The 57671-nt window shown below is 36.5% G+C and carries 65 protein-coding genes, 1 pseudogene and 1 other annotated feature; of the genes and pseudogenes, 12 read left to right on the plus strand and 54 right to left on the minus strand.

What is annotated here, in order from left to right:
• From RUH95_RS17895 to RUH95_RS17905, 3 genes are all read right to left on the minus strand, one after another.
• Positions 1-910: hypothetical protein (locus RUH95_RS17895; protein WP_313894264.1), on the minus strand; the 910-nt coding region annotated here is incomplete at its 3' end.
• A 289-nt stretch (positions 911-1199) separates the two neighbouring features.
• Positions 1200-1766, minus strand: a complete 567-nt coding sequence (gene lepB, locus RUH95_RS17900; RefSeq protein ID WP_313894265.1) for a signal peptidase I — start codon at positions 1764-1766, stop codon at positions 1200-1202.
• A gap of 101 nt (positions 1767-1867) precedes the next feature.
• Positions 1868-2206 carry a hypothetical protein gene (locus RUH95_RS17905; RefSeq protein WP_313894266.1) on the minus strand — a complete coding sequence of 113 codons (339 nt, stop codon included), beginning with the start codon at positions 2204-2206 and terminating at the stop codon, positions 1868-1870.
• A 184-nt stretch (positions 2207-2390) separates the two neighbouring features.
• Positions 2391-2624: a binding site (T-box leader), on the plus strand.
• A 58-nt stretch (positions 2625-2682) separates the two neighbouring features.
• Between RUH95_RS17905 and RUH95_RS17910 the strand changes: the two genes are divergently transcribed.
• The gene (locus RUH95_RS17910; protein WP_313894267.1) at positions 2683-4038 is read left to right on the plus strand and encodes an amino acid permease; all 1356 of its coding nucleotides are present in this window, start codon (positions 2683-2685) and stop codon (positions 4036-4038) included.
• A gap of 98 nt (positions 4039-4136) precedes the next feature.
• Here RUH95_RS17910 and RUH95_RS17915 read toward each other — a convergent pair whose 3' ends face one another.
• From RUH95_RS17915 to RUH95_RS17930, 4 genes are all read right to left on the minus strand, one after another.
• A complete protein-coding gene (locus RUH95_RS17915) occupies positions 4137-4958 on the minus strand; it encodes a squalene/phytoene synthase family protein (protein WP_313894268.1) in 822 nt (273 codons plus the stop codon).
• 78 nt (positions 4959-5036) lie between these two features.
• The gene (locus RUH95_RS17920; RefSeq protein ID WP_313894269.1) at positions 5037-5768 is read right to left on the minus strand and encodes an SDR family NAD(P)-dependent oxidoreductase; all 732 of its coding nucleotides are present in this window, start codon (positions 5766-5768) and stop codon (positions 5037-5039) included.
• A 15-nt stretch (positions 5769-5783) separates the two neighbouring features.
• On the minus strand, positions 5784-6962 hold the full coding sequence (locus tag RUH95_RS17925; RefSeq protein ID WP_313894270.1) for an MFS transporter: 1179 nt from the start codon (positions 6960-6962) through the stop codon (positions 5784-5786).
• Positions 6963-7037: 75 nt separating this feature from the next.
• The gene (locus tag RUH95_RS17930) at positions 7038-7877 is read right to left on the minus strand and encodes a MerR family transcriptional regulator (protein ID WP_313894271.1); all 840 of its coding nucleotides are present in this window, start codon (positions 7875-7877) and stop codon (positions 7038-7040) included.
• Between the two features lie 153 nt (positions 7878-8030).
• Here RUH95_RS17930 and RUH95_RS17935 point away from each other — a divergent pair, with 153 nt between their 5' ends.
• A complete protein-coding gene (locus tag RUH95_RS17935) occupies positions 8031-8429 on the plus strand; it encodes a hypothetical protein (protein ID WP_313894272.1) in 399 nt (132 codons plus the stop codon).
• A 53-nt stretch (positions 8430-8482) separates the two neighbouring features.
• A complete protein-coding gene (locus tag RUH95_RS17940; protein WP_313894273.1) occupies positions 8483-8818 on the plus strand; it encodes a DUF4288 domain-containing protein in 336 nt (111 codons plus the stop codon).
• Positions 8819-8885: 67 nt separating this feature from the next.
• On the opposite strand, the gene RUH95_RS17945 is transcribed toward RUH95_RS17940, so the two are convergent.
• The 3 genes from RUH95_RS17945 to RUH95_RS17955 form a co-directional block, all read right to left on the minus strand.
• Positions 8886-10079, minus strand: coding sequence for a hypothetical protein (locus RUH95_RS17945; RefSeq protein ID WP_313894274.1), 1194 nt, complete (start codon positions 10077-10079; stop codon positions 8886-8888).
• Positions 10072-10587 carry a sigma-70 family RNA polymerase sigma factor gene (locus RUH95_RS17950; RefSeq protein ID WP_313894275.1) on the minus strand — a complete coding sequence of 172 codons (516 nt, stop codon included), beginning with the start codon at positions 10585-10587 and terminating at the stop codon, positions 10072-10074. The genes RUH95_RS17945 and RUH95_RS17950 overlap by 8 nt, the downstream gene beginning before the upstream one ends.
• 127 nt (positions 10588-10714) lie before the next feature.
• Positions 10715-12379, minus strand: coding sequence for a hypothetical protein (locus RUH95_RS17955; RefSeq protein ID WP_313894276.1), 1665 nt, complete (start codon positions 12377-12379; stop codon positions 10715-10717).
• 198 nt (positions 12380-12577) lie between these two features.
• Here RUH95_RS17955 and RUH95_RS17960 point away from each other — a divergent pair, with 198 nt between their 5' ends.
• Complete coding sequence (locus tag RUH95_RS17960) at positions 12578-13600, plus strand: GTPase (RefSeq protein WP_313894277.1); 1023 nt, start codon at positions 12578-12580, stop codon at positions 13598-13600.
• Positions 13601-13647: 47 nt separating this feature from the next.
• Here the strand turns inward: RUH95_RS17960 and RUH95_RS17965 are convergent, their stop codons facing one another.
• Positions 13648-14877 (minus strand): MFS transporter, encoded by a 1230-nt coding sequence (locus tag RUH95_RS17965; RefSeq protein ID WP_313894278.1) that lies wholly within the window; start codon positions 14875-14877, stop codon positions 13648-13650.
• Positions 14878-15395: 518 nt separating this feature from the next.
• On the opposite strand from RUH95_RS17965, the gene RUH95_RS17970 reads away from it, so the two are divergent.
• Together RUH95_RS17970 and RUH95_RS17975 are read left to right on the plus strand one after the other, a co-directional pair.
• Positions 15396-16136 carry a hypothetical protein gene (locus RUH95_RS17970; protein WP_313894279.1) on the plus strand — a complete coding sequence of 247 codons (741 nt, stop codon included), beginning with the start codon at positions 15396-15398 and terminating at the stop codon, positions 16134-16136.
• A gap of 10 nt (positions 16137-16146) precedes the next feature.
• Positions 16147-16695 (plus strand): hypothetical protein, encoded by a 549-nt coding sequence (locus RUH95_RS17975; protein WP_313894280.1) that lies wholly within the window; start codon positions 16147-16149, stop codon positions 16693-16695.
• 402 nt (positions 16696-17097) lie between these two features.
• On the opposite strand, the pseudogene RUH95_RS17980 reads toward RUH95_RS17975, so the two are convergent.
• The 7 genes and pseudogenes from RUH95_RS17980 to RUH95_RS18010 form a co-directional block, all read right to left on the minus strand.
• Positions 17098-17187, minus strand: a pseudogene (locus tag RUH95_RS17980) (sugar-binding protein); the annotation flags it as partial.
• Between the two features lie 282 nt (positions 17188-17469).
• Positions 17470-17796, minus strand: coding sequence for a DUF6572 domain-containing protein (locus RUH95_RS17985; RefSeq protein WP_313894281.1), 327 nt, complete (start codon positions 17794-17796; stop codon positions 17470-17472).
• A 15-nt stretch (positions 17797-17811) separates the two neighbouring features.
• On the minus strand, positions 17812-18006 hold the full coding sequence (locus RUH95_RS17990; protein WP_313894282.1) for a hypothetical protein: 195 nt from the start codon (positions 18004-18006) through the stop codon (positions 17812-17814).
• Positions 18007-18204: 198 nt separating this feature from the next.
• Entirely contained in the window at positions 18205-18666 is a 462-nt protein-coding gene (locus RUH95_RS17995; protein WP_313894283.1) for an Imm30 family immunity protein, read from the minus strand.
• Positions 18667-18680: 14 nt separating this feature from the next.
• A complete protein-coding gene (locus tag RUH95_RS18000) occupies positions 18681-19220 on the minus strand; it encodes a hypothetical protein (protein WP_313894284.1) in 540 nt (179 codons plus the stop codon).
• 140 nt (positions 19221-19360) lie between these two features.
• On the minus strand, positions 19361-20050 hold the full coding sequence (locus tag RUH95_RS18005; RefSeq protein WP_313894285.1) for a GNAT family N-acetyltransferase: 690 nt from the start codon (positions 20048-20050) through the stop codon (positions 19361-19363).
• A gap of 14 nt (positions 20051-20064) precedes the next feature.
• Positions 20065-21177, minus strand: a complete 1113-nt coding sequence (locus RUH95_RS18010) for a mandelate racemase/muconate lactonizing enzyme family protein (RefSeq protein ID WP_313894286.1) — start codon at positions 21175-21177, stop codon at positions 20065-20067.
• 91 nt (positions 21178-21268) lie between these two features.
• Here RUH95_RS18010 and RUH95_RS18015 point away from each other — a divergent pair, with 91 nt between their 5' ends.
• Positions 21269-22513 (plus strand): transcriptional regulator, encoded by a 1245-nt coding sequence (locus RUH95_RS18015; RefSeq protein ID WP_313894287.1) that lies wholly within the window; start codon positions 21269-21271, stop codon positions 22511-22513.
• Positions 22514-22726: 213 nt separating this feature from the next.
• Here RUH95_RS18015 and nhaC read toward each other — a convergent pair whose 3' ends face one another.
• The 3 genes from nhaC to RUH95_RS18030 all read right to left on the minus strand — a co-directional run bounded on the left by nhaC (position 22727) and on the right by RUH95_RS18030 (position 25568).
• The gene (gene nhaC, locus RUH95_RS18020) at positions 22727-24160 is read right to left on the minus strand and encodes a Na+/H+ antiporter NhaC (RefSeq protein ID WP_313894288.1); all 1434 of its coding nucleotides are present in this window, start codon (positions 24158-24160) and stop codon (positions 22727-22729) included.
• Positions 24161-24253: 93 nt separating this feature from the next.
• Positions 24254-25357, minus strand: coding sequence for an amidohydrolase (locus tag RUH95_RS18025; RefSeq protein ID WP_313894289.1), 1104 nt, complete (start codon positions 25355-25357; stop codon positions 24254-24256).
• Positions 25358-25370: 13 nt separating this feature from the next.
• Complete coding sequence (locus RUH95_RS18030) at positions 25371-25568, minus strand: YwbE family protein (protein WP_313894290.1); 198 nt, start codon at positions 25566-25568, stop codon at positions 25371-25373.
• A 348-nt stretch (positions 25569-25916) separates the two neighbouring features.
• Here RUH95_RS18030 and RUH95_RS18035 point away from each other — a divergent pair, with 348 nt between their 5' ends.
• The gene (locus RUH95_RS18035) at positions 25917-26357 is read left to right on the plus strand and encodes a peptidylprolyl isomerase (RefSeq protein WP_313894291.1); all 441 of its coding nucleotides are present in this window, start codon (positions 25917-25919) and stop codon (positions 26355-26357) included.
• A 19-nt stretch (positions 26358-26376) separates the two neighbouring features.
• On the opposite strand, the gene RUH95_RS18040 is transcribed toward RUH95_RS18035, so the two are convergent.
• The 24 genes from RUH95_RS18040 to RUH95_RS18155 form a co-directional block, all read right to left on the minus strand.
• Positions 26377-26619, minus strand: coding sequence for a hypothetical protein (locus tag RUH95_RS18040; RefSeq protein WP_313894292.1), 243 nt, complete (start codon positions 26617-26619; stop codon positions 26377-26379).
• The gene (locus RUH95_RS18045; protein ID WP_313894293.1) at positions 26619-26939 is read right to left on the minus strand and encodes a YbjQ family protein; all 321 of its coding nucleotides are present in this window, start codon (positions 26937-26939) and stop codon (positions 26619-26621) included. The genes RUH95_RS18040 and RUH95_RS18045 overlap by 1 nt, the downstream gene beginning before the upstream one ends.
• A gap of 15 nt (positions 26940-26954) precedes the next feature.
• Positions 26955-28064 carry a DUF1648 domain-containing protein gene (locus RUH95_RS18050; protein WP_313894294.1) on the minus strand — a complete coding sequence of 370 codons (1110 nt, stop codon included), beginning with the start codon at positions 28062-28064 and terminating at the stop codon, positions 26955-26957.
• Positions 28064-28450, minus strand: a complete 387-nt coding sequence (locus RUH95_RS18055; protein ID WP_313894295.1) for a GntR family transcriptional regulator — start codon at positions 28448-28450, stop codon at positions 28064-28066. The genes RUH95_RS18050 and RUH95_RS18055 overlap by 1 nt, the downstream gene beginning before the upstream one ends.
• Before the next feature lie 162 nt (positions 28451-28612).
• On the minus strand, positions 28613-29302 hold the full coding sequence (locus RUH95_RS18060) for an N-acetylmuramoyl-L-alanine amidase family protein (RefSeq protein WP_313894296.1): 690 nt from the start codon (positions 29300-29302) through the stop codon (positions 28613-28615).
• A gap of 245 nt (positions 29303-29547) precedes the next feature.
• A complete protein-coding gene (locus tag RUH95_RS18065) occupies positions 29548-30027 on the minus strand; it encodes a phage holin family protein (protein WP_313894297.1) in 480 nt (159 codons plus the stop codon).
• Positions 30028-30142: 115 nt separating this feature from the next.
• Complete coding sequence (locus RUH95_RS18070) at positions 30143-30313, minus strand: hypothetical protein (protein WP_313894298.1); 171 nt, start codon at positions 30311-30313, stop codon at positions 30143-30145.
• Position 30314: 1 nt separating this feature from the next.
• Entirely contained in the window at positions 30315-30641 is a 327-nt protein-coding gene (locus RUH95_RS18075) for a hypothetical protein (RefSeq protein WP_313894299.1), read from the minus strand.
• A gap of 2 nt (positions 30642-30643) precedes the next feature.
• Positions 30644-31468 (minus strand): phage tail protein, encoded by an 825-nt coding sequence (locus RUH95_RS18080; protein ID WP_313894300.1) that lies wholly within the window; start codon positions 31466-31468, stop codon positions 30644-30646.
• On the minus strand, positions 31469-31753 hold the full coding sequence (locus RUH95_RS18085) for a ketopantoate hydroxymethyltransferase (protein ID WP_313894301.1): 285 nt from the start codon (positions 31751-31753) through the stop codon (positions 31469-31471). It abuts the gene before it with no gap.
• Positions 31750-32334: a putative phage tail protein gene (locus RUH95_RS18090; protein WP_313894302.1), complete on the minus strand. Its 585-nt coding sequence runs from the start codon at positions 32332-32334 to the stop codon at positions 31750-31752. Before RUH95_RS18090 ends, RUH95_RS18085 begins: the two co-directional genes overlap by 4 nt.
• The gene (locus RUH95_RS18095; RefSeq protein WP_313894303.1) at positions 32327-33403 is read right to left on the minus strand and encodes a baseplate J/gp47 family protein; all 1077 of its coding nucleotides are present in this window, start codon (positions 33401-33403) and stop codon (positions 32327-32329) included. Before RUH95_RS18095 ends, RUH95_RS18090 begins: the two co-directional genes overlap by 8 nt.
• Complete coding sequence (locus RUH95_RS18100; protein WP_313894304.1) at positions 33396-33806, minus strand: DUF2634 domain-containing protein; 411 nt, start codon at positions 33804-33806, stop codon at positions 33396-33398. Before RUH95_RS18100 ends, RUH95_RS18095 begins: the two co-directional genes overlap by 8 nt.
• On the minus strand, positions 33806-34138 hold the full coding sequence (locus RUH95_RS18105) for a DUF2577 domain-containing protein (protein ID WP_313894305.1): 333 nt from the start codon (positions 34136-34138) through the stop codon (positions 33806-33808). The genes RUH95_RS18100 and RUH95_RS18105 overlap by 1 nt, the downstream gene beginning before the upstream one ends.
• Positions 34135-35094 (minus strand): XkdQ/YqbQ family protein, encoded by a 960-nt coding sequence (locus tag RUH95_RS18110; RefSeq protein WP_313894306.1) that lies wholly within the window; start codon positions 35092-35094, stop codon positions 34135-34137. Before RUH95_RS18110 ends, RUH95_RS18105 begins: the two co-directional genes overlap by 4 nt.
• An 8-nt stretch (positions 35095-35102) precedes the next feature.
• Complete coding sequence (locus tag RUH95_RS18115; RefSeq protein ID WP_313894307.1) at positions 35103-35777, minus strand: LysM peptidoglycan-binding domain-containing protein; 675 nt, start codon at positions 35775-35777, stop codon at positions 35103-35105.
• Positions 35774-37999: a tape measure protein gene (locus RUH95_RS18120; RefSeq protein ID WP_313894308.1), complete on the minus strand. Its 2226-nt coding sequence runs from the start codon at positions 37997-37999 to the stop codon at positions 35774-35776. Before RUH95_RS18120 ends, RUH95_RS18115 begins: the two co-directional genes overlap by 4 nt.
• 188 nt (positions 38000-38187) lie before the next feature.
• Positions 38188-38589 carry a phage tail assembly chaperone gene (locus RUH95_RS18125; RefSeq protein ID WP_313894309.1) on the minus strand — a complete coding sequence of 134 codons (402 nt, stop codon included), beginning with the start codon at positions 38587-38589 and terminating at the stop codon, positions 38188-38190.
• Positions 38590-38613: 24 nt separating this feature from the next.
• Positions 38614-39078: a phage tail tube protein gene (locus tag RUH95_RS18130; protein ID WP_313894310.1), complete on the minus strand. Its 465-nt coding sequence runs from the start codon at positions 39076-39078 to the stop codon at positions 38614-38616.
• Positions 39079-39094: 16 nt separating this feature from the next.
• The gene (locus tag RUH95_RS18135; RefSeq protein ID WP_313894311.1) at positions 39095-40390 is read right to left on the minus strand and encodes a phage tail sheath subtilisin-like domain-containing protein; all 1296 of its coding nucleotides are present in this window, start codon (positions 40388-40390) and stop codon (positions 39095-39097) included.
• Positions 40390-40566 carry a hypothetical protein gene (locus RUH95_RS18140; RefSeq protein ID WP_313894312.1) on the minus strand — a complete coding sequence of 59 codons (177 nt, stop codon included), beginning with the start codon at positions 40564-40566 and terminating at the stop codon, positions 40390-40392. The genes RUH95_RS18135 and RUH95_RS18140 overlap by 1 nt, the downstream gene beginning before the upstream one ends.
• Complete coding sequence (locus tag RUH95_RS18145; RefSeq protein ID WP_313894313.1) at positions 40559-40963, minus strand: phage tail terminator family protein; 405 nt, start codon at positions 40961-40963, stop codon at positions 40559-40561. Before RUH95_RS18145 ends, RUH95_RS18140 begins: the two co-directional genes overlap by 8 nt.
• A 173-nt stretch (positions 40964-41136) precedes the next feature.
• Complete coding sequence (locus tag RUH95_RS18150; protein WP_313894314.1) at positions 41137-41613, minus strand: sigma-70 family RNA polymerase sigma factor; 477 nt, start codon at positions 41611-41613, stop codon at positions 41137-41139.
• Positions 41614-41752: 139 nt separating this feature from the next.
• Entirely contained in the window at positions 41753-41950 is a 198-nt protein-coding gene (locus tag RUH95_RS18155; protein WP_313894315.1) for an XtrA/YqaO family protein, read from the minus strand.
• A gap of 434 nt (positions 41951-42384) precedes the next feature.
• On the opposite strand from RUH95_RS18155, the gene RUH95_RS18160 reads away from it, so the two are divergent.
• Together RUH95_RS18160 and RUH95_RS18165 are read left to right on the plus strand one after the other, a co-directional pair.
• Positions 42385-42729, plus strand: coding sequence for a helix-turn-helix domain-containing protein (locus RUH95_RS18160; RefSeq protein WP_313894316.1), 345 nt, complete (start codon positions 42385-42387; stop codon positions 42727-42729).
• 14 nt (positions 42730-42743) lie between these two features.
• Positions 42744-43205 carry an ImmA/IrrE family metallo-endopeptidase gene (locus RUH95_RS18165; RefSeq protein WP_313894317.1) on the plus strand — a complete coding sequence of 154 codons (462 nt, stop codon included), beginning with the start codon at positions 42744-42746 and terminating at the stop codon, positions 43203-43205.
• A gap of 133 nt (positions 43206-43338) precedes the next feature.
• Here RUH95_RS18165 and RUH95_RS18170 read toward each other — a convergent pair whose 3' ends face one another.
• The 7 genes from RUH95_RS18170 to RUH95_RS18200 form a co-directional block, all read right to left on the minus strand.
• A complete protein-coding gene (locus RUH95_RS18170) occupies positions 43339-44643 on the minus strand; it encodes a D-serine ammonia-lyase (RefSeq protein ID WP_313894318.1) in 1305 nt (434 codons plus the stop codon).
• Between the two features lie 15 nt (positions 44644-44658).
• The gene (locus RUH95_RS18175) at positions 44659-45105 is read right to left on the minus strand and encodes a GNAT family N-acetyltransferase (protein WP_313894319.1); all 447 of its coding nucleotides are present in this window, start codon (positions 45103-45105) and stop codon (positions 44659-44661) included.
• Positions 45106-45345: 240 nt separating this feature from the next.
• Positions 45346-46302, minus strand: coding sequence for an oxygen-dependent tRNA uridine(34) hydroxylase TrhO (gene trhO, locus RUH95_RS18180; protein ID WP_313894320.1), 957 nt, complete (start codon positions 46300-46302; stop codon positions 45346-45348).
• Between the two features lie 90 nt (positions 46303-46392).
• A complete protein-coding gene (locus tag RUH95_RS18185) occupies positions 46393-46839 on the minus strand; it encodes a YaiI/YqxD family protein (protein ID WP_313894321.1) in 447 nt (148 codons plus the stop codon).
• A 118-nt stretch (positions 46840-46957) separates the two neighbouring features.
• Positions 46958-48022, minus strand: coding sequence for an ABC transporter substrate-binding protein (locus RUH95_RS18190; RefSeq protein WP_313894345.1), 1065 nt, complete (start codon positions 48020-48022; stop codon positions 46958-46960).
• A 39-nt stretch (positions 48023-48061) separates the two neighbouring features.
• Positions 48062-48841 (minus strand): ABC transporter ATP-binding protein, encoded by a 780-nt coding sequence (locus RUH95_RS18195; RefSeq protein ID WP_313894322.1) that lies wholly within the window; start codon positions 48839-48841, stop codon positions 48062-48064.
• Between the two features lie 4 nt (positions 48842-48845).
• The gene (locus tag RUH95_RS18200; RefSeq protein ID WP_313894323.1) at positions 48846-49667 is read right to left on the minus strand and encodes an ABC transporter permease; all 822 of its coding nucleotides are present in this window, start codon (positions 49665-49667) and stop codon (positions 48846-48848) included.
• A 118-nt stretch (positions 49668-49785) separates the two neighbouring features.
• Between RUH95_RS18200 and RUH95_RS18205 the strand changes: the two genes are divergently transcribed.
• On the plus strand, positions 49786-51087 hold the full coding sequence (locus tag RUH95_RS18205) for a M48 family metallopeptidase (RefSeq protein ID WP_313894324.1): 1302 nt from the start codon (positions 49786-49788) through the stop codon (positions 51085-51087).
• Positions 51088-51551: 464 nt separating this feature from the next.
• Here RUH95_RS18205 and RUH95_RS18210 read toward each other — a convergent pair whose 3' ends face one another.
• Positions 51552-54632, minus strand: coding sequence for an SMC family ATPase (locus tag RUH95_RS18210; RefSeq protein ID WP_313894325.1), 3081 nt, complete (start codon positions 54630-54632; stop codon positions 51552-51554).
• On the minus strand, positions 54629-55792 hold the full coding sequence (locus RUH95_RS18215) for an exonuclease SbcCD subunit D (RefSeq protein WP_313894326.1): 1164 nt from the start codon (positions 55790-55792) through the stop codon (positions 54629-54631). The genes RUH95_RS18210 and RUH95_RS18215 overlap by 4 nt, the downstream gene beginning before the upstream one ends.
• Positions 55793-55924: 132 nt before the next feature.
• Here RUH95_RS18215 and putP point away from each other — a divergent pair, with 132 nt between their 5' ends.
• A complete protein-coding gene (gene putP / locus RUH95_RS18220; protein ID WP_313894327.1) occupies positions 55925-57454 on the plus strand; it encodes a sodium/proline symporter PutP in 1530 nt (509 codons plus the stop codon).
• Positions 57455-57671 lie beyond the last annotated feature (217 nt).

Genomic DNA, 57671 nt, shown 5'->3' on the forward strand with positions numbered 1-57671 from the left:
CACTATAGTCTGCTTCCACTTTATAATCTGTTAACACCTTTATCGCATCTGTCTTTGCCAAGCGTAATGCTCGCTGTGCAGAAGTTTCGGACGATCCACTGTTATCCTCATCGCTATCTGTTGATGGTGGTGTTACCGGTACCACTGGTTTTGGTAACACAATTGCTTGAAGTCTCTCCAACTCTTTTATTAATGCTTGATGGAAAAGATTTGTTCTAGATAGTTTGGCGACTAAAGATGGAATATCTTCAATCGTTTTTATCGCTTCGTCTTTTTTTCCTACAAGAAGTAACTGTTGTGCATTTGTTAGATTCATTATAATAGTTACAGGGACGATCAGCTCGGTACGTTTTGCATCTGCTGGCTTTTTATACTTCAATAGCAGTAGATCACGAGGTGCTTTACCTGTGAAGCGATACAAAATAGACGTTCTTGATTTTAATTGGACCGAAAGTTTGTGATACGCTTTTTCGACTGCTAAGAAGTCATTCTTCGCTTCTGCTTCTTTTATTTCTTTTAGTAAAGGCTCTAAATATTTCGTAGCGTAGTTGTACGCATCGATGTATGGGATAAGCCCTCTAACTATTTTCTCATCATATAGTGCCTCAATTTCTTTCAACTTCACTTGCTTTTCTTTTTCCGACAGATTAGATGCCAGAATGAGTTTTCTTGTTTCTTGGTAATTTTTCTTTACACTGCTTAGCACTACGTCAAGCAAAGAACTCGATACAAGTTCTCCTTTTTGGGCCGGTTCTACATAATACAAAGTTGCTTTTTTTATTTCCATTCTTATTGCATCAATCGACTGGTGGACGGAAGTTGTTTCTCCGTAAGCAACTGGTGAAAAGAACAATATAGTAGAAACTAACAAAACCACCACCATTATTTCTTTCCATAGCTTTCTTTTCATATTTCCTCTCCTTTTTGAGCACTTTTATATACACTCCATTAAAGAATAAACTAAATTCAGTAATCGCAATACTGACAAATGTTAATAGTTCGTAAAAAAATCGCGGTGAATATACGTATTATTTTATGATAACGCAAATGTAATTGGGCAAATTTGCAATTCTCGTGTGTGATGTTCCGATTCTGATAGATGAACTTGCGATTCGCTATTTTTTCTCCCTTCTATAGAAAAATCCTCTTAAGTCTCGAACGACTTAAGAGGATTTTTCATCAAGACTTCATTACTTTAGTCACTTATTAACCCCAAAATTACTCATCGGCCAAATAACTATTTTTGCAGTACCTAATACTTTATCCGCTGACACAAATCCAACGTCCGGATCGCGGCTGTCTTTGCTGTACAGACGATTATCCCCTAGAACAAAATAGTGTCCAGCTGGTACAACTGCTTCACCTAAACTTTCTTCCAACACAAAGTTTCCCGTAAGTTTACTATTACCTTTTAATTCTTTTTTATATTCTTCGAGATAAGTCTCCTCGTATTTCTCACCATTAATAAACAGCTCATCATTTTTATAGGCAATGTGATCTCCCGGAACCCCAATAATACGTTTAATATAATGAGTATCCTCACTCGATTCAAATACAATTACATCAAATCTATCTAGCTCCATCCATTTCGAACTAATCTTATTCACGACTACTTTGTCTCCATCTTCAAATGTCGGCATCATAGAAGCACCACTAACCTTAATCGGTGAAAATAGGAAAGATTGGATTCCCCATGCCAATAAAATCGCAATACCTATAGTCTTCAGCCATTCCCACAATTCATTTTTTTCTGCCGTTCTTTCCATAATCAGCACCTCATTCTCTTTATATCGGTATTCCTTTACTTATACTATGTACTTCGACATTTCCTCTAATATTCCTGCTTCATGTAGGGTGTCACATTTCACTAATTTAGAGGTCCATATAAATCTGCATATTCTCCTGTGTATGCATCGATAACTATAGTCGCTTCAAGTCCGTTATATTTTACATTAACTTCCCATTGCTTCCTATTTGTTAACTCATTCCAAAACCCTTTCTTTGGGCTTAAATTCAAACTAATATTTTCAGCAGAAACTTCCTTTACATTAAAATGAGAAAATGACTTCTCCCACTCTTTCGGTGGATGCTGCAACTGTTTTTCTAAATTAGCTACAACTTCTTCCGTACCCATAATAGGTGCTTGGTATTGGAATAAAAAAAACATTAACAAAGTAATAACTAAACCTAATAATATTTTTTTCAACTAAATTTCTCCCCTTTATGCTCCCGCTTGTACTACTTCGACGTCCTTCTAAATACACCTGCTTTGTCGTAGGAAATTTAACCTCTTTTGAATGGAAGTTAAAAATTATTCCGAAATAAGGTGTTGACAGTTTCCGAACAAGTCCGTATAGTGTTCGATATTACAGAAATTCAGATTCATTTTTACAAACGCAATGAGTAGGAGTAGTAAAAGTACATTATTCGGTAAAGAGAGCTGCGGGTTGGTGCAACGCAGTCCAATAATACTTTGAACTTGCCTAGGAGTGGTAAAGCAGACAGAGTAGATAGTCTATTCCTTTTGTTTTAACGATTAACCTTCGTTACAAGGTTTTAAAGTAGGGTTCATGAAGAACCAATTAGAGTGGTACCGCGGTAGCTTAAGGCATATCGTCTCTTCTTTCATTTGATTATGAAGGAAGAGACGGTATGCTTTTTTTCGTTAAAGGAGGAAATGGCATGGAGAAAAACAACCAGAAATTACAGAGAACAATGACTTCACGTCATATTACAATGATGGCTTTAGGCGGTGCAATTGGTGCAGGTCTATTTAAAGGGAGTAGTGCAGCCATTGATATGGCTGGTCCAGCGGTACTTATCGCATATTTGATCGGTGGTATTATTCTTTTATTTGTTATGCAAGGTCTAGCCGAAATGGCGGTCCGTAATAGTGGTGCAAGAACTTTTAGAGATTTAGTTCAATCAATTTTAGGAAACTATCCCGCTTATTTTCTAGATTGGATCTATTGGAAAATGTGGGTATTAAATATTGCTGCAGAATCTGTCGTTGCAGCTATTTTCATCCAGTATTGGCTACCAGATTACCCAATTTGGATACTTGCTTTATCGGTTTCTGTATTGGTAACAGCTATTAACTTACTATCCGTTAAAGTTTTTGCCGAAACTGAGTACTGGCTTGCGTTGACTAAAATTACCGTTATTGTGGTGTTTATCATAGCAGGGTTATTATTATTACTAGTAAACTTCGGTAGTCACACAGCAGTCGGCTTTTCCAACTTAACCGACCACGGTGGATTCCTTCCGAATGGACCATCCGGATTAATAGCTGCAATGCTTGTTGTCATCTATTCTTATGGAGGTACTGAAATTATCGGGATTACATTAGCAGAAACGAAAAATCCTGAGAAGGTCGTTCCAAAAGCGGTTCGCAGTACGCTTGTCCGAATCATTTCTTTCTACTTGCTACCATTTTTCATTATCGTTAGTTTAATTCCTTGGTATGAAGTAAATGAGGTTGCGGAAAGTCCATTTGTCATGGTATTTAAAATGATTGGAATCCCAGGTGCTGACCATATTATGAACGCGGTTGTCATACTCGCAATTATTTCATCGATGAATTCTGGATTATATGGCTCATCACGCGTTCTGTATACACAAGCTATGGACGGGCGTATTCCTAAAATATTTTCTCATTTATCGAAAAAGAAAGTTCCAACTTATGCAATATTAATGTGTACGTCTGCATTGTATGTTGGTGTACTAATTTCTTTATTTGCTGGAAGTAAAACGTTTGAGTTTCTAATGGGTTCGCTAGGGTATACAGTGTTGTTCATCTGGTTAATCATCGCAATTGCTCATCTAAAATCTCGCAAAATCCAACCTGAGAAAAAAAGTGCCTATTCGGTGAAATGGTTTCCTTATACAACTTGGGCTGCCATTATTGCATTATGTGCAATCTTTATCGGAATTGTTTTCACTACATCTATCATCATCACATCGATTACGGTAGCAATTTATATCTTCATTACTTTAATGTATGTATTTAATGGTCGTTTTCATAAAAATGTAGCTTAGACACCAAAAAAAGCAGCCGATTTTTATTCATTCGGCTGCTTTCTAAATTGTAGTCTATTGTCAGAACCGTGTAAAATTGTTTTCAACACAGGGACGTTTTAAACCTCTGCCTTTACTTCTTCGACAGTTGCTTCGACTTCGGCACGGGTCATTTTTTCTTTACCACTCTTCAATGCTTTTAATGTTTTATGTGCAAGTGCGAGTGGCAGTTTGCAAAACAATACGATACTTTTACGATCAATACTTTTAATGTATTCGTCTGCCTTCGCTAAATTACCTTCTGCATATTCGAACATGTCAGCTTTAGTCCAGCCTTCTGGGAAGAACTGTACTCCTCGTTCACTGTCCTCGTCTTTATTGCGCAAAATATTTACTGCTTGAAGTCCACGCCCGTATGCAATTGCAAGCTCACGGTCCGTATCAATGTCCGCGCTCCACTTCCATAAATCTGAAAGCATCACGCCAACAAGGCCTGCCACATAATACGTGTACTCATCGAGATCTTCTCTCGTTTTTACTTGCCAGTTTTTCTCTACCCACTTAGCCATTCCTTCTGCCATTTCACTTGTGGATTCTTTCACTTTTGCCACTAAATCAGTTGGGCAAATAGCTAGCCAATCTCCCAATCTCAAGGAAACTGCAGGTAGTATGTCTTTATATGGCTCTACAAGTTGCTCATATTCTTTTGTATCAAATTCCTTTAAAAGCATTTTGCTAGTTGCAAGCAATAACTGTTGTTTTTCTTGCGATTCCAATGCTTCATGATCTTCTATTTCATCTATTGCACGCATGCATAAATACGCAGAAGCAACCGCCTTTTTTAGTTTTGGTTCTAAAAAAGTTATTGGGATATAAAATGTTCTACTTGTCTTTTTTAACATGTCCATCGCTTCTTTTTGTAAAGCTGCTACTTCAGGCACAACTAGTCCTCCATTTCACAATCGAATACTCTATGTTCTATTGTAAAGGATTTTCCCAAAAAGACAAAACGACTTCCCTTAAAGATTCCTCAAATCAGCTAAAACTTCAGCTGTATCAAATTGATCACTTTCGAAAAATGCAATTAGCTTGCTCGCAACATCCTGTGCAGTACTTAATTGCCCCGATGCTTTATATTCTTTGAAACGTTCCACTAACGGAAACTCGTCTGCTGTCGATTGACGAATTTCCCCTTGCATATTTGTATCGATAATTCCTGGAGCGACGGAAACTAAACGTACGCCATTTGGCTTTTTCAATTCCTCTAGACTAACCGCCTCTGTAAATCGATCGAGTCCAGCTTTACTAGCACAGTAGCTGCTCCATCCTTCATAACCTTTGCGACCTGCTCCAGAAGAAATTTGAATAACTTTTTTAGTCAGTTCCTTTTCAGATAAAGCATTTATAAAAGCTCCTGTTAACGCCATAGGAGCTGTCAAATTAACTGCAATACTTTTCACCATGAGTTCGCTATCTATTTCCCCTACCATTCCAATCGGCTCAATCATCCCTGCATTATTAATAAGCGTGAAAGAATCTGCCTCCAAAGAAGTGCCTTTTATTATTTCATCCATCACATCTGCAAGCTTTGAAGTTTCCGCCAAATCCAACAAAATATGATGATAGCGATGATGAGCAATATCGTTTTCTCTTCGCGCAATCCCATATACAGTATGACCCGCTTCTACTAACTGAGTAGCAAGCTCTAAACCAATTCCACTCGTTGTTCCAGTAACGATATACACTTTCATCCTATCACCTATCCCTTAATTGATTTTGCGTTCTTTCCAAAACAATGTAATACCAAAACTTATCGCAAGTATAAACATAGCTAATATATAAGGATAGTCGATATGCACATCAAATAAAACACCCGCAATACCAGGTCCAATAATATTCCCTATACTCGTAAAGGTAGAGTTTAAACCACCTACAAACCCTTGCTCATTTCCAGCAATTTTAGATAAATACGTCGTCAACGCAGGACGTATTAAATCAAACATTAAGAAAATCACAAAAGTTACAAGCAATATCGACCAATATGCTGACACTTGAACCATCGCATAAATAAATACGACAGATACTCCCATACAAATTTGAACTAGTCTAATCTCACCAATTCTACCAACAATTCGATCAAAAGATAAAAGCTGCGCAATAACACCCAAAATACCACTAACTGTAATAATGATTGCAATATCCTTTGGAGTAAATGCAAATTTATGATCGACAAAAAGGGAATACACCGTTTCAAATGCCGCCAGCCCAAAACTTGATACCAAAATAATAATCATCGGAATTAAATAAATCGGCTCCAACATTTTACGGAATCCAGATTTTTCTACTTTATTATCCGTACCCTTTTCTTTTACTTCAGGTCTTTTAGGCTCTTTCAATATAACAATCGAGAAAATAGCCCCTAAAAAGCCTAGTGCTGCCGCAGCAAAAAAGGGAATTCTCGTGCCATGTTCTGCTAAAAAACCACCAATCCCCGGACCGATGATAAAACCTGTACTAATGGCTGCCGCAACATATCCCATCGCTTTTGGCCGCTCTCTCAACGAAGTAACATCTGCTACAAAAGCTGTCACTGCCGGCATGATGAATGCCGCACTAATCCCGCCTAACATTCTTGAAATATACAGTACCGTGACATCTTTCCCAAAACCAAAAAGCAACTCGGATAGACCAAAAATGAACATACCAATGACAATCATTTTCTTCCGACCGAAAGAATCCACCCATCTACCCGCTATAGGAGATATTAGTAATTGAGCAAACGCAAAAGCAGCTACTAAATAGCCCATTGTTGAGCCACTTAAGCCCATTTCTCTCATCAATGTAGGCATTACTGGTATAACTAGTCCTACTCCTAAAAATACAATAAATAAATTCACTAGCGCTAAATATATCGTCTTATTCAAACCACTTTTTTCTACAACCATATTCATACTCCTTATTAACCAGCTAAAAATAAACCGTTTCTGTTAATAAAAATAAACCCTATAGTAACTATAGGGTCAAGCAGCTTGAACTTGGATTTTCAGTTCTACTATAAATTCATTTTCTTTGGAAGCAATAAAATTAGTCGGCATCCAAATATCATAAACGATTGGCTCCACTTCTATATGATGTAGCTCCATATAATCCATTAATTTCTGATAACAAATTTCATACGCATCGTTCTTCATCACAAAAGTAATACTGAGATAATCTCCCGCAGGTAATGAACTAATTTCTACATCCTCTAAATGAATGTCAATTTCTTTGTCTGTTACTAAATGAGTAAACAAGTAATCGTAATGGATGTCACTTAGTGACTCATAGCTTTTTAATACATAAGCACCACCATACAACGTATCAAATACACTTCCCATATCTTCTATCGCTTTACTAATACGTCCATATTCCTTATTAGGAATGTCATCCCCTGTAATATTGGACGTTTTTATTTTCACTATTTTTTGAGCTGGCATGTTCTTCACACATACATTCATCCTGCTAGACTCCAGTGCAAATGACTGCATTTGCTCCTTTTTCCGCTGCAACACTTCTTTCGTTGCAGCTAGCCTTTGAAATTCCTGATCAATTCGATTTTCTTGATCGCCTAAATAAGCAACCAACTCGGTCGGACTCAGTGTTAAAACAGATTTAACTTCCTCTAACGATAGACCAAGATATTTCAATGACTTAATAAGGTCTAAGTAATATAACTGGTTACTTTGATAATATCGATATTGGTTTTTCGGGTCAATTTCTATTGGTTTAAATAAATTGATTCGATCATAGTAACGCAAAGTTTGAATCGATAGATTGCTTAGCTTTGCCACTTCACCTATTGTTAAATAATTGATTTTCAAGAAATCACCTCTTTTGGTTGGCTCATCTTCTTTTTTAGATAATTTGATTATAACATGGTGTTTTTTCGTTTTCTCTCTATTGTGGAAAATTATACTTTTAATGGTACAATTAAATTAATTGAATATTCAAATGTGCGCGGAAAGGAGAATTTCATGTATAAATTAAATGCATTACTTTTAATCGTTATCGTTTTATTAACAGGTTGTTCTGGGCAAGAAACCATTCGAGCTGCTGGCGAAAGCGAACATTGGAAAGTACATCTAATATACGAAGTAACCGATTCCGACCTCTATAAAAAAGGAGGAATTGAATATACAGGGGATGAAGAACTTCTTTACGTCACTTATTCGTTAGTTACCGATGAAGGCGGACGTGGTGGAGAAGTTAAACCTCAAGAAAATCAAACCGCTATAGATTTTGGATTGAGCAGTGGTAATAACCCTCCAGCTATAGATGCAGCAATTATATCGTTAAATCACGCTTATGTAGAAATTAAATGGCAAACTAAAACAGGAGAATATGAAGAAAAAGTCGAGTTGAGGGTTGAGTAGAATTGCGTGGGGGCTAGCATCTTAAATGGAAAAATAAAGTAGAGGTGATCTTTATGTATAATATTTTTTCTGTAAAACTATTATTTGAATATATATCTTCACCGAAGGATATTCCTGATAAAACATTTGAAGAAACTATTAATATAATAAAAGCAGATAAAATTGAAGATATTAATGGATTAGTTGCAGAACAATTTAAAGATTTGACATATACTAATGCTTTAGGTGGGGTAACCACTGTGAAATTAGTTAAAATTCTCGATATTTATGAATTAGTAGATAATATCGAAGAGAAATTAAATTATGCCGAAGTATATAGTAGATATATTTTGTTTGAAAATGATATTTCAGCCGAAAAAGTTATCGAATTATATTCGTTAGATAAGTAGATAGTATGCCAGGAACCCAAACTATTCAGAACAACGTTGGTTCCTGGCACCCAAAATGTGTTAATAACTATCGAGTTGAGCCTGAAAATTCAATCTGTTTATTATTTAACTTGTTTACCCATTCACTATCATTCCAAATATTAGGGTTTTCAATCGTCAGATCTTCTCCACGCACCATGAAATCATAACTATCTTTTGCACCAGTATACCAATCAACAATGACTAACTTGCCGTTTGCATTACGTACGAGAAATTCAGTACCTTCACCATAACTACCTACAGTTTTATTAATTTCCACTGGTAAATGTAAATAGAGATAGCCACCACCCACATCAGCAATATACTCCACTTCCCAAGCACCAATCTCAATACTTTGCACCTTATCATTAAAATTTCCATACAACTCATATTGGGATTGAATTTTCTTTTGCATGTACTGTTTAAGGTATTTGTTATTGATAAATGTATCTAATTCAATATCCGAGCCATTCCAGACAGCTTTATAATAGTCAGTCAGCGCACTCACACACATTTCATAAGCCGTTTCAGAATCCTGAGCAGATAGTTCCCCTTCATTCTTAGCTACATATTCGGGAGAATCTTGTAACATACTCTGTTCCAATTCTAGAAACTCTTTATTTTCTGCGAGATCTGGGCCAGCATGGCTGAGAGATACGTGAAGATTTCCGTCAGGATCGTATTCTGCTTTTATTATATGAGAAGTTTCTTTAGAGTAGATAAAACGATGATCACCAGAAATAAACTTAACTCCAGCGTACTCTTTAAATAATGTATCAAAGTAATTTGCGTCTACTTTCATAAATATAATTGAATCTAATTTATCTTTATAAAAATAGAATCTCGCATTGCCACCGTAATCCAATATGAAATCTGCTACACTGCCATCCTCGTAATCCTCTACTGCATAATTCTCACCTAAAAGTTCTACTACTTCTGCTTGTGAATCACCTAATGTTACTCCATGAAGATACAATAACCCCTCTTTTTCTGATAATGTAGGCTGCGTTAAATCTAAAGCAAATTCAGTTGCAGAATGTTGTTCATTTTCAATCACGATTTCATTTAAGACAAAAAGCATTGCGCTCATTGTTACAACAGCGACTATGACTATATATCGCCATTTGCGTTTGGGACGTTTTGGGCTTTTGGAGGTATTTTCTATGTCATTTACTACATTTTGCATAACGCGTTGTTTACTATCCGTTAAGTCTTTCACCTCATTAGGCATATAGCTATTCATTTAAAAGCACCTCCCACTCTATTCCTTTCAGTTCATCTCTTAATAGCTCTTTCCCACGCCTTAATCGTGTTTTTACTGTACTTTCTGGAATAGATAAAATATGTGCAACTTCCATAATAGTCATCTCATTAAAATAAAAATAAATAAGAACTTCTCGCTGTTTTAAAGGTAATTCAAGAATTGCTTCGCCGATAATTGCTTGCTCGACTTTTCTAACCAATTCATCCACCTGTTTTTTAGCCGCTTGTGAAAATAATTTGTTTTGTAGTTGTACTTTTCTATACGTCCAACTTTTTAAGTAGTCTTTGCTTTTATTACTAGTCATTTTTGTTAAAAAAGCTTTTAACTCACCACGTTCTTCATAATAATGCTGATTATGATAAAACTTTATGAATACTTCCTGCACAATGTCCTCTGCCGCTTGAAGATCCTTCACATAGTAATAAGCAATACGTATTAAGGGCTCTGTTTGTTGAAGCATTAGTTCTTTTAAGTCATGAATGTTCAATAAAAGCTCGACTCCTTTCCTATATACTAAACGATTCTCAAACGATGAAAGATTGGATTTTTCTAAAATTACTTTTCTCTATGTACAACAAAGGCTATCCTAATAAAATTCTAGGATAGCCTTCGTTTTAATTGTTTTCGATTCCGTTAATCTTCACTTCTTTAACAGGTAGGAATAACTCGCCTGTATTTAAGAATTTGACCTGCACAATGTCTCCTTCTTCTATATAAATAGCAAGTGGAGCTACTTCTGTCGATACGATGTAGTTTTCTTTATTATCGAGCAAGAATGAAATCTGTGTAAAGTCCCCGACACGTTCTTTAAATACACGTGCAACTGTTCCTGATACAGACTTTTCTTCTGCATTTGAACTGCCATCTACTGAACTTCCACCGCGTTGAATGGCTGTTTTATATAGCTTCAATGCTTCGTTTGGTGTATTTCCGTACACAGAAATTTCCGGGTTAGCTGCTGATACGATGAAATAGTTTTGTAAAAATCCATTCGAATCGAGCACTGGCGTTAACCAGCTTGCCTCCCCATAGAAGTTATACAATACAGGCATTTCCCCTTGCCATTTCTTCTCGATAAATTTCTTTTCAATAATTTGAAGAGCCCCTTGGGAATCCATATAAGAATCCTCTAAGTTACCAGTATAATAAGTTGCTTCACCTGTGCGACCATCTGTTAAAGAATAGCCTAACATGGAATCGACACCTTCTTTTGGACTTGTGAAATCTGTAAAGTAATACATTTTACCATCTTCCGCAAAAATTGGACTAACATTCGCTTCCGTTCCTTCATCTGATGGAAGTTTCACGTCTTTTTTCCCAATAATGCTATTGATAAAACCATGTATATAGTTCCCGTAATAGCTGTTTTGTAAGCTTACTGTTTCAGGTGATACTGCTCCATCAATAAACGCTGGAACATCCGCAATCTTAAAGGAATCCGTTTGACCAGTAGCTGGGTCAACTACAACAATCCCTTCTACTTCAAAACCATTTCGAGCTGAAATAAATTGCCCGTATGAACGAATATAAAATGGTTTTCCATCTTCATCAATTTCAAGCTGCGGCTTCCCGTAAAAAATCTTTGTTGGATTCTTCATACGCATATGTCTTTCTAAGTTTTTATGAAGATAAGAGGATGGCGTATACGTCATCTCTTCTTTCACGAATTTTGGATTATCCGACGAATCTGTTGCACTCATCGTAAAATATCCAGGGGTGACATCTCCATTCCACCATTTGAAAAATCCAGAAAACTCTACTGGCGCAATATATACGTACTCATCTTTTACTTTTTGTATTTGTAAATTACCTAGCTCATAGTAACTAGTATTAGGCACTTGCCCGAATGCTTTTTTCATTTTATTTCGAACAAATTTTGGTGGTACACTTGCTGGCGTTTTCGTTTCATCGAACGCTTTAATTTCTACTTGTTCATCCATTTTTGCTACGTCATATTTTTCATTTGCATTCCAAACAGGAGCTGAAAGCATAAAGATCGCAACCACTAAGCTTCCTAAAAAAAGAATTCCCTTTGCCTTTTGTTCTGTCCCTTTTGAAAATACTGTCCCTACTAGTGTTGCAACTACAAGCCAAGGCCATAAAGCCGTCCAATTTCGATCAATATTCGTTACATAATAGACTATTGCTAGTACAATAAACGTCAAAATCGCTAAACTAATTAAAGAAGATATCAAATCCTTCCTTTTAGCTGTCAGCGGCACAACCAATAATGCAGTAACAACTGCTACAACGGCCGAAATAATAAATACAAATGCCATTTCGCTCATCCTTCTTTCTCATGTTCTACTTAGCTAGTATACGGATTAAAGCGGAAATGGTTTCAAAAAAAATCTATTATACACTCGAAAAACTGTGTGAATATTCCAATTTAAAGTTAGGAATATCTCATCATAAATGATATAGTTAACCGAAATATCGATATTTTTTAATTCGTTAATGGAATGGGAGTGCAAAAAATGACTACACAAAATTTTGACGACATAGCGTTCGATAAAATCTTCAATGAAAAAACGGAAGAATATGCTTCTCAACTTACCCAAAAAATAGTTATTGCCATGGTAGGTGATGTAAATGCGGGAAAATCTTCAACGATTAACAGATTGATGAAGGAAAATCTAGCAAGTGTCGGGGCAAAACCAGGAGAAACAACCGAAATAAAAGAATATGCGTACAAAGAAAATATTGTATTTGCAGATACACCTGGACTTGATGATATTTATAAGGAAAATTCAGAGGTAACTAAAAATTACTACAAAAAATGCGATGCTATATTATTTTTCTTAAATGCGGCAGGTACTGTTTTGTCCGAAAATGAATTAAATAATCTGCGCCAAATTGAAAAGATAAACAAAGATATTATAATTGTCCTAAACAAAATCGATGCCGCAGATGATATACAAGAAAGCGTGACATACATACAACATCATACTAACTCTTTATATCCTGTCGTTCCAATTTCATCACGTACAGGGGAAAATATCGAGACATTGCAAAACAAATTACTCGATATACTTGAAAAAAAGTCTAAAGATGTTCTGATGGCTATGCATATGGAAAACAAAAGTTCCATCGCTACTCGTTGGATTTTAGCTGCTGGAGCTTCATCTGCAGTCGTTGGAGCATCACCAATACCTGGGTCTGACTTCATCCCCCTAACTGGTATTCAAGTCGCTTTAATGTTAAAACTGTCTACCCTTTATGATAAGCCGATCTCGAAAGACAACGCAAAAGAACTTATTATCGCAACGATTGTAGGCAACATCGGCAAAACAATCTTCCGCCAAATTTCTAAACTTGTTCCCGGAGCTGGATCCGTTGTTGGGGCAAGTGTTGCCGGATCGACAACTGTTGCACTCGGTTATGCGGTAAAATATGCGCACGAAAGTAATATTGAGCTGAAAGCCGAAACATTAAAGTCTTTATACGATGTATTTTTAAAGAAAAGCAAGGAAGAAGAACCTGCTAACAAGGAAGTGTAAACAAAGAAAAGATCCAGTGGCCTGTTGTACGTCCGCTGGATCTTTTTTCAGTTGCCAACGACAATCTTCAAATCTTTTTTATCTATCCTAAAGTCCTTCTTCCAAGAATAAATGACGAAAATAGAAGCTACCACTAACACTCCACTAAGGGCTATAAAACAGTAAACAATTAATCCTGCAGATACCATTCCGGTAAAGATGGAAAGCAACACAATCCTGAATAGTAAACCGATTGTTCGGAACAAGCTATCGATTCTTCCAATTAACTCATTAGGTATTTGATCCATTAAAAATGAATTCCTCGCTACCCTCGCCCCACTATTTCCTAGAGCTATAAAAAACATAAGTGATAGGAAAATCGGTAAATTAGAAACGATTACCAATGAAATCGCAATGGTGTAAATAATCACGCCATAAACTATTGTCTTTTCGTTCCCCAGCTTGCTCGCAATAATAGGCACGATTATACCCGCAACGACTGCACCTACCCCATAAATCATCCCTTGAATTCCATAGAAGCTACCAGAAACTTGTAGCACATCTGCTAAAAATACGGGAAATAAATAATTTGTGACCATGACCCCAATGAATGGCATCATGGAAAAAAGTAAAAATAAGAACATTGCTGGTCGTTTCAGTATATACACTAAGCCGTCAGTACCTTTTGACTTGGTAGTTTCCTTAACACTACTAACTTTAACCCTCACATAAGGGATTTTTACATAAAAGTAAATTGCTGTACCGTAAGATAATACATTCAATAGCAATATATATTGCAAATCCCACTTAGATAGTAAGATACTTGCTAAAGCTCCTGCAATTACACTGGAGAGTTGCCCCTGAACTTCCATTGTTCCATTTAAAGATTTGTATTGATCTTTGTTAAAGACTTCTTGATTTAAAGCAAACATAGTAGGGTAAAAAATCGTGTAATATAAACTTCCTATTATATAAATGATTATGTAATGCCACACCTCATATGTGAGACCAACAAATCCAATTAATGAAAAAAGTAATAACACGACAAGACTCACTATTTTACTAGTTAAAAGTAACTTTTTACGAGACATTTTATCAATTAAATTACCTATCAATGGGGTAATTAAAAAACTAATTATTGTCATGCATATCGTTACATACCCGAACACCGCATTTCCATCATTACTCGATACGAGCATCCATGGTATTGCAATCATCGTTATGCCTGATCCAATCGATGAAGCAATATTTGCGAAAATAATTAAACGGAAGCGAGAATCGCTATATAAATTTTTCATGTAGTGCACCCCTTTAATGTGGAGTTAACTTTTATCCAAAGTTTCCCTCTATAGTATTCTGATTACTCTTACTATAGATTAAGTTTCTTATCTTGCATTCAGCCATAGGTCTTGATTCGACCTCATACAAATGACTGAACTTTTAGAAACTAGAATAGGAGGAAGCACGGAAGTAATAGAAACCTTTTTATTTCAATTGGAAGTATTTTCATAAAAATAATACAATTAATTGAAATATTGGAACCTTTCACATTAGGAGGAGTATCTATGCTTTGGTTATTAATCTTCATCTATTGTCTTTTACTAATTGGCGTTTTAATTGTGGAGGTACTCGTTAAAAAGAAGTTTAATCTCCCCAGAAAATTTATGGTCAAGAAAAGGTCCAAGAATCAGAACCTTTTTTTCTGAGGATATACAAATAAAATCCTCTTAGTTTACAAAAATAAGAAAATACAAAACTTTACTTTTTTGTGATTAATGCAATAATTGTCTTTAACTACAAAAGGAGGTATTTTATTTTGAAAAAATTTACGTACATTTTAATTTCTTACTTATGTTTCGCTTTAGTATTTAGCTCATTAAGTAGCAACGTAGTTTTAGCCAACAATATCACAACCGACGAAGAAAAAATTAATAATGCTCCTAACGGTGAAAATTTTGATTGGAAATCAGTTCAATGGGAAAATACTAATTTCGAAAATACTAATGATCAAGTACCAGTTTCCCCTGAAGATTCAAACGAAGTTTACGAATATATAGACCTTGACCCAGGGGTTATCTATGATGAAGAAAATACATCTAATATTATCAACAAAGAAGATTTTACAGGACAACAACCATACTTATGGGGCACAATAGCAAGAGTCGTGATAGTTGGAGGTATTTTTGTTGTTAAATTCGGAACAAAAATATTCAAAAAACAACCAGCGAAAAAATCACAAGACCACACTCATGATTTTCAACCTGCTGCTGTAAATGTTGGAAATGGTAACACAGTTGTTTTACAAAGAAGCAGTATGGATCATATCCTACAAAATCATCATCCAGAATATTGGACAGGTGCAACTGGAAAAACTCTTTTCAATCCTAGCATCACTTCATATCAACTTAGATCACAGATGATTCAAATATTAAACCAAAATAGACATAAAATTGACATTAATGGGTACGGAACAATCGATGTATATATAAATGGACAAGAGTATAGATTAGTAGTATCTCATAACCGAATTACTACATTTTATTCTTTAGGATTGTAGCTACAGATAAATGATTAAAATTGATTCATATATTGCATTAGAGTCCTTAAACCATTATTCAAATGAAATAGATCAACTTCAAAATGAATTTATTAATATAAAAAACAAGAACACAATTCACATCCTAAAAAAAAATCTAACTAAAAGTAAGGGACATTTTTTAAACGGTGCCATAGTTATTGAAATTGACTCCATTCAAATTACTTCATTATTAGATTGGGACGATCTAAACTTATTATGGACCGGTTTCTTAACAATGACTATTGATTACTTAAAAAATGACGGTTCCGGAAAAACAGTTTTATCAAAAAATGGTTTGGAATGGTCTATAAAAAGAATCAAAACGAAACCTCAAGATTTAATAGTTTTTTCATCAAAAAATATTATGAGTAATATAAAAAATGAACCTTCTAAAGGAATATGTATAGAAACCAGTTTTTTACAAGAAATACTTTTAAGTGCACAAGAATTTTTAGATTTAAGAAAAAAAGATTCTAGAACACAAAATTTAAATAAAATGATTGAAAAATACAATGAACTAAAAAAAATAATTAATTAGATTTAATGTTCAAAGCACCTATTTTGCATGTAACCTTCAGTGGTCTCATTTAAAATAGGTGCTTTTTTAAGAAAAAAAGACTGTAGACTTCTCTCAGTTTTGAGATTTTGTCTACAGTCCTCGTTCACCATCACTTTATCAGTACGTCCCTTTTTCCTCATAAGCCACATACCAAACATCTTCTTTTAGCAAAATACTCGTCCCAATCCAACCTTCTGCAAGTAATTGCTGCTGTTTTTCGGTGTCTTCCATTTTCACTTCTATTACTTCTCCACCTAGTTGACGATCTTCGTGCAGCTTTTTATAAAATACATATCTCAACATATCAGCATATTTATTTTTCAGTGCACCAATGACCATAGCTTGGCTTAGTTTATCCTTTAGACTCGCAATGTTAAATGGCGCTACAGTTGGGGTATCCCCTTCTCCACTTACATAATTTGGAACATTATGTTTAGCCCATACATCCATAACACCATGGTGATTTGGTAAAAGTAACTTAAAAGGCAGGGGAAAACGAAGGTATGGTTTTGAAGTTTAAAAATGGTGGTATCTGACGATTTGTGATTATTTTTCTGGTAATACAAACAGTAAATAGGACATACATTTTAAGATATTATACGCACTTTATTATTTGACAAAACTTCATATTGGGATTACAAGGCTTAGCACTATTCTTTGTAAAACTAGCTGTTTATTCGGCACTGGGTAGCCCCGCAAAAAAAGAACCTTGAAAGGCATTTAGCCAATTAAGGTTCCCTCCTCCATATAGAGTTACTCACCTGAAATCTCGCAACTTAAATTAAAACCTGCTTCTACTATTTGAGCATATGCTACATTTAAAAATTCTTCCGCCTTTTCAGTCAAATCATATTTTGAAAATAGCTTAATCTCAATTTTTTTATCTTTCGCAGAAGGACAACTTTCATATATCTTGCCACTTTCAAGAAAACTTAAATATAAGTTTATTTTTTCTTGAAGCATAATTAGATGGTCGTATTCATTTTCCCAATCGAGATGGTCTGTTATAGCTAAAGTAACTAACTTCTCTTCTTCATTCACCCCTACTGCATCAATTTTATCTTTATCTTCTATTGACATCTTAATCACCTCTTTCTAGTTTTTTCTAACAATATTAATTTTGGTAGGTGGAATTTCAGTTCCGCCATAAAATGGTGGTTTCCCTTTACCTAACACTGTTCCCCCTGATTCCAAAATCTCAAGAAAAGCGACTTTCTGATTTTTTGTTAATGGTGCTGTAGAAGAAGCTTTGTATTCCTCAATCACAATATTGCCAGTCGTTTTATCCACTCCAATTGCATCTACTCTTGTCTTTGTTCCACTTTTAGTACGTTTTAAAGGTGTGTACGTACTATATAATTTGTTAATATATTATATAGGGATTACAAGAGTTATATTTAGCCACATATCGATAAGCAATTTATTCGGTACTGGGTAGTAGATGAAAAACCACCTTAAAAGGTTTTTAGCCAATTAAGGTGGTTATAATTATATTACTTTTAATACTTCATCTACAGAATTGCTAAACATATTTGGGTCTTCACTTTTTATGTCTCTTAGTAAGTTTATTATTATCTCTTTTTTCTTGTCATCTAGCTTAGATAGTACACTACCATATATTCTTCTTACTTGTTCATGATTTAAAATTCTGTAATGTAAAACTTCCATCCATTCTCTTGCCCTATCAATAACACTTGGGACAGCTAAAGCGATTAAATATAATCCTTCTTCAATATTTTCTTTATAGAGATGCTCTATACCATGTACTAATCCGAACATTATTTCATATTGTTCTGTATCATCGTCAAATCCCATGCATAATCCTGTAATAACTGATTTATCCCCTAAACCAATGAGATTACTTAATGCTTCTTCAAATTCAGATATTTCTTTTTGAGATTGTAAAAGTCTATTTGTGTAGACTTTCTTTAATTCCATTTTCGCATCCATATACTCCACCCCACTTACTTATTAAATAACTCAGGATATAATTCTCTATTCTTTCTAATTGTATCTTTAAGACCCTCTCTTATTTCAGGTGTGTAGACGCCGTCCTTCATATATATTCTTCTTGAGTCTAATATATCATTAGCAAGGGCATCACGGTAACTTAGATTTAAATATTCTTCTAGTTTATTTCCATTTAATCCATAAGTATATGTTTCTCTATGCCTTCCACCCACTCCTGGATGGGGTTGTTCCATATTCATACTAATACCATCGTTCATTTTTACTCCTGCTTGTTTCATCTTAGAAGCAGAAGGCATATGATGCGGTGTAATATTATCAAATGCTGTACCTTGTTTTGCAAGTTCCTTAAATGTCCCTACTTTACCTTCAGTAGGCAAAAGATGATTATTCGTACCCTTAACAGCATTCTCCACTACTTCTTTTTCTTTCACAGCAACATCCTTAGTCTTTTCTACAGCTTTCGCTAGATCATGTCCTGTCTCCAAAGCTTTTGCAGGTTTGATGAATGTGTAGGCTGCAGCTATTTTGTCCAATATTCAAAATTTTCTAGTTTTTACAAACTACGTATAAAAACCATGAACTCAATTTAAATTGAATGAATATTTTCAAAAAAAAAGACTGTAGACTTCTCTCAGTTTTGAGATTTTGTCTACAGTCTTCTTTCACCATCACTTTATAAGTAAGTACCTTTTTCCTCATAACTCACATACCAAACAGTATCTTTTTGCAACATACCCGTCCCAATCCAACCTTCAGCAAGTAATTGCTGCTGTTTTTCGGTGTCTTCCATTTTCACTTCTATTACTTCTCCACCTAGTTCACGATCTTCGTGCAGCTTTTTATAAAATACATAACGCAGCATATTAGCGTATTTATTTTTCAGTGCACCGATGACCATACCTTGGCTTATTTTATCCTTTAAACTAGCAATATTGAATGGTGCGACAGTTGCGCATACATGAGAGTAAGGCGATGCGTCTAGCATTTCCATTACAATAAGTCCTAATTTTTTTTGTAGTCCAAATCCTCGGTAATCTGGGTGGACGTTGGTTATTTCTTGATAGACAACTTTTTCTAACTGCTCTGTTGAAAGTCCAATATCATACCCTAAGTGATCTTCGTCTATTTCGGGCTTTGCAAGGGCGCGGAATGCGATCAATTCATCTTCCACGAACACTCCAACCATTAGACGATTCTCTATTGAATGTGTAAATTCTTCCCTTGTTACTGGAGATAAAAAGCCTTTATTTTCAATCGTATCTAAAACAACATCCTGTATGCGCAAAATGTTTTCCAATTGATCCATTGTTAATACACGAACAATATATTCTTGTGCTCCAAGATTGCCTGTCCATTCTTTCATGCAAACACTTCCTCTTATTCTGTCACTTTTGTCGAATACTCCGTTAGCTCAAGCAAAATAGCTTCATCCACATCAATCCCTAAACCTGGACGTTCATTTAGTTTAATAAAAGGCACATCATAGTGTAAGTTTCCAACGTCTTTAGAGAACTTTAAAGGACCTGTTAACTCTACGCTAGTAAATGATTTTTTAGAAAAAGCAACATGGAAACCTGCCGCTGATCCAATCGAAGACTCAACCATAGAACCAATTTGACATTCAATGCCAGCCATTTCCGCCATATGTGCAAGCTTCATCGCAGGGTAAATCCCGCCACACTTCATCAATTTAATATTCACTTTATGTGCTGCTTGTTTTTCAATTAGTTCACGCATATCTCGAATGCCTCTTAAGCCTTCATCCATCATAAGTGGGGTTGTCGTTTTAGCTTTTACTTCGACCATTCCATTAAAATCATCTGCAACTACTGGCTGCTCCAACCAATCTAATCCTTCTTGCTCCAGTTGACGCATTGCCGTAATTGTATTTGCACTGTTCTTCCAACCTTGGTTTACGTCTACACGAATTGCGATATCGTCTCCTACTTGTGCGCGCACTGCTTGAATACGTTTCACATCCGTTTGTACTTCAGTTCCAACTTTCATCTTGAACGAAGAATACCCTTCCTTCATACGATTTGCTGCTTCTGCTGCCATCGATTCAGGTGTTCCAATACTTAATACATGCGTAACCGGGAATTTTTCATGATAACGCCCTCCCAGAAGCTGATAAACAGGTACTCCTAACTTTTTCCCTACTACATCGTAGCAAGCAATATCGATTGCCGCTTTCGCTGCAGGTGCTTGATAAACAGCTTTGTCCATCATTTCATGTAAACGTTCAAATTCCATTGGATTTTTTCCAATTAATAAAGGAGCTAATGTGTTTTTCAACATGGCATATGTGCTTTCCCATGTCTCGCCAGTAACATGCTCATCTGCCACTGCTTCTCCGTATCCTACAATGCCTTCCTCTGTTGTAAGTTTCACTATAATCGAAGGCATATCATCGTATGTGTGATAACTGATGATAAATGGATCTACTAGTGGTAATCTTATAGCATATATTTCAATTTCTTTAATTTTCAATTTATTTACCCTACTTTCTTTACAAGTTGATAGTTTCTATATATAGTTGTCGTTAAATAGACGTTAAAGATATAAAAAAAGGAGTTTGCTTATGCACACACGAATTGCAGTGTTAGGTTCTGCAAATTTTATTGAACGATTGAAGACATTTGAACAAGAATTGCCTTCTATTCGTTTGGATTACTACATTTATAATACTCCATTCGAGGCAATTGAACTAGTAAAAAATATTAAGCCATGTGATGCCGTATTTTTCTCTGGATCTTTGCCTTATTCGTTCGCAGAAGAAGCGAGAAAACGTTTACCCGTACCTTCTCATTATTTAATACAAGATGATACAGCTATCGCCACTACTTTATTAGCTAACAGTTATTCAAATTTTATTCCAATTCATCATATTTCAATTGACTTAATCGAGCCGCAGCTTGTTCAAAGCGTTTTACAAGACATTGGGCAATCAGAACACTATCCATTTACGCTGAAAATAGATCATGCTTTTCATATACAAGAAGTCGTGTCTTTTCACTCCAACCTACAAATAACCGGGAAGACTTCCCTAGCTATTACAAGTATTCATGCTGCTTATGAAGCATTGCGTTCACAAAACATTCCCGTTATTCGAATGATTGATCCGAAAAACTCGATTATAAAAGGAATCAAAGATACTAAATCGATGGCACTTCTTGCAAAAAGTCAGTCCGCTAAAATCGCCGTTGGATATATCCAATTAACGATGGACACTGTAATTTCCGAGAAGTCATTACAACAAATTTCAAGCTCGATTCAAGCAAGCATGATCAAAGTAGAAGAGTCCTTATACACACTTTTTTCAACGCAAGGCGATGTACAGAAAGCTTTAGAAGAAAACACAATCGAAACTTGGTTTGAAGTCGTTTCTTCTCCGATAAAAATAGCATTTGGATTCGGTAAAACAGCTGTAGAAGCTACACAAAATGCAAAGGATGCACTTCCGTATGCAGCGGACAATACCGCTTATTTGATTAACGACAATAAAGAACTATTGGGACCTTTTCCAAACAATCAAAAACAAGTGCGTCTGAAAACGAATGACCCGAAACTCGTACAGTTAGCGAAAGAAACCACTTTAAGTCCAGCAAATCTATCTAAAATTATGCAGTTTAGTCGATCTCGAAGCTCCATTGAATTCACTGCGTATGATTTAGAAATCTATTTGCAAGTTAGTAGAAGAACGACCGAACGGACTTTGAAAAAGCTTGTCGATCATGGTTACGTTCGCATTATTGGAGAAGAAATGACCTACCAGCAAGGTCGTCCTCGTTCTCTGTATGAGTTTAATTTCCCTACTTATTTATAGAAGCGCCTATGTCTGCCCCGACAGAAACGTTCTTCTGCGACGAGTAACCGCAGGAGCAAAGTCTTTCTGCGACGAGTAACCGCAGGAGCACCTTTTCACATTTGACCCCGAGGGGCTAGGCGCTGTAGCTAGACAATTACTGAGTATGGAAGCATATACTTTCTTATCAGTTAAAGAAAGGAAAGTTCAGCATTTGTGAACTTTCCTTTTTTCCTATACTTGAACCGTATCTTCTTTTCGTTGAATTTCTACCTCAGTTAACTTTTGAATCGTAAAACCAGTCATCGCGTATACAATCGACAGAATTGGCACAACGAAATTTAATATAGCATAAGGTGCATACTCAAACGCACCAACGCCTAACGTCCCTAAGATGAAAACTCCACATGTATTCCAAGGTATAAAGACAGAAGTTAATGTCCCTCCATCTTCTAGTGCACGGGATAAGTTTTTCGAATGAAGCCCCATGTCCGTATACGCCTTTGAAAACATACGAGCTGGAACAACAATTGAAATGTATTGCTCCGAACAAGTTGCATTTGTTGTAAAACAAGCTACAATTGTTGACGCAACTAATGTACCTGCTGATTTTGCAGCTTTTAATATTTGCTTCACGATCGATTGCAGCATACCAGAATACTCCAATATTCCTCCAAATGTCATTGCAACAATTGTCATCGACACGGTATACATCATGGAATCTAAGCCACCACGATTAAACAACTCATCTACCATGACATTTCCTGTTTTAAGAACAAAACCACCTTGAAGTGTTCCAACAGCTGCCGCAACAGAACCACCTTGAATAAAAACTTGTGATAAAAATCCAAGTAAAATCCCTATAACTAATGCAGGAATTGCTGGCACTTTTTTAGCAACAAGTACGATTACCACTAATGGAATTAACAGCAACCACGGTGAAATAACAAAACTCTGATTTAACATAGAAATGGTTTGTTGAATACTTTCTTGATCAATTTTGCTTCCTCTGTATTGATACCCTAAGATGCCATATACAGTTAAAGAAATAAGTAAACCTGGGATGGTTGTGTATAACATATGGCGTATATGTTCAAATAAATCTGTACCCGTTAAACCTGCTGCTAGATTAGTAGTGTCAGATAAAGGGGACATCTTGTCTCCAAAGTAAGCACCTGAAATAACAGCCCCCGCAATAATTGGTGCAGGAATTCCCATACTAAGTCCAATTCCCATACCAGCAACACCAATCGTCCCCATCGTCGACCATGAGCTACCAATTGCAAGTGAAACAATTCCGCAAATAACCGTAATCGTTACTAAAAATAAAGCAGGCGTAATAATTTTAAGCCCATAATAAATCATCGTAGCAACAACTCCGCCACCTATCCAGGCACCGATTGTTAAACCAACTAAAATAATAATAACAACTGCTGGTAATGCTAATTTAATCCCCTTGTACATCATTTCTTCTATTTCTTTCCACTTAAATCCATGCTTCCATGCAACAAGCGCTGCAACAGAAGTTCCAACTATAAGAGGTATATGTGGCCCTTGTCCCATATATACAACTGCAAAAATCATACATATGATCATTGCTAATAACGGAATAAGTGCCCAAATTAATGACATTTCTTTTTTAGTACTGTTCGTTTCCTTTGCACTCATACAATTTCCCCCTAGAAATAACCTTTGTAACAATTCTAAATTGTCGTTTAATAGTCGTTAATAGGGTAATGATAAAGCTAAATAACCTTATCGTCAATTCTTTTTAGAGAAATTTGTAAGCGTTTTCGCAATAATTTTTGCACCTAATACTAATGACTCATGATTAAACGACATATTTGGGTGATGTAACCCAGGTGCAAGATCTGCTCCAATACCAATCATCGCTGCTTTTACTTCAGGATGTCTAATCGTATAAAAATGGAAATCATCACTTCCAGACGTGATTACTTCATCTGCAAGATTCTCTTCACCAACAACGTCGATAATTCCTTGTTTTGTAATTGCAGCCGCGTCTTTCGATACTTCGGCACCAGGTGTTATATCTTCCCATGTCCATTCCATGTCTATATCAAACAATTGAGCCAACGTCTGTAAATCTTTTTCTATTTGATCTTTCATTTTGAATAAAATCTCATTTTTTTGTGCGCGTGCATCGATTGAAAATGTTGCAGTACCTGGAATAATATTCGCACTTTCTCCACCTGCTTGAATTTTTGTAAGCTTTGCAGAGTATGCTTCGAATGGTGAAAAGTACAGGTTTTTCAACGCTTGATGAATAGCTACCGCTACATCAATTGCATTTTTCCCTTGATGTGGACGTGCTCCATGTGCGTCAATTCCTTTAATCTTCCCTTCTAAAAACATGGCTGCACCATGATGAATAGCAGGTGATACTTTGCCAAACGGAAGTTCTTCAATTGGTCGTAAATGCACCCCAAATAGATGCGTCACCCCTTTGAGTGCACCTCGATCAATCATGGCATTCGCACCATTTCCTTTTTCTTCAGCTGGCTGGAATATAAATCGAATACGTTTGTTTAGCTTTTCATCTTTTATTAACAATAAAGCCCCTAAAACCATAGAGATATTTGCATCATGCCCACAAGAATGATTGGCACGATATACGCCGTCAACTTCCTGCCAAAGCGCATCAATATCCGCGCGAACCGCAATGACTTCTTCCCCTTCACCGATTTCTGCAAGCAATCCTGTCACGTCATCAAAACGTCGGTAAGGAACTCCAAGTTCATCTAATATTTCTGCTAGTTTATTAGTTGTTTCATATTCTTTCCAACTAACTTCCGGATATTTGTGAAAATGATCAAACCATTGTTGTATTTGTGCTTCTATATGCATGTTATTTCACTCCTTATTTTTCGATAATTTCACAAACCCTACCTATTTGTCCATCTGTTAAACGCACTTTTATACCATGTGGATGGAAGGCCGAATTAGTCAAAAGATCTTTGACAATTCCTTTTGTTTTGTTACCTGTTCGTTGATCCTTTTTCAATACGATATACACTTCAATTCCTGGCTTCACATCTTTTTTATTTTGTCCGTTCATTATGAATCACCTCTTTTTGTATAGTACCATTTTGATGCAATACTTACATCACTTTGTTATATAAGCTATGGTAGCTCCATAAAATCGATAATGCTTCGAAATTTGGATTTGGATTTTATATACTCGCTCTAATCGCTGGTCAATATATGACTTCATTGCTCCGGGGGGTGGTAGAATACAACTAATTATTCTATCATCAGAGTGTTTAACTTTCTTCAGTGTTCACCTTTATCTTCTTCGGAAAATTAAAGATTGATTATCTGATAAGGCTTCAATCACTTGTCTTTGGAGATTGCAATAAGTACATGCTATAATGATGAAGGATTTATTCAAAAAGGAGTGTTTACAATGGCGAAAAAAGGTTATTTTTTAATGGATACTGGCGAAAAAATCGAATTTGATTTGTTCCCGAATGAAGCACCAAACACAGTTGCAAACTTTGAACAATTAGCTAACAGCGAATTTTATAACGGTGTAATTTTCCACCGTGTTATTCCTGGTTTTGTTAGCCAAGGTGGAGACCCAACTGGTACAGGTATGGGCGGAAGCGGTACAAACATTAAATGTGAAACTGCTGGTAACCCACACAAACACGAAGCTGGAAGCCTTTCAATGGCTCACGCTGGAAAAGACACTGGCTCAAGCCAATTCTTTATCGTGCATGCACCACAACCACACTTAGACGGTGTTCACACTGTTTTTGGTAAAGTAACAAGCGGCCTTGAAGTAGCAACAGCTATGAAAAACGGCGCTAAAATGGAAAAAGTAGTAGTATTTGACGAAGAATAAAAATGAGCAGCTTCCGAGTTTACGGAAGCTGCTTTTCTTTTTTATAAAAACGTTCACCTGTTTTAGGATTATAATACACTCTCGTTCTCTCACCAGTCACAGGGTCCAGATTAACCTCATCTGTTGATTCAAAATCCTTTGGAACTTCCATTCCATGATTGCGATTAAAGCGTTTATCATAAATAAAATAGCCAAGCAAAATACAGGCAATAACAGCTATAATTTGCACCGCATACACACCCACTATTATAAAAGTTGCCATTATAGTTTCTCTACAACAACTGCCGTTCCGTATGCTACGATTTCACTCATATTTGTACCAATTTCTCCTGAGTCATATCGCATCATGACAATAGCATTTGCACCCATTTCGTTAGCATTTTTAATCATACGGTCCATCGCTTCTTTTCTTGAATCCTCCAGCATTGCTGTATACTGCTTTATTTCTCCACCTACTAATCCTTTAAAACTCGCCATAATATCCCCGCCGAGTCCTCTACTTCTTACAATTAGACCGAATGCCGGGCCTTTTACTTCGACAACTTTATAGCCTTCAATTTTTTCTGTCGTCACTACTAACATATGAATTCCCCCTTTTTATAAGCTAAATGCTATTACAAAAATGATAATAAGCGGTAAGAATAAAACAATCCAACTGAGTGGACGCCCAAAGTTTAGTGTCCATCCTACGCCAAATCGTTTTTCGACTAAAATACTTGGATCGTCTTTATTCACGTAAAACATGCCGCCCTTCCAATAACGGTCATCTTCTACTGCAGCAATCATGTCTTCTAAGTTCGGGCTATCGCCTTTTATTTTTATTCGTGATCCGCCTTGCCCTACTTTTACTGCATAAATCCCTACGCTAACGAGGGTAGTTACGAGAAAGACCAGTGGAAGAGCGAACATAACCCACGGCGATGAAATTTCAGGGTGAATTGTTTGCAAATGAAAATAGCCCATCATTAATGTCACGCTTATTGTGATAAATAAAGCAAACCAACTTGTATATTTTCGGAATGCTAGTTGTTGCGCTAGCGATGTTTTTTTATTTGCCGGGTTAATGCGTGCACCTGAAAATTTCATCCCTTCGCTCATCATCAAAAACATACCTTGCATGACAAGCAAAATAAGCGGCAGCGATAGGGCACTAAAATATGTTTTTTTACTAAATGCGTCCGGCTGTCCAGAAGGTCCCCAATGCGTCGGAATCATATCCGGCATTTGTGCATATTTCATGAACGTATAAATAATTAGGCCACCTGTAATAATCATTGGAATGATAAACACGATTCTCGGCAACAACTGCAGCTTTTCTTGAAATTGCAAGTCTACTACGCGTACCTCCTGTTTGCCGACTATCCATCCTTGCACTTCTTTCAGCTTTTTCACACGAAAGTGCATCGCAAAATAGTAACCTAAGCTTATAAAAAGTATACAAAATTGAACGCCAATGCCTACAAGTGCAATTACCTCTTCACTCTGTTTTTGTGAAAGTGCCCAAATAAGATAACCTGCTAAAATGATTATCCCTACCAATAAGACAACCTGAGTGTACCTTTTTTTCAATCGAACAACCGTCTCTTCTTTGACGTATTGCTCTGGTACATACACACCAAATGCTTCTGTTTGTTTCACAAGTTTTGGCGTAAAAGCTTGTAATATCGTTATAAATAAAAGAATGAATCCAAATAATAAAATAATCATTATTTCTCCTCCTTAATATCCTTAACTAGCTCTCCCAACATCTGGACCATTTCTTCCTCAGAAAGTTTTAAAACGAGCCCTTCTGCAATTAACGGACGGATTTGATCCGCCAATTGTTGTTTTTCTTCATCCGAAGCTTTTGGTATTCCATTTGGTTGTATAATAACGCCCGATTTAGCGACGATTTGTATAAATTCTTTTTCTTCTAAGTAATGATAGGCTTTGTTCACTGTATGCATGTTCATCCCAAGATCTGCGGCAAATGCACGAACGGATGGCAGCGAGTCTCCTGGTTTCAGCTCTCCTCTTGCTATGCCTTCCACTAGTTGCTGGGCAAGCTGTAAATAAATTGGCACAGATGAATTTGACTGTATTTCGATAAACATAATGACACCTCCCACACTCTTTTGTTATATGTATAGTGTAACACATTTGTTATAGAAGTAGAGAATTCTAAATAATATTAGGTCTTTTATTGTTTAATTCCCCTCTTCTGCTAATTAACAAAAAAAGCCCTACCCACCTAAGTGAGCAGGGCTAATTATTATTTATTTCACTCTCAACACTTGACCTATACGAATTGTGTAATTAGCATCAAGTCCATTCCAATCTTTAATTTGTTGTACAGTGCTTCCATAAGTCTGACTTAATGAATAAACAGTGTTACCGCTTACTACAGTATGATAAACTGCTGTGCTTTTCTTTGGAAGATTGAAACACTTTGCGATTCCATTCACATTACCTCTGGCAAGCGATTCAATGAAGGATACTGTTTTCAACTTCGCCGCATCATTCGAATTATCAATAAATCCATTCTCCGTTAAAAGAGCTGGCATATTCGTTTCACGTAACATATGGAAGTTTTCCTGTTTCTTGCCCCGATCAGTGTAGTTTACAAGGTTTAATATTTCTGCATGAATTATACTCTGATAGGTTGTAGTGGGTGCACCAACACTCGGATAAATATAATCTTCATATCCTGTCCCACCACCTGCATTAATGTGAACTGAAAGAAGGAAATCTGCCCCCCAAGAGTTAGCCGCATTTGTACGTGCAGGCAACGACAAAGTCTGATCTCCAGTTCGACTCATTAAAACACTTACATTGTCATACTCTGCAAGCAAAATATCTTTAGTTCTAGTGGCAATTTGCAATGTTAGACTTTTCTCCTGCAAACCATTTCCTACTGCCCCTGAATCCGTTCCACCATGTCCTGCATCAATAAATACTTTTACCATAATTATCACCTCATTTTAGATTTAAATTGCTAGAAAAGAATGATACTTGTACTCCTTTGAATATCACATGACAATTACCACCTCAAAAGGAAAGGCCACCCGGCGGCAGTTTTTTTAGGTAGACATGATTCATTGCTAGTCGACTATTAGAAAATCCATTTGTGTTAACATAAAAACTTGCAGTTTACTCCTAATAATTTCTTTTCCGATTGCATGGTTGGCAGGTTTCTAATGTACTTTTCACATTATTCACCTTCCAGTTCTCTTTTTCGTTTTGACGAGCGCGCGATCTTTGTCTCAATTTCTTCTTTTACCCAATCAGTTAGCTTAACTAGTAGCCATTCGGGTACCCACTTTCCCCAACCGGCTCTAATTGAATTTGCAGTCATAGATTGAATCAAATGATATAAAACTCCAAAAGATAAGATTCCAAAGAATACTCCATGTACTCCAGATATCATATCCATTAGATGACCTCCCGCAGGTAGCATTAATATAAAAAAACTACGAAAAACACCATCAATTCCGTATTTACTTGCGTACGTTTTATCTTTTTTTGCAGATCGTGTACCTGAAATCCAATCCATGACATTAAAAAAAGCTAGAGCCGTCATCGTATAAATAACTACTTCACCTTTACCGTAAAAAAATTCAAATAAGGGTATGAACACTGCTCCAAACAGCAATGGTATTATTTTATCAATTGAAAATAACCATTTTTCCATTTCTTCACCCCTTTTGTTGTGTTAAAAACAAATAGAACGCCCATGTGGGCGTTCTATTATGATTTATTATTCTTTTTTGTTAAGACGTATTTGTTCCTAAGTTAATGATTCAAACTCAGGATAATGCAGCAATTTCACGTTCTGCTATTTCCAACTCCAAATATGGAGCTAGTTTAGCAGGTTTCACATCTGCCAAAGTACGTACTTTCCCCATAATACTAGTGGCATATGCCTTTATTAAACGTTTTTCCGCCAAAGTTAGTCCTTCTAAGTGTACTTCTGTCATTTTAAATGACCTCCATTTCCATTAATAGTAATATCGTTTTTATTTCTATATCTGCATCTGCTAATTCTTCTTTCGATGGAATAAGTGATTTTAAAAAATCATCTTCTTCAAATTCTACTTGCGTCTTGTCTTCTACCCATGCAGTACCTGTCCATCGAGGACGGAAAAATGGTAGTTGACCACTTTCGTTGAAAGGTAAAGGAACGTCTATATATCCTCTAGGTATATCGTACACTGGACTTTCTTTTTCGTCATACTTGACTGGCTCAATAACAATTACTTCACCAGTCATAAACCCTCGTGCATCTATCTCACACGCTTGCTTCATAATCAACCTCCTCCGTCCATTGGCAGTGTGATAACACCTAATAAATTATTTCCTGTAGAAAAAAAGCTATTATCCGCTACTCTTATATTTCCAGTTCCATCTATAATTAAGCACCCCGTGGGCATACCTAGATTTTCTTTAAATATCACAGGTATTTGAGTTACATACGACTCTATAATTCGATAACCTACAGGCAATGTCGTGATAATTGTGCCAGCAGACACTACGCCAGATGTAACTTTTAGATATATCTCTAATTGATTTTTCGCACCCTTCCTGTAAGATATAGTGCCGCTCCAACCGTTTTGCAATATCGCAGTTAACCACGGTGCAGAATTATTAGTGATCAGTTTTTCCCAAGCAACAAATCCAGTGTTCTCTTTTCGCCTTATCCAGTAAGACCCACTCATATCATTCCAATTGTTACCTATCTGAATTGCTCTATCTGCCGCCTCTAATCCTGGAAATGTAGCTATTGTAGACCATCCATCTCCTCCTGGTGGTGTATTTATGCTGTCGTTGGCAAACGCATAGGACGAGAAGTCAGTCACAAGATTTGCATCTTTTAAAGGGAAATAACCGTAAAGTTTTTTTGCCGAGATATCATTTAAGCTCTTAACTGCCATGGAAGTCGCCGCTTTTGTCACATCTGTACTGTATATCTCATTAGATAACTGTGTATGTCCAATCTTTGTCAAAGACGCTTTTTCTGCCAAATGCGTCGTAAGATTTTGCTGGTTTTCCTCTATTCCACTTTCGATTCTGTTCATATCTTGTTCTGTTACTACTTCATCGTATTGCCAATTTTTCTTTACTTGATATACCAATTAAACCACCTCTACTATCGTAAATGTATGTGAAATATCTGTATCTGAACTTATTGGAATGTACACATCATTAGCCGCTATGACCAAGTCATGTTCGTCTAACAAGGCCATATTCGTCACTTTAGTTACAGCACCATTTGGAATCATATAAGCCATGTTCACCTTACCCTCAGATACGCTTTTAATCGTGAAATTTTTAATATCGTATATGTCGTTTATACGTACTTTATCAATCTTGGTCTCTATGAATTGTGCTATTTCATTAATAAATTCTGCTCTTATCATTTCACCACCACCTCACTTGAAAGTGATCCGAAGGGAATAATACCTAATCTCCAGTTTGTAGACAATCGAATACTCCGCTTAATTTTTCTGGCAATAATATGCTCTTTCAAACATAGCCTATTTTCTAATGCTGTTTTCTGAAGATAAATTATATTTAGTGGAACTATTTTCTCAATCATCTCTAATACTTCTTTAAAAAGAGCTGCGTTTGTAATGGCTAGCTCTACTCTTAGAATGTAGTTGGTTACATCTACACGGGCTGTTGCAACACCTTCTCCTAATAAGAAATCTAGTCTTTGCTGCAAGTATTTGAGCGTAAAGGGTGGCTTTATAGACTGACGGTTAATGATTCTTTTTCTTCGGAACTCCATTGTTTCCGTTTTTGGATCGGCCAATATGTTGAAAAGTTTTTCTCTCTTTTCAATCGCAGGTTCCTGCGCTGTTAATATAAACTGATCGTTTAATACGCCATCAAATTCACTTAAAAGCAAATTGAATTCTGGATTTTCAATTGCCATAAGTACTTTAAATTCATGAATATCCTGATAATAATGCGGAAGATAACTCATCAAGTCAGCCATTTAAAATCACACTCCCAAGTACAGGGATTTGAGTATTATTTAACTCAAGGTTAGCTGCCAAACCATTTATGATTGTATTGTTTATGTCCTGTACTCCTTCAATACTCAATATTCTTGCTTCAATTTGACTTATACGTACAACTAGAATAGATTGAGTGTCCCACGTTTTTCTAAGTGAAAATAAATAATCATCGACTGTCTTTTGAACAATACTTTCGATTTGACCAATTGTAACTCCACTAATCACAAGATTGGTTTCAATATTAACTGTTTCTACGCATACACTTGAAACGGAAACGGAATGACCAATCGGTGCTATACCAATTCCTTCACCTTGATTCATTACAGGATCTATTGCTGTTTGTACTGTTTCAATTAATGGGGGTGAAGGCACATTATAATCCGCTCCAATAACGACCGCTCCAACTGTCCCTCCGCCACTAGGAGCTCGAAATAACTTCACACCGCCTACACCTTCTATACTTGTAATTTTTTCTTTGTAGTCAGCACGATTACCTCCGAATGCACGCTCATTAATTTGTTCAATATATTTCTCGTAAAGAGAATCATCTGTCTCTTCATCCTTCCCAGCAATTAGTACATCTGTAAGGGTGGCCTTTCCTAAACCTTCAATCTGCTCCACAGGCAAAAGGTCCCCGAAATCTTTGTTTCCTACCGCTCCAGTGGTTTCAGCTTTTACTTTAAATACTCCCTGTGAAATTCTTTCTGTAACTGCATAAACGACATTATTCAATCGATACCTAGAGCTGATTGGCACGTCCAATAAATGATCGTTAGAGTCTGTAAACATAGCTTTTCTAATTGCAAAAGTTGCTAAGTCTCGATAAACTCCAAACTCAGCCAATCTCCTAGTTAAGTTATCTCCATCCGCTGTATCTGCATATATTTGGCGTAAAATAATACCCAAGTCCGCGTATAAATTAGCTAATTCAATTGCAGCTGGAGCAACCGCATCATAAATGATGGAGCCCTCCAACTTGTCAACGTCATCAGGTACTCGCTCTAGCATTCTATCTCTTATTGCTTCAAACGTCTGGTTTTCAAACAATTGTCATCACCTCCCGAAGCACTTTAACATCTCCGTAAATTGTTATTGCTGTAAAACTTACATAGGCTTCATCCTTCTCAAAGCTTATCTCCATATTTTCTAGCGAAGTAATTCGCTCATCTTGAAGGAGAGACTCTTTTATTCGCCTCGGTAGCTCTGCTTGAACAAATAGCCTTTCGTGACCAATCATATTCTCAAAACCATAATCATCTGAGTAGATTAGGTGAGCAAATCGAATCGTTTTTAAAACTTTGAAAATAACTTGTTCCATTGCTTCTAAGCCTTCTATTTGCCCTCCGCATCTCCCTTTTTCGAAGTCCAATTTGTATGTCTTAGTTGGTAAAGCTTCCGCTTTAATAACTTCAAATGCATCACTATTAAATTCCGATAATGGCAGAACCATTACTCCACCACCTTATCTAGTACTATAAATTGGCCTCCTCCTTGAGAACGTAGGAGTATCACTTTATCTCCTGTAGCAAGACCTGTTCTAATAGGAGTTTCTATTAATTTGCCTTGTAACGCTTTAGGGCCACCATGATCATGTTCAAGATCTACCTCGTATCTAGTCACTCGCTCTGTTAATAGTAGAAATTCTTTTGTTAATTTCAATTTTTGATGAACTTCAATTTCCAAAGGAACAACACTTTTCACTATTCCCTGAACTACATTGACAGGATTTTGAGCATCTACTGCTTTAATTGCTATTTGCTTAATCATGTCATTCATGTTCATATAATTTTCACCTCCAAGGACATTGTGTGTACGCCACTTTCCCACTTTTGAGAACACTCTTCTACTAGGAAATACTCTTTAATCCCAAGTTTTTCAATATAAACAAATATGAAGCTCCCGGCACGTACTTTCCAATGTCCTAACGCTTCCAATGAAAGTGATTTTGTTTCCCGATTGCGAATCTGTATTAACTTGTCTAGTAGGTCAGTAATTTGTGCAGTCGTCATTTTTTCATCGACTTTTTGGAAGTGCTGTAACCTGCCCCATTTTGAAATGTTAGTTGAATCTTGCGTAATATAGTCCTCTCTTTTACCGCTTTGTTTATTGTCCTGCCTTAATTTCACTCTATTAAAAGTCTCTTTATCAATAGATCTCTTATAATCAAAATCAAAAAGCAGACTATCTTCCCCAATATAGAAGTCGTCTGCTGGTATAACCATATTTTCAATATTTTTAAGATCTAACGCTCCAAAATTATCATATAAAACGAAATTCCGATGGGTCTCAATTAATGTGGAATCTAAGAATTTCGAGACTACATCAAAAGCTTTTTTATCGTCTTCCACCAAAGGAGGCATTTTATAAGCGGTATCTTCAAATATGCCAATTTTTAATTGTGCATCTATAGCAATTTTTTTTATAGCATCAGATGCTGTCGTTGAAGCAAAAGTGAATGTATCATTAAACATTAAATACCTTAATTGATCAAAAGCTTTAATATTCACTTCGTCCCCCTGTTTACAACCAACCTCAAATACATAACCATAAAAAATTTTATTTTCTCCATCCGTTACCCGTACAATGTCTCCATTATTAATGGGAAATTTAAGAGACTCAGAGATTATTACTTTCAGATCAAGTGTTCCAGCTTTCCCAATACGACTAGTTTTCCAGTGCACCGATGAAACAGGTATATCCCAAACAGTGCCATTTTTGTTATCGATTAAGACTTCCATGTTTCACCTCATTTCGGTGGTAATTTAATTTTTAGACCAATCGGTAATTTACGTAGTTGACTATCTTTTATTCCATTTAATTGTTGGATTTCTGTATATCTTGACCCGTTCCCTAAAAATTTCTGTGCTATTTTCCATAAGCTATCTCCTTGTATCATGGAGTAAGTCTTTGGCATTTCTTTTTTATTTTGACGTGGGGGAGCTGACTTCTTTACTACCTGCTGTTTTCCCTTAGAAGCTCCTGAGGTTTTTTGTACAACCATTTTCTTCGGTTCAAAGGAGACATACTTTTTAAAAGAAAGTGTATAATATACATCCTCATCTCCAGCAGTTTCGCTACATTCAAAGTTTTCTATGGAAACCAATTCATTAATAACAAAAGAGCCCTCCGTATAAATAAAACGGATGGGCTCCTTCTTTACTTGCCACTCTTTTATTTTCCCGATATAGTAGGACGGTTCAAAAAGAGGAGCAACTACGTAAAAAGCATTTCGAATTGGAAAGAAGGAGTCAATTGTATACTCCGCTAGCTGAATATTTTTTATAATGCTTACTTGTCCAAGCTTTGCAATTGTATACGTCTGACTATCCCCAGCAACAGTTTCTTTGATAGATTCAGGATTCACCGGTAAGCGAAACCCTTCCTTATCATTATTGGCGCTTAAGTAAAATCCACTAGTCATCGGAATACCCCCTCTGCCGAACGTGTTATTTCTTCTTCCATTGCCTTTTCTACTCTTTTCACAACGTCTTCTAAATCCATACCATTCTTTATATCTCCCGCTGTCATCTGAACAGTAGGAGTTAGCGTAACAAAGTTTTGTATGGACTTTATTTCCGCAAGTTCTCTCATTAGCTTAATATTTTCATCCGCTACGTTGACTTGTCCATCTATTTTTCCAACTGAATCAAGTTTTCCACCCTTTAACTTCCCATCCGGATTAGCACCAAGTCCTGTAGTAGATGGATCTATATTCAGACCTTCCTTATTATAGCCATCTTTACCATATGGATTTTCCTTACTTTCATCATGGGAGAATTTGTCTTTCACTTTATCAAAGCCCTTAGAAAGTTTGTCGCTAGCAGCCTTTGATGCTGCTTTGCCCAAAGCATTTCCAGCGTTAAATGCTGCAGGCATATTTGCCATTTCCATTCTTTGAAGGCTAACGACGTTTTTACTGCTCGTCGGGGCTTCTAAATTAGTCGCCAAGTTTTTTAACCCGTTTGATACGACGTTAGCGGTATCGATGTTTAGCTTCCCTATTTCCTTGAGATCGACACCAGGTATAAGATTGAGTGCCTTGATTAAGCCGTTTACTGCCCCAATTGCAATATTAGCTCCGGCAACAAATGCTTTCCCCAATACATTTGCTACTGTATCAAATGAACCTCCTAAAGCTGCTAACTGATCTATCGCCATTTTCACCATGTCATAAAATAACTTTTGCATCGCATAAGTCGGATCAATAAATAAATTAATCAAAAACTCCGCAAACATCGCAAAAACATTCCAAATAGAGGCAATAGTGTTCCATATATAAGCACCGAATGCCGCAAACAATCCGACGATAAATCCTACAACAATAGCCGTTTGATCTTGCCACGCAATCATTGCATAAATCACAAATACAATAACTGCGACAATAGCTAGTAAAACCCATACAATTGGATTTGAAAGATAAGCTGCAGAAACCACCCATTGAATCGCTGCCCATGCCATAGTTGCAGCACTAATCATTCCAATAACTGCATACTTAATTAATAATATTGATACTATAACTCCAATGACTGCTGCAATTGGATAAAGTATAGGAGCAAGAGAATTTATCAAACCATACAACCACTCAAATGCGTCAAATAAAACGTTTAAACCGCTAGTGAAAATACCTACCATATACATAAATACGGCAGAAATATTAGTAAAAGCCTCTGAATTCATAAAGCTGCTAAATCTCTGAAACAATGGTGCAAAGGATGCTAAAGCAAAATTTTTAAACATAGTCCAAGCTTGGCCTGCTGTTCGAGGCATTTTATTAAACTTCTCTTCGATACCATCAGCAGCACTAAACAAAGAGTTTTTTATAACATCCGCCGTGATTTGCCCATTCGCTGCCATATCTTTTAAATCACTCGTACTTTTACCCGTTGCCTGTGCAATGGCCTGTGCTAATAAAGGAGCTTCATTCATAATTTTACTAAAAGTTGGGCCATGTAATTGCCCTGAACCCATTGCTTGTATTATTTGTTGCATGCCAGCTTGACTATCCCCCGGGGATGTTCCAGAAGCAGTAAATGCCTTACTCATCAGTTCAGTAAAATATATCGCTTCATCATTACTACTAAAAGCATCTGGAGCTAATGAATTTATACTCGCTACATTATTGGCTGTATCAGCAATTCCACTGCCCGACCTCTGTGCGGAGCTATATACTTTATCCATTAGCTCTTTATCAGATTGTGAGCCATCATTTACAGTGCCGAGTCTTGCACTCGTTGTAGCATATGTGTCCGCATTTGTGACGAATGCCTTTGCTCCATCCATAATATCCTGAACTGAAACGAGTTTACCTAGAGCGTTGCTGATACGATTAATTCCGTTCAAACTTTGTTGAACAGCCGGTGTTATATTTCTGAATGCTTGGCTTAATAAATTCACTTGACTTACACTAGAAGTTAGAGTGGTTGTACTATAAGCAAGCCGTTTAGTTGCCGTAGATGCCGATAATAATGCTGTACTTGTCCTTTGAGTAGTTATTTGCATACTTCCAAAAGATTTATTTGCCGCTCCTGAAAGTTTATTTAGCGCTTGAATAGTAGCGCCAATTCGTTTATTGATGCGATCGAGCGGGCCAGAAATATTATCTACTAGATCAATAGTTGTTCGTACCGTTACTTCACTTGTCATTTATTTCTACCTCCCTGCCTTACGCTCGATGTCATCTTGTTCTCTCTTTTCTTTATTTGTTTGATGAAGAATAGAAGCAACTACAAAAGCGAATTCTTTTTTTGGTAAGCTTAGTAGCTCTCCCGGAAATTTTTTCAAACGATGGAGGGCGTAATGAGCAATATTTGCCTCAGCATCGCCCTCCGCAATTAGTTTTTTGCTTCTTCAATATCCTCATTTATGTCGGTAATGCCACTAATTTCTGCTACCTTATCCGCAATAGTTTGTGATTCACCCATCGAAAATAATTCACCATAAAGCGCTATTGCACCAGTCACCCCATAAGAAGCTTGTAAACCAGAGTCATTTAAATCTGGATAGATAATAGAATGTACACACATTCCTCTTAGATTTTTCACGTTATTAAATACGCGCGTGATTTGCCCACCCTTCCCAGGCAGCTTATCAAATGCTTGTTCCGAAATACGATCTGATTCCGCTGAACTTAAAGGTCGAAGTTTAATAGGTTCAGAAAAACGGTCGAGTTTTACCTCAACCGTTTCAAGTGGTGATACTTCTGATTTTAAAAAAGCTTTAAAATTACTAGTCATGTATTATCTACTCCATTCTATTTTTTAGTTAATAACTGTAAATTTCTCTAATAAATCAAAGTCACTAAAAGTAAAGTTAACTTCATCGATTAGTACGTCATCCGCATCACCATCCAATGATGCAAGTAACACTTCGTCTGGAAGAACTTCTTTAATCAGCACGGTTTGTCTCCCGGCTCTAGAGGTTACATCAGCGTTTGTCACTTGTATTGCCATTGGAGGCATTAAGCCTGTTCGAGCATACTCCGCAACCATTGATCGAATTTCAGGGCGATTGTACTGCAAGGACATGGATCCCTCACCTTCCCAACCAACAATCTTTTTCCCCTTAGCACGTTTACCAATCGTTTTTACATCCGCCTTAATTAGTTTCATTTTGGCACTTACTTTAATTAATTCTGCCAATTCTAATGTTTGAGTACCAATCGTTACAAAAACTGACCCTTCTTTACCACTAATAGCATCATTATCACGAAATACTTGTCCCATTTATAAAACCCCCTTCTTATTTACACTTAACTGTCATGTATAGTTTTTCCATTGAATCTGCTAAAGTTACCGGAAGAATTGCTACTACCGAGTCCTTCTCTTGTCCCTGTTTCACATCCAATTCGGATACATCGTATGACAGAGCGCCTCGTTGTTCCAACGGATCTAAAACATTTGTAATGATTTGCTGTTTAAAAATATTCCTGCCATCTACATTGTTGTCCACTTTTCCAATGAAATAGCTAGTAAATACATGCTGGACATTATTTTGGATGATATCCATAATTCTTACTAATTTATTTTTACGGAAATCTTGGTTTTTCTTCGTTGTAAATGATCGAAAAGTATTAATGTCTTGCTCCACTACAACACTCTCATTATTAAACGTATATATGATGTGGCCATCCTTTAGTGCCTGAACGATTTCATCGTGCATTTTTCTCTCACAATCAATTGCTCCAGGATACTCTGTATATGTCAATGAATTGGTAATCGAATTTGCATAAGCTGCCGCATACCAATAAAGAGATTCTTTTGCCGTCAATTGTTCATTTCCAGTTAAAGTAACTCCATTTATAACTGAAACGACCCCTTCGAAGTCCGCAGTATTATAATCATTCGTTACAAGAGTTACGTTCTTCCCCTGTTGCTCTCGCCATTCTTTTACTTTCAACGTTAGTAACAGTTTTACCGAAGAATCCTCTGTACCTACTGCTAACACTTTAAAATCTTGTGTGTCCAAACCTTCAGCGAAATTTGAATATGATTCATTTGTAGCGGTTACAGTTGTACCCCCTACTAAGGTTAGCGTAACGTCTACACTTGGTAAATCACCACTAAATGAAACAAATGCATTTGACTTAAGCTCATCAATTGTAGTGACGATTTGTGAATCAACTTGTGATCCATCGAAGAATGTTTTTACAGTAGAGCTTCCAGAAAGTCCAATTGCTACCGTCACACTAATCTTATTACCATCTGAACCACCATAATTTGCAGTTGCTATAAATGGCTCACTTGTTGCAGTAGCCTTCTCTCCAGTTCCGTTTAAGTTGTATACAATTACTTGCCCCGTGCCTTTAAAGGCTTCTCTTAATGGAGTTAATTCTGATAAAGTTTTTCCAAATAATTGTTTAAAATCATTATTAGAAGTAACCTTGATGAACTTACCTGATTCTCCCCAATCTAATGCTATCGGAATAACCACCGAACCTTTAGAATCTAACCCAGTTGCATTTAATGAATTCGTTTCAAAGTTAACATATGCTCCCGGACGTACTTTATTTTGAGTTTCCCATGTTCCTCCAGCCATTATTTAGCCTCCTTTTGCTTCCATGATTGAATTAGCTTCTTCACTTCATCTGGTGAATACTTTTTTTCATCTTCTAATAAAGCTTGAACGATTAATCGCTCTTTAGAACTGTCAGCAGCATTTACATACGCCTGTTTTCCGTACAATTGTCTAGTCTTATTTTTTTTATTACTCATGAACAATCACCCCTAATTCCTTCATTTTTTCTTCTTCATTCACTTCTAACATGTAATAGTCAATTTGAATTAAAATACTCAAAGAATCGTCTCGAAAATTGCTTTCAACCGCTTTAATTTGATATTGGTTTGCTAAGTATTTAAACTCTTTTCTCAATTTCGATTGGATTGTAATGCATTCTTTTCGAGGCTCTGTTTTGTTTCTGGGATAGTAAATAACATTAAAAAAAGCTGTCTCCTTTATCCGACGATTTAACTTTCTAATGCTATCTATTTTTGTTAATAGAACCAGAAAATAAGGCTCTATTAAATTTTGTTGTATATGCTCATCATGAACTTCTACACCAAATACGTTTTTAAGTTGCTGCACTAAGAGACTTTGAATATCATTTATCAATTTAACACCACCCTTCAACTTTTAACTTTTAAAGAAGCATAATAAAAAGCACTTAACTAATATTATTAAGTACTCTCTATACATAAGTTTTATATATCGACTATTTCTTATCTCAACAATGCTTATGCGAATATACTCTTCACTACTAGGTGGGTAAATACGTCAAGTGTACGTCAAGAAACGAGCATTTTGATTTTATCCTTTGCACGATCAATGTATTGTTGTACTGTTCGTTTCTTTAAATTTAATTCCTCTGCAATCTCTGAAAGACTCATACCATATGCCATATGCATTAAATAGCATTGTCTTTCTCTATGGGAAAGCTCTACTAATATATTTATTATTTGATGCTTTTGTTCCTCACTCAAAATACTTTCCTTTGTCTCCAATTCAATAGTTGGAAATAAATCCATGTCCAATAATGCACGTCGCTGGTAAATAGACCTTTTATCCACACCATGAAGATTTCCTGGTCGTCTCCCCTTCTTCATCCATTCAAGGGCATAGGACATATCTTCAATCATACTATTAATAATTTTGAGATCTGCATTGTCTTTAGGATTCATTGGATCTAATCGTTCTATTAAGTGCTCCAATTCTTTTTTATGATACGAATACTCTTCAATTAATTTATCTGCCCAGTTCAACATTTTAAATACCTCTCATTCGCTTATTTTTTATAACTTCTTTAAATAAAAAAGAGGACAACAAATGACTCAGCATTGTGCTGTAATCATTTATTGTCCTCCAGATGACTGGTGGGACTATATATTTAGTACAAAAAAGTAATTAAAACTCTTCTCCCTCATTCCATTTCACTCTAGTTACTTTCCCTTGATGGGTTTTAATTGTTGTATCAGAGTAAAATGGTAATTCTGTAATTTTAGCTTTTCCTTTACTAAGCACAATAACGCTTGGCATTGATAAATCCAGCGTGTTTATACTTAGAATTCCCTGAGCATCTATTTTTAATTCTTTCATTCTCATTTAAATCCCCTCCTAGTACTCTAAGTTTAAATTCCGCAAACGGAACAATTAGATAAATAAATTTTCTATCACCAACTCGAATCTTTAGACTATGTTCATCATAAAATTTGTTGTTAAAAATCAAACTCTTTTAATCAATTTTTTTCACATCTTGCCCAATATTTTCAAGGGATAGGACTGTCTCGCTTTCCCTCAAGAGTCGCCCCACTCCTCAGCGTCCTGAATTATAAAATCAGCTCACTTATCAAGACTTCTTTTTCAACCAACAGCCAAAACTATTTTTCCGTTTATGGAACAACATTAGCATAATATGTGCAACATATTATGTCAATAACTAAATTCCGAAAACGGAACATATTTAATATATTAGTTGCATTTACGGAAATACCATAATAATATAAGAGGTATAGATAAAATCTAAGGAGATAATACCAGTGAATAATTTCGGCGAACTATTAAAAGAACTAAGACTGAGCAGGAAACTAACTATTGAGCAATTGGTTGATTCTTTAAATTCTAAATACGGTGGAAAAATTAGTAAAAGCTCTATTAGCCGTTGGGAAAATGGAGAGGCCGATCCTAAGTTGGAGTTTGTTCGATTACTTGCAGACTTTTTTAAAGTTTCAGGACAGTACTTTTTAGGTGAGGATAATTCTGAAAAAACATTTGAAATTAAAAAAATTGAAACCATTGCCGCCCACATTGATGATGATGTCACAGAGGAAGAAATGGAAGACATTAAGAAATATATTGAGTTTATTAAATCCCAACGCGGTTAATTGGAGGTGTCTAGATGGGTTATGATCGACTGATACTGGAGTATCCAAACGTTAAAGTAATTGAAAAAGTACTGCCTAAAGGGCTTCCTGGTTTATATTACGATAACGTGATTGAAATTGATAAATTCAAAAACAAATATGAAAAGCATTGTATTTTAGCTGAAGAGCTTGGACATTACGAAACGACCTATGGAGATATAACAGAGTTTAATGATTTGAGAAATCTTAAACTAGAGAAAATTGCTCGAAGATGGGGATATGAGAAAATTGTTTCGTTAGACCAGCTAATTGATTGCTATGTAAAAGGACAAACCACATTAGAAGAAGTATGTACAAATCTCGAAATAACTCCAGAATATTTGAAAAGTGTTATTGATTATTACATCGAAAAATATGGTCTCTTTAAATTACACAAAGAATATAAAATTACATTTGAACCACTTAATATTAAAGTTTTAAAAAGTGAAAATAATTAAAGAGTGACTCAAAAAGTTGATTTAATGCTACTTTTCAAGTCACCATATTTCCAAATTACACTATTATTCAAGTTAATTATTATTAAAAAAGAGTGAATACATTTGTTGAAATGATGAAACTTGGAAAACGACTCTAATAGTTATGAGACTGTCTTCCTTTTTCATAGTATTCTTCCTTCGCTTCATCCGGAACCATGCCGCCACCTGTTGCCCAGACGATATGCGTGGCATTTTTTAAGCCAACTTCGTGCTTTGCAAGATGAATAGGTCCAGTCATTCCAGCAAGTGCAGAAGGTTCTAGCTGGATTTTTTCCGTGTCGGCTAAAATCGCCAGCAACTTATACATTGTTTCATCACTTATTGTGTAACTTCCACTTATTAAATGTTCGAGTGTTTTCCCTACAAATCCCGATGGTCGGCCAACTGCAAGTCCGTCAGCATCGGTTTTATTATCTAGCCCGATATCACTTACTGCGATCTTTTCATGTAGTCCCGTCATCATTCCAAGCAACATACAAGGTGAGTGCGTCGGCTCAGCAAAAAAGCAATGGACGTGATCGCCAAATAATAATTTCAAACCAAATGCAACGCCGCCAGGGCCACCGCCAACTCCACAAGGTAAGTAGACGAATAATGGATTGTGCTCATCAACCGTCTTCCCTAGCTGCTCTAGCTGTTTTTTTAATCTACTCGCTGCAACTGCATATCCAACGAATAGGTCGACGGAGTTTTCATCATCGATAAAAAAGCATGTCGGGTCTTTTTCAGCCTGTTTTCTGCCCTCTTCCACAGCAATGCTGTAGTCCGATGCATATTCAATAACCTCTACGCCTTTTGCGCGTAGCATATCTTTTTTCCATTGCTTCGCGTCACTCGACATATGTACAGTCACTCGGAAACCGAGTTTCGCACTCATTATTCCTATACTCAGTCCAAGGTTTCCTGTTGACCCTACTGCAATCGAATAGCCAGAGAAAAACTGCTTCATTTCATCTGTTGCAAGAACCGCATAATCGGCTGTTTCTGTTAATACCCCCCCACGAATTGCAAGCGTCTCCGCAATTTTTAACACTTCGTAAATTCCGCCTCTTGCTTTAATAGACCCAGAAATCGGCAAAGCATTATCACATTTCAATAAAAGCTCTCCGTCAAAGTCGACCGAAAGAAATTCTTTTAGTGCGGCTTCCATAGAAGGAATAGCGATAAGTGGTGACTCTATAATGCCATTTGTCACTGCTGTTTCCGGAAAAGCAACTTGCAAATAACTTGCGAATCGATCTAGCCGGTCACTTGCATCCTGCACCATTTCACTTGTAACAGATAACTTTTTTAAAGCTTCCGCTGTATTTGTTTTATTTGGATTAAACCAAATTACTTCTTCGGTCTTTTGTATTTTATCTATTAGAGGAAATTGCTCTCCTAGTTGTTGAATATTCATTTCTTAAAACCCTTTCTATTCTAGGCTCATCACATGTGTCGTATCTGGTGAGCGCTCATCAAATGTAAATCCATTCGCTCTGTAAAAAGCATCTGCTTTACTAGACTCTGTTCTCGTTGTAATTTCTTTAAACTGTCCTTTAGCGTCATCAAAAATCATTTTGCATAATTCGCTTCCGACACCCTTTCGACGATACTCTGGTAATGTGTAAAAACGATGTAGTCTAGCTGAATTATCATTTTCGGCACTTAGATTCCTATTTAGTCCGCCAATAGCAACTAGCTCCTGCTCATCCCACACCCCATAAAGTGCTTCACCTTGTTCACTGAAACGATTTGTTCCATCTTCATATTCTGATGCAAGCCTCGATACAAATCGATATCCTTCTTTTTCGCTTTCTTGAATAAGTTTGGTTACGTTGACTTCTTTCAAATCTGAAATTTTCTTCACTTCGATTGCCATTTACGTTTCCCCCATTCTATTTTTAAAAACGAACTCTATATTTACATTCGATATCGCATGCTGTTTTCCCTCTAAATTAAACCGATACTCTTTGAAATGGACATTTCAATAATACGAGTATATGGTTAATTGAAATTTTTTATCCGACATTGTATGAGTTTACTTTCCAATTAATCTCGAAAAAAAAGAAAAAGGCCGTCTCTAAGTAGAAAGACGACCTAGAAGACAACCTTTTTTATATTATACAGTTTCTTTAATAGCAGCTAATCTTGCTTCTACTTCTTCCACTGATAAATTATGCTCTACAATATAACGGTTGCGTGGATTCTCACGGCATTCATCCGAACAGCTACGTAAATATTTATGTTCATTTTCTTCCGAACATAAAATTTTATCGTTACATGCTGGATTCGCACAGTTTACATAACGCTCACATGGCTCGCCAGTAAAATGGTCTTTCCCAACAATTACATGCTCTACTTGGTTAATCGGCACAGCAATACGCTCGTCGAATACATACATTTGACCATCCCAAAGTTGACCTTTCACTTCTGGGTCTTTCGCATAAGTTGCAATACCACCATGTAATTGACCTACTCCTTCAAAACCTTCACGTACTAACCAGCCAGAGAATTTTTCACAACGAATTCCGCCTGTGCAATACGTTAAAACTTTTTTACCATCAAACATTTCTTTATTCTCAATCATCCAGTCTGGTAGATCACGGAAGTTGCGAATATCTGGACGGATCGCTCCACGGAAATGCCCTAAGTCAAATTCATAGTCATTACGAGCATCAATTACTACCGTATCCTCTGCTTGCATTTGTTCAAAAAATTCTTTTGGAGAAAGATACGTTCCAGTTAATTCATTCGGATTAATATCATCTGCCAATCCTAAATGAACGATTTCTTGCTTTGGACGAACATGCATTTTCTTGAATGCGTGTCCTTCCGCTTCATCTATTTTATACACCATGTCGGCAAACCGGTCGTCTGCTTTCATCATTTCAATGTATGCGTCGGTTTGTTCCGTTGTTCCCGAACATGTGCCGTTAATTCCTTCATCAGATACTAAAATACGCCCTTTTAATCCAATTTCTTTACAAGCAGCAAGATGTTCTTGTGCAAATGTTACTGGATCTTCTATTGGGACATATTTGTAGTAAAGTAATACTCTGTATGCATTTGTTTCCATTTTTTACTCCACCTTTTTTCAATTTAGTCCATTTTTTAATATACCAAAAATAAAGGTGGATGTTAACTATATTGGTCTAATTCGCAACAATCAGTTTCTTAAGACAACTTCACATAAATTGGTAAAACTCTTTTCAAATTTTTCATCATCTTCTTTTTGACGTTTTTTAGGCCCTTTCAAACGGCCTCCCGCTTGTCTAATTTTCTTGGCGATGTGGCGGTTATTTAATAATTGGTCAATATTATCAGATGTATACCAACGACCATTTTGATCGATTGCAAAGCCTTGTTTAGCTAATACCATCGCAGCAAGCCCATAATCCTGCGTCACGACAATGTCCCCTTTATTCACCTTATTGACTAATACAAAGTCGACGGCATCTGCTCCTTTAGAAACCATGATCGTTTCCGCCCCGTCACGTTGCATATAATGTGCTGTATCACATAATAACGTCACTTTTAACTTAAACTTTTTAGCTACAGCAATAGTCAAATCGACCACTGGACAACCATCCGCATCAACTAAAATACTTACCATTTCACGCACCTCATTTACCCATCAATATTCCCTCATTGTAGTACATTTCTTTAGAAAACGGAATAAGATGACTCCGTTCATATCGGGGTCATCTCGCTACCTTGTTCGCATACAAATCCTATCTTTCGTAAGCTCCTAAAATCTCTACTGCTTTTTCTGTAACAGATGTATCTACTGCTTTATCAAAGTCTACATCTCCACTAATTGCTCCATTTTCTTTATATACATCATACTGCTTCTTCACATCATCTAAAAACATTTTCCCATCAGGGTCTAAACCTGTTACAAATACCTTTTCCCATAGTGCTGGATCTTTTGATGCTGTATGCTTTGTCATAATGTCGATTATTTCTGCTTTTCCTTCCCCTTTAATAAAAGCATCATTGTAGTCACGTACGCCTTTTAAATACGCAGCCATAAATCGTAACGAAACATCTTTTTCTTCACTCATAAACTGAGGAGAACCAAGCACCATTGCAATTTGTGATTCTGGAGCATAATCCGTCGTATCTCCAAATCGTTCATGGAAGCCATTTGCAATACCTTGTGCTATGAGTGGCTCTATTTGTAATGCAGCATCAATCGAACCATTTTCAATTGCACCAAGCATACTTCCAAAATCTCCGAGCAATACAAACTCTACATCATCATTCGTCAATCCTGCATGCTTTAACATTTCTAAATAAATATATTCATCGATTGAGTTTTTAGAAGAAACGGCAATTTTTTTCCCTTTAAAGTCTTTGTATTCTTTTATTTGATCTTTCATATGATTACCAATAACGAATGAGAAATAAGACTTCCCAGGCACATTATGCCCTTTATCCGCAATAATTTTCACATCAATTCCTTGTGCTATTGCATTAAAGAAAGAAGCAGTGGAAACTCCTCCTGCAATATCTACTTCCCCGGAAGCAAGAGCAGGTAGCATTTCATCACTATTTGCAAATTGTGCAAATTCCACTTCAATATTGTAGTCCGCAAAATACCCTTTTTCTTTTGCAATATAAAACCCTGCTCCAGAAGCTGCACCATCTTCTGCTATAATAACTTTCACTTTTTTATCAAGTGGAGCTAAATCTCCAGAAGGATTATCCTTGCTCACATCATTATTTCCCGTGCTTACCGTTTCTTTCGAAGAACACGCACCTAATAAAAGAAGAATCGCTGCAAACATCATCATTCCGCTCTTACGAAAACCCTTTTTCACAAACTTCCTCCTCTATTTTCTTGATTTTTGCACCTCTTGCTGCAAATGATTCCAAATAATGATGAATTGCTCCGCCATTTCAGCATTTGCTCGCACCTGCTCCATCGTTCTTGGCCTCGGTACAGGTACGATAATTTCTTTTATAATTTCTCCAGGATGTGCACTCATTAAAACGATTCGATCGCTCAGCAATAAAGCCTCATCAATACTATGTGTAATAAATAAAACCGTTTTTTTCGTTTCATTCCAAATGGAAAGTAACTCTTCTTGCAATATGAATTTATTTTGCTCATCAAGTGCAGCAAATGGTTCATCCATGAGTAAAATTTCTGGGTCATTGGCAAATGCGCGTGCAATGCTAATCCGTTGTTTCATTCCCCCAGAAAGCTCTTTTGGATACAGTTTAGAGAAATGATTTAATCCTACTTTTTCCAAATAATAATCTGTTTGTTTTCGAACTATTTCTTTCGGAACATGTCGCATATTAAGTCCAAACGCGACATTTTCTTCGACCGTTAACCAAGGGATAACACCTTTTTCTTGAAATACCATTGACTGTAACGGGCGAGCATCAGAATCCGCTTCAATTCGAAAGGTTCCTGAACTCGGTTGCTCTAACCCTGCTAATATTCGTAGTAATGTTGTTTTTCCACAGCCACTTGGTCCAACTATGCAAACAAATTCCCCTTCTCTTACTTGAAGTGAAATATCTTTCATTGCCGTCACACTGTTTTGTTTTTTATAAAAGACTTTCGTCAAGTGCTCAATTGAAATTTTCACAGACTCACTCACTTTTTCACCTCCATGGGACGATTTTCTTTTGCAGCCCACGTAAGAACAGAGAAAAAAGGAAGCCAAAAAAGGAAATAAGTACTAATCCTACAAACATTTCTTTTAACATAAAAGCTTTGTAAGAAGTCCATATTAAATATCCAATTCCCGATGTAGCTCCCATCATTTCCGCAGCAACAATTGTTAAAAGTGCAATTGCCTGCCCCATCTGTATGCCTTCAAGCATGACAGGAAGTGCACCTGGAAATGCAATTTTAAAGAAAAAATCTTTTGAACTAGCTCCATAATTTTTCGCAACGTCTAAATGCACTCTTTCTATATTCATCACACCGGCAACTGTATTAATCACGACAGGGAAAAATACGCTACCTGCGATTGTCACGACTTTTGAAAAATCCCCAATGCCGAAGAGGATAATAATAATAGGCAATAATGCTAGCGTTGGTATTGGCATAAATGCCATAACAATCGGAGATATAAAATGTCTGATTGGTGCGTATAATCCCATTAGTAAACCAATGATTACTCCTGGAATTACACCCAATAAAAAGCCAGCAGCTATTCTATAGAGAGAAACCGAAATATGTGTCATTAACTGTCCATTTGCAGCAAGTTCGAAAAAGGTAGAGATAATAGCAGACGGCGGGGGAAAAAATCGAATATCCAGTATTCCAGTTTGAGAGAATAGTTCCCAAAGTAATAGGATGAATATGGGGGAAATAATTGTTAGTAATTGCTTCGCTCTCTCTTTTACTTGTTGCTTCTTCCATTCCTGTTGTTCCATTTCATAAGGATCATAAGGCATGAGCCTATTTTCATTGCGCATCTTTCACCACCTCTTGTAAAAATAATATGTAATGGGTAGTAAATGTGTGAAAGATTTAATTGACTAATGAAACACTATTTGGTAAATTTAAAAATATTTGAATAGGAGTGAAGTATACGTGACGCAAAGAGAGTTAACATCTAATAGAGAAACACCTTATTTCGTTATAAGCGTTATTTTTAGTTTGTTTTTATACATACTTGCCGCTGTTTCATTGATTGGAATTGCTATAGTACTTGTTCTTTTAGCTATTATTTTATATGCCAATATGGTGATGCTTGGATCAATTCGAGGTAATGGAATACGCATTAGTGAAAAGCAATTTCCCGATATTTATGAACGAGTTGTTGAGCTATCCACACAAATGAATTTGAAAAAAGTTCCTGATGTATTTGTTATTCATTCAGAAGGTGCTTTTAATGCATTTGCAACAAGATTCCTAGGAAGAAATATGGTTGTTATTTATTCAGAAGTGTTTGAGCTTGCTAGAGAACAAGGCGAAGCAGAATTAGATTTTATCGTCGCGCATGAACTTAGCCATATTAAACGCAGACATGTGTGGAAAAGTATATTAACGATGCCAGCAGCGTTTATTCCATTTCTATCTCAAGCGTATAGTCGCTCTTGTGAATATACATGTGACCGTGAAGCTGCATACATGATTCAAAATGGAGTAGCTGCGAAGCAAGCACTAACGATTCTTGCAGTCGGAAAACAGTTATATAAAGAAGTGAATGAAGATGCATATTTAGAACAAATCCATACAGAATCTAATGTGGCGGTTTGGTTAGGTGAAGTTTTATCTAGTCATCCACTTCTTCCAAAACGAATACAAGCAGTTGGTAAGTTTATGGACGTAGAAGGAACGCCATCTTACTACACCAATTCATCCAAAATTGCGCTTGGTGTAGGTGCTTTAATAGGTATATTCTTTGTAGCATATATTGGAGTTATAGTTCTTTTCACTACTGGTGCTATTACTTACGCTAATTTATTTTCAGGAAGTATTCTTGGAGAAACATTTGATACAGACACTAGCGAAGAATACGATTATGATATGACGCTTCTAATGGAGGCGGTTAATAATGGCGATGAAAATCAAGTACATGATCTCATTGCAAGCGGGGTAAATTTAGAAGAAGCAGATTCTATGGGAACTACTGCACTTCTTCACGCAGTGTATATGAATGATGATTCGATTGCACAAATATTGCTAGATGCAGGTGCTGATCCAAATACGTTTGATAGTTATTCCAACGCACTAACTGCCGCTTTATACAATGAAAATTATTATTTAGCTACACTTCTTTATGAATCCGGCGCAGACCCTACTGTTCTTGATCATGATGGCTTTTCTGGCTTTAGTTCGGTCGGCGTCAACAATGTAGAGGACTTTGAAGCGATTTTGTATAACGAATAAAATATAATACAAATAAAATAAACATAGTCATTTGTTCGCCAAGTGACTATGTTTATTTGTTTCTGATAGTGATTAACTACCTTATTTTTACTTAAACATAGTCATTTCTGTAGTAAATGACTATGTTTACGTTTAAAATGAATATATTAATCTCAACCTATATCAATTCAGAATACAAAAGCATAAAAAAACTAAGGAGAGCGAAGCCTAATACAATTATTAGAGGAAACCTCTCTTTATTTTCCTGGATTCGATTCATTTTAATCAATAACGCTATACCAAGAGAAATACTTATACCCAAAAGAATAATTGGAAGCATAGTTAACAAAACCATTCCCCTTTCTCACCTAGACTTATTTAACAACAAACCTCGTTTTACATTGAAAAAAGTGGTATAGATTTATTATTTCAGATAATCGGTTGAATACCGTGAAGAATCGGTCGAATCAAACCACCGCAACTCCCTATTTAACAACAAACCTAGTTTTACTATACCCCTCTTTTTGCTTCTCTACTTCCAAAATAGCTGGCATTGCTGCCTTCAACTCTGCAACATGTGAAATAACACCAATCATCCGTCCAGATTTTTGTAAATCGACTAGTGTATCGATTGCTTTGTTCAACGACTCTTCATCCAATGAACCAAATCCTTCGTCGATAAACATCGTATCAATTCGAATACTGCCTTGAAAGCTTTGAATAACATCCGCCATTCCTAATGCTAAACATAAAGAAGCGTTGAACTTTTCCCCACCTGATAAAGTTTTGACGTCTCTTGTTTGTCCTGTGTAGGCATCATATACATCTAGCCCTAGACCACTTTGCTTACCATGTGTTTCTTGACGTTCACTTCTAATCAGTTGGAATTGCCCATTTGACATATGTTTCAATCGTTCATTTGCCGCTTGGACAATTTGTTCTAAATACTCCATTTGAATATAGCGTTCAAAGGATATTTTCTGTTGATTTTGCCCTCTTAGTACGTCATATAAGTCGATTATCTGATGCACTCGCTGCTCCAAAATAGTAATTCGATCACTTGTAGAAGTAATCTTTTCCTCCAGTTTCAAGCCTGCTTGCTCATAATCTTTGGAGCCATTTAACATATTTAATGCCCGTTCATATGCTTCTTTTAATTGCACTAATGCATCTTCCATCGGTGCAAGCTCAACTCTTTCATTATCTGCAAGCTGAGCTTTTCCTTCTCTCACTTGTTCTGTCAATGTATGAAGTGTTTGCTTATACGAGGTGCACCATTCTTTTAAAGTAAATCGATCGCCCTCAGACAGTTTAGCTTTCACGTATACTTCAATCGAGCCAAAGCTAGACTTCGCTAATGCTTCATTCAATTGCATGTAGGCTTTGTTGCATTTTTCACTCGTCTCTTTTTCTGCCATTACAGCATGTTCGAGTGCTAATTGCGCTTTTGTAAAAGCTTCTGTTGCCAGTTGAAGCTGCTTTTGGGCAATGTTCCAATCATTTTCTAGTTGCTCTTTATGCCCCGTTGCCATGCTAATTTGGCTTTTCAGTTCATTTAATGTTGGAATATGAGCTGGGATGGCAGTTTGTTTCGATTCGTACACTGCTTTTACTTGCTCTAGCTGACTCTTTTGTTGTAGATAAATTGTCTCCATCTTCACTTTTTCTTGCTCTAGTTTCTCTAACTTTAGGAAATTATTTTTATATATCTCTTTTTGTGAATTAAGTTTCTCTTTTTCTACACGAAGATTCTTTATTTCAACTTGAAGATTTTCAACACTTTCTTTCAGCTGATTTGCCTCTATTAAAGATACGTGAAGCTCGTCTAGTTTTGCAGTAAGCTTTTGGCCATTTTCTTCTGCTGCTTCTTTTTTTGCCTGGATTGTTAAAGAGCTAGACTCTTGCTTGTTAAGTTGTTCTTTTAATTGTTTTAGCTCTTCTTCGTCTATGGCCTGTTCATGCATGTCGACTCCTGTTAGCTGATGCTCCGTGCTTCCACAAACCGGACATGCTTCCCCAGAAAGAAGTTGGGATGCAAGAATACTCGCTTGGTTGCTCATCCACTTTCGTTCTTCCAAACGATAAGCTTCCAACATTACTTGAAAAATTTGCTCTTGTTTCGTTTCTTCTATTTGAAATGCATTCAATTGTTTTTCATTTGCCAAATATTCTTGTAGCCCATTAAATTGCGCTTGTAATAATGTCAGTTGCTGTACTTTTTCATCGAGCGGTTCTACTAACTGCTCCAATTGCTCTATTTTTTCTTTTTGCGCATTATGCGATTCTTTTTCCGCTGCGAAAAGATTCACTTTTAGTCGCACTTGATCTGCTAGTTCTGTAGCCTGCTTCTCCAGATCAAGCACTTCTATTCTTTTTACTTCAAGTTCTTCAAATAAAGGCAGTAACGCATTTAACTGAATGAGTGCTTCTACGCTTTTTTCCCGTTCCTCTTTTTTAGCATCCTCACTTGTATACGTATTTTCTACTCGTTTTGCAGCTTCTTCCGTTAGAAGGACACCTTTTTTCGACACTTCTAGCAATTGGAGTTTAGTATGTGCTTCCGCTTTTAATTCACTATAATAAACTTCTATTGGTTCAATAGAACTCGCTCGTTCCGCAGCTTCTAATTGACGCTGTTTTTGCTCATATTCTACAGATTGCTCCTGTAGCGTTTTTAGCCTCTCGCTCTTTTCTTCCAGTTCGATAAATCGTGCATTCACTGCTTTTGCTTCATGATAAGCTGCTTGTTTATCAGAATGCTTGGCGTATGCTTTACGGTAAGCAAGTTCATCTTCCTGTATCTTTGCTGAATAAAAAGCCGTTTCTTCCTTTAATGCATCGATTAAATGGAACAAGTTAAAGTTTCCAGACCCAATCAATTGAAAGACGCTAGAATCTCGCATTGGAAAAGAAGCAACAATCTGTTCTGTATAGCTATTTCGAGTCGATTCTTCTTTTGTTAATTCCGCTTCAGCAAGAAGCTTTTTGTCTTTTAATCGTTCACTTATCATTTTATACGGTTCAGTTTTGAAAATTTTACGTAAAATAGCTTCTTTATTTTCCGTTTGGGAGGTAAGTAGCTTTCGGAACTCTCCTTGTGGTAGCATCACAATTTGACTAAACTGATCGAGTGAAAGACCGATGATGTCTTCTATCTTTTTATTAATTTCTGAAACAATTTGTCTTTCTACTACAGGCACTTCACCTGATCCTTTCCTTTCGAAAAATTCGTATCGTTCGCCTGTTGCACTTTTATTCCCCTTTTTCACATGAGGAAGCTGGCGTAAAATTCGGTATACACGACCATGTATTTCAAACGTTAACTCCACGGATGTATGTGTTTCGTCTGCAGCAAAGTCACTTCGCATCATTTTCGTATCACGTCGATCTTCTCCGCTACCATATCCATATAGCGCAAAACAAATACCATCGAAAATCGTCGTTTTTCCTGCGCCAGTGGCACCCGAAATAACAAATAATCGATTACCTTTTAACTCAGAAAAGTCGATTGTCTCCGTAAATTTATATGGGCCGAACGCAGTCATTTTTAATTGAATTGGTTTCACGCTTCACTTCCTCCTTCCCGCTCATCACTTAATAATTGATCTAACACTTCTTTAAACAATGCCTCTGTTTCTTCGGATGGGGTTTTCCCGCTCACTTCCGTATAAAATGCTTGGAACAGTGTAACGTCGTCCATCTTTCTGCGAGAAACAGGCTTCTCACCCTCTTCTGGTGTAGATGTAAACGTTTTTCGTTCTACATGCATCGCATTTGGATATACTGTGCGAACTTGCTCCATCGGCGATAGAATGGGTGTTTCATCTAGCAACTTTACGAATACAAAATCTTCACTGACAGAGTGCTTCAAAATTGCATTCATATAACCTTCTACTGTGCGCATATCTCGTCTAGGTGTTAGTAATAGTTTTTCAAGCGTGACTTTTCCTTCATCATCCAGATGAACAATATAAAAACCTTTTTTATGATGCTCTTCAGAAATGGAATATTTTAATGGAGATCCTGCGTATTGAATCGTTTCATTTAACACATAATGTGCTTGGTGAAGATGTCCAAGCGCAGTGTAATGAAAGCTGTTAAATAATGCAGCATCCACATATTCTGCTCCACCAATTGCAAGTGGACGCTCAGAATCACTCGTATTCCCCTCTTCCTGGCCGTGAGGAGTAACAAAAGCATGTCCTACAAATACATGCCTTTTTGTCGAATCTAACTTTTTTTCAATTTCTTGTACGATTTTTTTCATTGCTTCTTGATGCGTTGTTACTTGATCGTCTTCGAATATAAAACGTACTTGGGAGGGATCAGCGTATGGTATTAGGTGGAAATGTACTTCACCGTGTTCATCATTTATAACAACTGGTTTTAAGTCTTTCTCTAATTGACCAACCATATGCAAACCAGTTTCTTTCATTAATTGGCTTCCAAAGTTTAAACGACCTGGACTATCGTGATTACCAGCGATGCTTAATACTGGAACTTTATGTTGTAAAACGATTTCTGCTAATAGTTCATCTAATAAATTCACCGCTTCTGTCGGTGGTACTGCACGATCGTATAAGTCGCCTGCAATAATAATGGCATCTGGTTTCTCTGTTTCGATAGCTTGCATGAATTGTTTGAGAACGAATCGCTGTTCATCTGTCATGTAGATACCTTGTACTAATTTTCCTAAATGCCAATCTGCGGTGTGAAAAAATTTCATAGGAATAGCTCCCTTCTTGCTTCTTTTAGTTTATTTTAACAGAATAATGTACTTGTAAAATGTGACATTTCCATATTTTCTATGCACCATATCGGTTGACATGGTATTATGTTTGAGGAAGGAGGATGTTTTATGTCAACAGAAGCTTATCAATTAACTGCCATAATTATTTATATGGCCGCAATGCTTATTATCGGTTGGTATTCATATAGAAAAACTGCAAACCTTACAGACTACATGCTCGGTGGACGTTCACTTGGACCAGCTGTAACTGCATTGAGTGCCGGAGCTGCCGATATGTCCGGTTGGTTATTAATGGGGTTACCTGGAGCAATATATCTTTCAGGTATGGGTGAAGCTTGGATTGCAATCGGTCTTTCCATCGGTGCTTATTTAAACTGGTTATTCGTTGCACCAAGACTACGTGTATACACACAAGTATCGAGTAATTCCATTACAATTCCAAGTTATTTACAAAGTCGCTTAAAGGATTCGTCAAACTTATTACGAATTGCCTCGGGCCTTATTATATTGCTTTTCTTTACGTTTTACGTGTCTTCTGGAATGGTAGCAGGAGGAGTATTTTTCGAAAGCTCTTTTGGTCTTGATTATCATACTGGATTACTAATCGTTTCGGCAGTTGTAGTAGCATATACATTATTCGGAGGTTTCTTAGCAGTAAGTTACACCGATTTCCTTCAAGGTTTATTAATGTTCTTAGCTCTTATTGCTATACCTGTTGTTGGAGTATTTATGACAGGTGGAATTGGTGAAACTGTAGAATCTATCAAATCTGTTAATCCTTCGCATTTGAGTCTTTTTGCAGGGACAACAACAATAGGTATTATTTCTACTCTTGCATGGGGACTTGGCTACTTTGGTCAACCTCATATTATTGTTCGCTTTATGGCAATTAGTTCTGTTAAAGAAACAAAACAAGCTCGTCGAATCGGTATTGGTTGGATGGTTTTAAGTTTGGGTGGGGCGATTGCAACTGCTTTGGTAGGTGTTGCTTACTTCGTACAAAATCCAGATGCAACATTGACTAGTCCAGAAGCTGTTTTCATCGCACTGGGACAAGTTATTTTCCATCCATTTATCGCTGGACTTATGCTTGCAGCCGTTTTAGCGGCAATTATGAGTACGATCGCATCTCAACTAATTGTAACATCTTCTGCTTTGGTCGAGGATTTATACAAAGCCATTATTAGAACAGATGCTCCGGATAAAACATATGTGAATCTTGGAAGAATGGCAGTACTTTTCGTTTCAATCGCTGCAGCAATTCTTGCTTGGGGAGAAAATGATACAATTCTGCAGCTTGTTTCGTTTGCATGGGCAGGCTTTGGGGCTTCGTTTGGACCAGTCATCTTGCTAACACTTTACTGGAAAAAAATTACCTCTTCTGGCGCAGTAGCAGGTATGGTTGTTGGTGCAGTAACTGTTTTAGTTTGGGAAACAATTGACAAGTTTTCAGTTTCATTAGATGGAATCTTTCCAGATTTCGTTTTATTATCAATTGATTCTTTATATGAAATCGTTCCTGGTTTCGTTTTAGGATTAATCGCTACAGTCGTTGTTAGCTTATTGACTTACAAACCAAATGCTGAGATTGAGAAAGAATTTGATGAAACTGTCCGTTTATTAAAACGTGATCGCTAAGTAAAAACTCTTAGCGTTGCAGTTTCCGGCTCGCTCTAGGCTTCCCATTGAGCTATATGATGAACGGAAAAACTTAACTTGTTGGTCGATCATCGTATAGCAAATGTCCGCCTTCCGCTCGCCAAAAAATTCAGTACCAAGCAGTTAAGTGCTTTTGGCAATTGGAGAAGCAAGTCACATTCTATATAATATGGAGGCCGCCAAAGATGCATTTTGG

It is taken from the genome of Psychrobacillus sp., from assembly GCF_032154225.1.
Classification (GTDB): domain Bacteria; phylum Bacillota; class Bacilli; order Bacillales_A; family Planococcaceae; genus Psychrobacillus.

Excerpts from the sequence above, each read along its gene's own strand:
- lepB (WP_313894265.1), bottom strand. The coding sequence starts at position 1,766 with ATGGAAAGAACGGCAGAAAAAAATGAATTGTGGGAATGGCTGAAGACT.
- RUH95_RS17910 (WP_313894267.1), top strand. The coding sequence starts at position 2,683 with ATGGAGAAAAACAACCAGAAATTACAGAGAACAATGACTTCACGTCAT.
- RUH95_RS17920 (WP_313894269.1), bottom strand. The coding sequence starts at position 5,768 with ATGAAAGTGTATATCGTTACTGGAACAACGAGTGGAATTGGTTTAGAG.
- RUH95_RS17925 (WP_313894270.1), bottom strand. The coding sequence starts at position 6,962 with ATGGTTGTAGAAAAAAGTGGTTTGAATAAGACGATATATTTAGCGCTA.
- RUH95_RS17935 (WP_313894272.1), top strand. The coding sequence starts at position 8,031 with ATGTATAAATTAAATGCATTACTTTTAATCGTTATCGTTTTATTAACA.
- RUH95_RS17940 (WP_313894273.1), top strand. The coding sequence starts at position 8,483 with ATGTATAATATTTTTTCTGTAAAACTATTATTTGAATATATATCTTCA.
- RUH95_RS17945 (WP_313894274.1), bottom strand. The coding sequence starts at position 10,079 with ATGAATAGCTATATGCCTAATGAGGTGAAAGACTTAACGGATAGTAAA.
- RUH95_RS17955 (WP_313894276.1), bottom strand. The coding sequence starts at position 12,379 with ATGGCATTTGTATTTATTATTTCGGCCGTTGTAGCAGTTGTTACTGCA.
- RUH95_RS17960 (WP_313894277.1), top strand. The coding sequence starts at position 12,578 with ATGACTACACAAAATTTTGACGACATAGCGTTCGATAAAATCTTCAAT.
- RUH95_RS17965 (WP_313894278.1), bottom strand. The coding sequence starts at position 14,877 with ATGAAAAATTTATATAGCGATTCTCGCTTCCGTTTAATTATTTTCGCA.
- RUH95_RS17975 (WP_313894280.1), top strand. The coding sequence starts at position 16,147 with ATGATTAAAATTGATTCATATATTGCATTAGAGTCCTTAAACCATTAT.
- RUH95_RS17985 (WP_313894281.1), bottom strand. The coding sequence starts at position 17,796 with ATGTCAATAGAAGATAAAGATAAAATTGATGCAGTAGGGGTGAATGAA.
- RUH95_RS17995 (WP_313894283.1), bottom strand. The coding sequence starts at position 18,666 with ATGGATGCGAAAATGGAATTAAAGAAAGTCTACACAAATAGACTTTTA.
- RUH95_RS18005 (WP_313894285.1), bottom strand. The coding sequence starts at position 20,050 with ATGAAAGAATGGACAGGCAATCTTGGAGCACAAGAATATATTGTTCGT.
- RUH95_RS18015 (WP_313894287.1), top strand. The coding sequence starts at position 21,269 with ATGCACACACGAATTGCAGTGTTAGGTTCTGCAAATTTTATTGAACGA.
- nhaC (WP_313894288.1), bottom strand. The coding sequence starts at position 24,160 with ATGAGTGCAAAGGAAACGAACAGTACTAAAAAAGAAATGTCATTAATT.
- RUH95_RS18025 (WP_313894289.1), bottom strand. The coding sequence starts at position 25,357 with ATGCATATAGAAGCACAAATACAACAATGGTTTGATCATTTTCACAAA.
- RUH95_RS18030 (WP_313894290.1), bottom strand. The coding sequence starts at position 25,568 with ATGAACGGACAAAATAAAAAAGATGTGAAGCCAGGAATTGAAGTGTAT.
- RUH95_RS18035 (WP_313894291.1), top strand. The coding sequence starts at position 25,917 with ATGGCGAAAAAAGGTTATTTTTTAATGGATACTGGCGAAAAAATCGAA.
- RUH95_RS18040 (WP_313894292.1), bottom strand. The coding sequence starts at position 26,619 with ATGGCAACTTTTATAATAGTGGGTGTGTATGCGGTGCAAATTATAGCT.
- RUH95_RS18045 (WP_313894293.1), bottom strand. The coding sequence starts at position 26,939 with ATGTTAGTAGTGACGACAGAAAAAATTGAAGGCTATAAAGTTGTCGAA.
- RUH95_RS18050 (WP_313894294.1), bottom strand. The coding sequence starts at position 28,064 with ATGATTATTTTATTATTTGGATTCATTCTTTTATTTATAACGATATTA.
- RUH95_RS18055 (WP_313894295.1), bottom strand. The coding sequence starts at position 28,450 with ATGTTTATCGAAATACAGTCAAATTCATCTGTGCCAATTTATTTACAG.
- RUH95_RS18060 (WP_313894296.1), bottom strand. The coding sequence starts at position 29,302 with ATGGTAAAAGTATTTATTGATGCAGGACATGGTGGAACGGATTCAGGG.
- RUH95_RS18065 (WP_313894297.1), bottom strand. The coding sequence starts at position 30,027 with ATGGAAAAATGGTTATTTTCAATTGATAAAATAATACCATTGCTGTTT.
- RUH95_RS18070 (WP_313894298.1), bottom strand. The coding sequence starts at position 30,313 with ATGACAGAAGTACACTTAGAAGGACTAACTTTGGCGGAAAAACGTTTA.
- RUH95_RS18075 (WP_313894299.1), bottom strand. The coding sequence starts at position 30,641 with ATGAAGCAAGCGTGTGAGATAGATGCACGAGGGTTTATGACTGGTGAA.
- RUH95_RS18085 (WP_313894301.1), bottom strand. The coding sequence starts at position 31,753 with ATGATAAGAGCAGAATTTATTAATGAAATAGCACAATTCATAGAGACC.
- RUH95_RS18090 (WP_313894302.1), bottom strand. The coding sequence starts at position 32,334 with ATGGCTGACTTGATGAGTTATCTTCCGCATTATTATCAGGATATTCAT.
- RUH95_RS18100 (WP_313894304.1), bottom strand. The coding sequence starts at position 33,806 with ATGGTTCTGCCATTATCGGAATTTAATAGTGATGCATTTGAAGTTATT.
- RUH95_RS18105 (WP_313894305.1), bottom strand. The coding sequence starts at position 34,138 with ATGAACATGAATGACATGATTAAGCAAATAGCAATTAAAGCAGTAGAT.
- RUH95_RS18110 (WP_313894306.1), bottom strand. The coding sequence starts at position 35,094 with ATGGAAGTCTTAATCGATAACAAAAATGGCACTGTTTGGGATATACCT.
- RUH95_RS18115 (WP_313894307.1), bottom strand. The coding sequence starts at position 35,777 with ATGACTAGTGGATTTTACTTAAGCGCCAATAATGATAAGGAAGGGTTT.
- RUH95_RS18120 (WP_313894308.1), bottom strand. The coding sequence starts at position 37,999 with ATGACAAGTGAAGTAACGGTACGAACAACTATTGATCTAGTAGATAAT.
- RUH95_RS18125 (WP_313894309.1), bottom strand. The coding sequence starts at position 38,589 with ATGACTAGTAATTTTAAAGCTTTTTTAAAATCAGAAGTATCACCACTT.
- RUH95_RS18130 (WP_313894310.1), bottom strand. The coding sequence starts at position 39,078 with ATGGGACAAGTATTTCGTGATAATGATGCTATTAGTGGTAAAGAAGGG.
- RUH95_RS18135 (WP_313894311.1), bottom strand. The coding sequence starts at position 40,390 with ATGGCTGGAGGAACATGGGAAACTCAAAATAAAGTACGTCCGGGAGCA.
- RUH95_RS18140 (WP_313894312.1), bottom strand. The coding sequence starts at position 40,566 with ATGAGTAATAAAAAAAATAAGACTAGACAATTGTACGGAAAACAGGCG.
- RUH95_RS18150 (WP_313894314.1), bottom strand. The coding sequence starts at position 41,613 with ATGTTGAACTGGGCAGATAAATTAATTGAAGAGTATTCGTATCATAAA.
- RUH95_RS18155 (WP_313894315.1), bottom strand. The coding sequence starts at position 41,950 with ATGAGAATGAAAGAATTAAAAATAGATGCTCAGGGAATTCTAAGTATA.
- RUH95_RS18165 (WP_313894317.1), top strand. The coding sequence starts at position 42,744 with ATGGGTTATGATCGACTGATACTGGAGTATCCAAACGTTAAAGTAATT.
- RUH95_RS18170 (WP_313894318.1), bottom strand. The coding sequence starts at position 44,643 with ATGAATATTCAACAACTAGGAGAGCAATTTCCTCTAATAGATAAAATA.
- RUH95_RS18175 (WP_313894319.1), bottom strand. The coding sequence starts at position 45,105 with ATGGCAATCGAAGTGAAGAAAATTTCAGATTTGAAAGAAGTCAACGTA.
- trhO (WP_313894320.1), bottom strand. The coding sequence starts at position 46,302 with ATGGAAACAAATGCATACAGAGTATTACTTTACTACAAATATGTCCCA.
- RUH95_RS18185 (WP_313894321.1), bottom strand. The coding sequence starts at position 46,839 with ATGGTAAGTATTTTAGTTGATGCGGATGGTTGTCCAGTGGTCGATTTG.
- RUH95_RS18190 (WP_313894345.1), bottom strand. The coding sequence starts at position 48,022 with ATGATGATGTTTGCAGCGATTCTTCTTTTATTAGGTGCGTGTTCTTCG.
- RUH95_RS18200 (WP_313894323.1), bottom strand. The coding sequence starts at position 49,667 with ATGCGCAATGAAAATAGGCTCATGCCTTATGATCCTTATGAAATGGAA.
- RUH95_RS18215 (WP_313894326.1), bottom strand. The coding sequence starts at position 55,792 with ATGAAATTTTTTCACACCGCAGATTGGCATTTAGGAAAATTAGTACAA.
- putP (WP_313894327.1), top strand. The coding sequence starts at position 55,925 with ATGTCAACAGAAGCTTATCAATTAACTGCCATAATTATTTATATGGCC.